At 30.8% G+C, this 57,671-nt stretch carries 55 protein-coding genes and 1 other annotated feature (2 of these 56 running past the window's edge); of the genes, 42 read left to right on the forward strand and 13 right to left on the reverse strand.

What is annotated here, in order from left to right; all coding sequences use genetic code 11:
- A protein-coding gene (gene pdhA / locus RBU61_RS00545; RefSeq protein ID WP_308877449.1) for a pyruvate dehydrogenase (acetyl-transferring) E1 component subunit alpha crosses the window boundary here: on the reverse strand, positions 1 to 451 show its beginning. It extends 632 nt beyond the left edge of the window; only the first 451 of its 1,083 coding nucleotides appear in the window; it begins with the start codon at positions 449 to 451; the stop codon falls past the left edge of the window.
- 224 nt (positions 452 to 675) lie between these two features.
- Between pdhA and RBU61_RS00550 the strand changes: the two genes are divergently transcribed.
- The 3 genes from RBU61_RS00550 to RBU61_RS00560 all read left to right on the forward strand — a co-directional run bounded on the left by RBU61_RS00550 (position 676) and on the right by RBU61_RS00560 (position 2,006).
- Positions 676 to 1,014 (forward strand): zinc ribbon domain-containing protein YjdM, encoded by a 339-nt coding sequence (locus RBU61_RS00550; RefSeq protein WP_308877450.1) that lies wholly within the window; start codon positions 676 to 678, stop codon positions 1,012 to 1,014.
- Between the two features lie 204 nt (positions 1,015 to 1,218).
- Positions 1,219 to 1,557: a YtrH family sporulation protein gene (locus tag RBU61_RS00555; protein ID WP_374212470.1), complete on the forward strand. Its 339-nt coding sequence runs from the start codon at positions 1,219 to 1,221 to the stop codon at positions 1,555 to 1,557.
- A complete protein-coding gene (locus RBU61_RS00560) occupies positions 1,545 to 2,006 on the forward strand; it encodes a hypothetical protein (RefSeq protein ID WP_308877452.1) in 462 nt (153 codons plus the stop codon). The genes RBU61_RS00555 and RBU61_RS00560 overlap by 13 nt, the downstream gene beginning before the upstream one ends.
- A 31-nt stretch (positions 2,007 to 2,037) precedes the next feature.
- On the opposite strand, the gene RBU61_RS00565 is transcribed toward RBU61_RS00560, so the two are convergent.
- Complete coding sequence (locus RBU61_RS00565; protein WP_308877453.1) at positions 2,038 to 2,376, reverse strand: hypothetical protein; 339 nt, start codon at positions 2,374 to 2,376, stop codon at positions 2,038 to 2,040.
- Positions 2,377 to 2,588: 212 nt separating this feature from the next.
- On the opposite strand from RBU61_RS00565, the gene RBU61_RS00570 reads away from it, so the two are divergent.
- The gene (locus RBU61_RS00570; protein WP_308877454.1) at positions 2,589 to 3,773 is read left to right on the forward strand and encodes a cation:proton antiporter; all 1,185 of its coding nucleotides are present in this window, start codon (positions 2,589 to 2,591) and stop codon (positions 3,771 to 3,773) included.
- Positions 3,774 to 3,861: 88 nt separating this feature from the next.
- On the opposite strand, the gene RBU61_RS00575 is transcribed toward RBU61_RS00570, so the two are convergent.
- Positions 3,862 to 4,029 (reverse strand): small, acid-soluble spore protein, alpha/beta type, encoded by a 168-nt coding sequence (locus tag RBU61_RS00575; RefSeq protein ID WP_308877455.1) that lies wholly within the window; start codon positions 4,027 to 4,029, stop codon positions 3,862 to 3,864.
- Between the two features lie 203 nt (positions 4,030 to 4,232).
- Between RBU61_RS00575 and RBU61_RS00580 the strand changes: the two genes are divergently transcribed.
- From RBU61_RS00580 to RBU61_RS00595, 4 genes are all read left to right on the forward strand, one after another.
- The gene (locus tag RBU61_RS00580) at positions 4,233 to 5,420 is read left to right on the forward strand and encodes an MBL fold metallo-hydrolase (protein WP_308877456.1); all 1,188 of its coding nucleotides are present in this window, start codon (positions 4,233 to 4,235) and stop codon (positions 5,418 to 5,420) included.
- A gap of 10 nt (positions 5,421 to 5,430) precedes the next feature.
- Positions 5,431 to 5,634, forward strand: a complete 204-nt coding sequence (locus RBU61_RS00585) for a DUF3006 domain-containing protein (protein ID WP_308877457.1) — start codon at positions 5,431 to 5,433, stop codon at positions 5,632 to 5,634.
- Positions 5,635 to 5,775: 141 nt separating this feature from the next.
- Positions 5,776 to 6,990, forward strand: a complete 1,215-nt coding sequence (locus RBU61_RS00590) for a Tm-1-like ATP-binding domain-containing protein (protein ID WP_308877458.1) — start codon at positions 5,776 to 5,778, stop codon at positions 6,988 to 6,990.
- Positions 6,991 to 7,006: 16 nt separating this feature from the next.
- Entirely contained in the window at positions 7,007 to 7,828 is an 822-nt protein-coding gene (locus RBU61_RS00595; RefSeq protein ID WP_308877459.1) for a phosphoenolpyruvate hydrolase family protein, read from the forward strand.
- Positions 7,829 to 7,907: 79 nt separating this feature from the next.
- Here the strand turns inward: RBU61_RS00595 and RBU61_RS00600 are convergent, their stop codons facing one another.
- Complete coding sequence (locus RBU61_RS00600; protein ID WP_374212537.1) at positions 7,908 to 8,348, reverse strand: cupin domain-containing protein; 441 nt, start codon at positions 8,346 to 8,348, stop codon at positions 7,908 to 7,910.
- Between the two features lie 520 nt (positions 8,349 to 8,868).
- Here RBU61_RS00600 and RBU61_RS00605 point away from each other — a divergent pair.
- From RBU61_RS00605 to RBU61_RS00620, 4 genes are all read left to right on the forward strand, one after another.
- Positions 8,869 to 9,774 (forward strand): LysR family transcriptional regulator, encoded by a 906-nt coding sequence (locus RBU61_RS00605; protein WP_308877461.1) that lies wholly within the window; start codon positions 8,869 to 8,871, stop codon positions 9,772 to 9,774.
- A gap of 73 nt (positions 9,775 to 9,847) precedes the next feature.
- Positions 9,848 to 10,720: an NAD(P)H-dependent oxidoreductase gene (locus tag RBU61_RS00610; RefSeq protein WP_308877462.1), complete on the forward strand. Its 873-nt coding sequence runs from the start codon at positions 9,848 to 9,850 to the stop codon at positions 10,718 to 10,720.
- Positions 10,721 to 10,971: 251 nt separating this feature from the next.
- Positions 10,972 to 12,540 carry an alkaline phosphatase gene (locus tag RBU61_RS00615; protein ID WP_308877463.1) on the forward strand — a complete coding sequence of 523 codons (1,569 nt, stop codon included), beginning with the start codon at positions 10,972 to 10,974 and terminating at the stop codon, positions 12,538 to 12,540.
- 60 nt (positions 12,541 to 12,600) lie between these two features.
- The gene (locus RBU61_RS00620) at positions 12,601 to 13,761 is read left to right on the forward strand and encodes a YibE/F family protein (protein ID WP_308877464.1); all 1,161 of its coding nucleotides are present in this window, start codon (positions 12,601 to 12,603) and stop codon (positions 13,759 to 13,761) included.
- Positions 13,762 to 13,844: 83 nt separating this feature from the next.
- Here RBU61_RS00620 and RBU61_RS00625 read toward each other — a convergent pair whose 3' ends face one another.
- Both RBU61_RS00625 and RBU61_RS00630 read right to left on the reverse strand, forming a co-directional pair.
- Positions 13,845 to 14,609, reverse strand: a complete 765-nt coding sequence (locus RBU61_RS00625; protein ID WP_308877465.1) for a glucose 1-dehydrogenase — start codon at positions 14,607 to 14,609, stop codon at positions 13,845 to 13,847.
- Positions 14,610 to 14,739: 130 nt separating this feature from the next.
- Entirely contained in the window at positions 14,740 to 16,146 is a 1,407-nt protein-coding gene (locus RBU61_RS00630) for an AraC family transcriptional regulator (protein WP_308877466.1), read from the reverse strand.
- A 225-nt stretch (positions 16,147 to 16,371) separates the two neighbouring features.
- Positions 16,372 to 16,614 (forward strand) — a binding site (T-box leader).
- Between the two features lie 47 nt (positions 16,615 to 16,661).
- On the opposite strand from RBU61_RS00630, the gene trpB reads away from it, so the two are divergent.
- The 8 genes from trpB (at position 16,662) to RBU61_RS00670 (ending at position 25,199) form a co-directional block, all read left to right on the forward strand.
- Complete coding sequence (gene trpB / locus RBU61_RS00635; protein ID WP_308877467.1) at positions 16,662 to 17,819, forward strand: tryptophan synthase subunit beta; 1,158 nt, start codon at positions 16,662 to 16,664, stop codon at positions 17,817 to 17,819.
- Between the two features lie 91 nt (positions 17,820 to 17,910).
- A complete protein-coding gene (locus tag RBU61_RS00640) occupies positions 17,911 to 19,473 on the forward strand; it encodes a sigma 54-interacting transcriptional regulator (protein WP_308877468.1) in 1,563 nt (520 codons plus the stop codon).
- A 174-nt stretch (positions 19,474 to 19,647) separates the two neighbouring features.
- A complete protein-coding gene (locus RBU61_RS00645) occupies positions 19,648 to 21,024 on the forward strand; it encodes a tyrosine phenol-lyase (RefSeq protein WP_308877469.1) in 1,377 nt (458 codons plus the stop codon).
- A gap of 248 nt (positions 21,025 to 21,272) precedes the next feature.
- On the forward strand, positions 21,273 to 22,445 hold the full coding sequence (locus tag RBU61_RS00650) for a MalY/PatB family protein (protein WP_308877470.1): 1,173 nt from the start codon (positions 21,273 to 21,275) through the stop codon (positions 22,443 to 22,445).
- 37 nt (positions 22,446 to 22,482) lie between these two features.
- A complete protein-coding gene (locus RBU61_RS00655; RefSeq protein WP_308877472.1) occupies positions 22,483 to 23,292 on the forward strand; it encodes a transporter substrate-binding domain-containing protein in 810 nt (269 codons plus the stop codon).
- A gap of 9 nt (positions 23,293 to 23,301) precedes the next feature.
- Positions 23,302 to 23,982 (forward strand): amino acid ABC transporter permease, encoded by a 681-nt coding sequence (locus RBU61_RS00660; RefSeq protein WP_308877473.1) that lies wholly within the window; start codon positions 23,302 to 23,304, stop codon positions 23,980 to 23,982.
- On the forward strand, positions 23,979 to 24,719 hold the full coding sequence (locus RBU61_RS00665) for an amino acid ABC transporter ATP-binding protein (protein ID WP_308877474.1): 741 nt from the start codon (positions 23,979 to 23,981) through the stop codon (positions 24,717 to 24,719). Before RBU61_RS00660 ends, RBU61_RS00665 begins: the two co-directional genes overlap by 4 nt.
- 99 nt (positions 24,720 to 24,818) lie before the next feature.
- Entirely contained in the window at positions 24,819 to 25,199 is a 381-nt protein-coding gene (locus RBU61_RS00670) for a hypothetical protein (protein WP_308877475.1), read from the forward strand.
- Between the two features lie 35 nt (positions 25,200 to 25,234).
- Here the strand turns inward: RBU61_RS00670 and RBU61_RS00675 are convergent, their stop codons facing one another.
- The 6 genes from RBU61_RS00675 to RBU61_RS00700 all read right to left on the reverse strand — a co-directional run bounded on the left by RBU61_RS00675 (position 25,235) and on the right by RBU61_RS00700 (position 32,538).
- Positions 25,235 to 26,269 (reverse strand): TIGR00300 family protein, encoded by a 1,035-nt coding sequence (locus RBU61_RS00675; protein WP_308877476.1) that lies wholly within the window; start codon positions 26,267 to 26,269, stop codon positions 25,235 to 25,237.
- A 452-nt stretch (positions 26,270 to 26,721) separates the two neighbouring features.
- Positions 26,722 to 28,659 (reverse strand): FAD-dependent oxidoreductase, encoded by a 1,938-nt coding sequence (locus RBU61_RS00680; RefSeq protein ID WP_308877477.1) that lies wholly within the window; start codon positions 28,657 to 28,659, stop codon positions 26,722 to 26,724.
- A 105-nt stretch (positions 28,660 to 28,764) separates the two neighbouring features.
- Positions 28,765 to 29,352 (reverse strand): TetR/AcrR family transcriptional regulator, encoded by a 588-nt coding sequence (locus RBU61_RS00685; protein ID WP_308877478.1) that lies wholly within the window; start codon positions 29,350 to 29,352, stop codon positions 28,765 to 28,767.
- A 144-nt stretch (positions 29,353 to 29,496) separates the two neighbouring features.
- Entirely contained in the window at positions 29,497 to 30,684 is a 1,188-nt protein-coding gene (locus RBU61_RS00690; RefSeq protein ID WP_308877479.1) for a betaine/proline/choline family ABC transporter ATP-binding protein, read from the reverse strand.
- Positions 30,662 to 31,531 carry an ABC transporter permease subunit gene (locus RBU61_RS00695; protein ID WP_308877480.1) on the reverse strand — a complete coding sequence of 290 codons (870 nt, stop codon included), beginning with the start codon at positions 31,529 to 31,531 and terminating at the stop codon, positions 30,662 to 30,664. The genes RBU61_RS00690 and RBU61_RS00695 overlap by 23 nt, the downstream gene beginning before the upstream one ends.
- An 11-nt stretch (positions 31,532 to 31,542) precedes the next feature.
- Positions 31,543 to 32,538, reverse strand: coding sequence for an ABC transporter substrate-binding protein (locus tag RBU61_RS00700; RefSeq protein ID WP_308877482.1), 996 nt, complete (start codon positions 32,536 to 32,538; stop codon positions 31,543 to 31,545).
- A gap of 317 nt (positions 32,539 to 32,855) precedes the next feature.
- Between RBU61_RS00700 and RBU61_RS00705 the strand changes: the two genes are divergently transcribed.
- The 19 genes from RBU61_RS00705 to RBU61_RS00790 all read left to right on the forward strand — a co-directional run bounded on the left by RBU61_RS00705 (position 32,856) and on the right by RBU61_RS00790 (position 53,696).
- Positions 32,856 to 33,083: a hypothetical protein gene (locus tag RBU61_RS00705; RefSeq protein ID WP_308877484.1), complete on the forward strand. Its 228-nt coding sequence runs from the start codon at positions 32,856 to 32,858 to the stop codon at positions 33,081 to 33,083.
- A 112-nt stretch (positions 33,084 to 33,195) separates the two neighbouring features.
- Entirely contained in the window at positions 33,196 to 33,558 is a 363-nt protein-coding gene (locus RBU61_RS00710; protein WP_308877485.1) for a DUF4234 domain-containing protein, read from the forward strand.
- The gene (locus RBU61_RS00715; protein ID WP_308877486.1) at positions 33,548 to 33,928 is read left to right on the forward strand and encodes a DUF2752 domain-containing protein; all 381 of its coding nucleotides are present in this window, start codon (positions 33,548 to 33,550) and stop codon (positions 33,926 to 33,928) included. Before RBU61_RS00710 ends, RBU61_RS00715 begins: the two co-directional genes overlap by 11 nt.
- 85 nt (positions 33,929 to 34,013) lie before the next feature.
- Positions 34,014 to 36,491, forward strand: coding sequence for an ABC transporter substrate-binding protein (locus RBU61_RS00720; RefSeq protein WP_308877488.1), 2,478 nt, complete (start codon positions 34,014 to 34,016; stop codon positions 36,489 to 36,491).
- A 77-nt stretch (positions 36,492 to 36,568) separates the two neighbouring features.
- Positions 36,569 to 38,896: an ATP-dependent DNA helicase gene (locus tag RBU61_RS00725; protein ID WP_308877490.1), complete on the forward strand. Its 2,328-nt coding sequence runs from the start codon at positions 36,569 to 36,571 to the stop codon at positions 38,894 to 38,896.
- Between the two features lie 102 nt (positions 38,897 to 38,998).
- A complete protein-coding gene (yaaA, locus tag RBU61_RS00730) occupies positions 38,999 to 39,754 on the forward strand; it encodes a peroxide stress protein YaaA (RefSeq protein WP_308877492.1) in 756 nt (251 codons plus the stop codon).
- Positions 39,755 to 39,907: 153 nt separating this feature from the next.
- On the forward strand, positions 39,908 to 41,677 hold the full coding sequence (locus RBU61_RS00735) for a WG repeat-containing protein (protein WP_308877493.1): 1,770 nt from the start codon (positions 39,908 to 39,910) through the stop codon (positions 41,675 to 41,677).
- 43 nt (positions 41,678 to 41,720) lie between these two features.
- On the forward strand, positions 41,721 to 43,091 hold the full coding sequence (gene rlmD / locus RBU61_RS00740) for a 23S rRNA (uracil(1939)-C(5))-methyltransferase RlmD (protein ID WP_308877494.1): 1,371 nt from the start codon (positions 41,721 to 41,723) through the stop codon (positions 43,089 to 43,091).
- A gap of 597 nt (positions 43,092 to 43,688) precedes the next feature.
- The gene (gene cysS, locus RBU61_RS00745; RefSeq protein WP_308877495.1) at positions 43,689 to 45,101 is read left to right on the forward strand and encodes a cysteine--tRNA ligase; all 1,413 of its coding nucleotides are present in this window, start codon (positions 43,689 to 43,691) and stop codon (positions 45,099 to 45,101) included.
- A gap of 918 nt (positions 45,102 to 46,019) precedes the next feature.
- The gene (locus RBU61_RS00750) at positions 46,020 to 46,238 is read left to right on the forward strand and encodes a hypothetical protein (RefSeq protein WP_308877496.1); all 219 of its coding nucleotides are present in this window, start codon (positions 46,020 to 46,022) and stop codon (positions 46,236 to 46,238) included.
- Between the two features lie 286 nt (positions 46,239 to 46,524).
- Entirely contained in the window at positions 46,525 to 46,716 is a 192-nt protein-coding gene (locus RBU61_RS19450; protein ID WP_374212471.1) for a pyridoxamine 5'-phosphate oxidase family protein, read from the forward strand.
- A 134-nt stretch (positions 46,717 to 46,850) separates the two neighbouring features.
- The gene (locus tag RBU61_RS00755; protein WP_256311354.1) at positions 46,851 to 47,672 is read left to right on the forward strand and encodes a pyridoxamine kinase; all 822 of its coding nucleotides are present in this window, start codon (positions 46,851 to 46,853) and stop codon (positions 47,670 to 47,672) included.
- Between the two features lie 47 nt (positions 47,673 to 47,719).
- On the forward strand, positions 47,720 to 48,280 hold the full coding sequence (locus RBU61_RS00760) for a pyridoxamine 5'-phosphate oxidase family protein (protein WP_308877497.1): 561 nt from the start codon (positions 47,720 to 47,722) through the stop codon (positions 48,278 to 48,280).
- A gap of 690 nt (positions 48,281 to 48,970) precedes the next feature.
- The gene (locus tag RBU61_RS00765) at positions 48,971 to 49,150 is read left to right on the forward strand and encodes a hypothetical protein (protein ID WP_308877498.1); all 180 of its coding nucleotides are present in this window, start codon (positions 48,971 to 48,973) and stop codon (positions 49,148 to 49,150) included.
- 290 nt (positions 49,151 to 49,440) lie between these two features.
- Entirely contained in the window at positions 49,441 to 49,941 is a 501-nt protein-coding gene (locus RBU61_RS00770) for a GNAT family N-acetyltransferase (protein WP_308877499.1), read from the forward strand.
- A 176-nt stretch (positions 49,942 to 50,117) separates the two neighbouring features.
- Positions 50,118 to 50,252 (forward strand): transposase, encoded by a 135-nt coding sequence (locus tag RBU61_RS00775; RefSeq protein ID WP_374212502.1) that lies wholly within the window; start codon positions 50,118 to 50,120, stop codon positions 50,250 to 50,252.
- Between the two features lie 335 nt (positions 50,253 to 50,587).
- Positions 50,588 to 50,782: a hypothetical protein gene (locus tag RBU61_RS00780; RefSeq protein WP_308877500.1), complete on the forward strand. Its 195-nt coding sequence runs from the start codon at positions 50,588 to 50,590 to the stop codon at positions 50,780 to 50,782.
- A 385-nt stretch (positions 50,783 to 51,167) separates the two neighbouring features.
- On the forward strand, positions 51,168 to 52,376 hold the full coding sequence (locus RBU61_RS00785; RefSeq protein WP_308877501.1) for a radical SAM protein: 1,209 nt from the start codon (positions 51,168 to 51,170) through the stop codon (positions 52,374 to 52,376).
- A 216-nt stretch (positions 52,377 to 52,592) separates the two neighbouring features.
- Positions 52,593 to 53,696 carry a radical SAM/SPASM domain-containing protein gene (locus RBU61_RS00790; protein WP_308877502.1) on the forward strand — a complete coding sequence of 368 codons (1,104 nt, stop codon included), beginning with the start codon at positions 52,593 to 52,595 and terminating at the stop codon, positions 53,694 to 53,696.
- Between the two features lie 62 nt (positions 53,697 to 53,758).
- Here RBU61_RS00790 and RBU61_RS19455 read toward each other — a convergent pair whose 3' ends face one another.
- Positions 53,759 to 53,908: a hypothetical protein gene (locus tag RBU61_RS19455; protein ID WP_374212503.1), complete on the reverse strand. Its 150-nt coding sequence runs from the start codon at positions 53,906 to 53,908 to the stop codon at positions 53,759 to 53,761.
- A gap of 337 nt (positions 53,909 to 54,245) precedes the next feature.
- Between RBU61_RS19455 and RBU61_RS00795 the strand changes: the two genes are divergently transcribed.
- The 3 genes from RBU61_RS00795 to RBU61_RS00805 all read left to right on the forward strand — a co-directional run.
- Positions 54,246 to 55,454 carry a radical SAM protein gene (locus RBU61_RS00795; protein ID WP_308877503.1) on the forward strand — a complete coding sequence of 403 codons (1,209 nt, stop codon included), beginning with the start codon at positions 54,246 to 54,248 and terminating at the stop codon, positions 55,452 to 55,454.
- 707 nt (positions 55,455 to 56,161) lie between these two features.
- Positions 56,162 to 56,368: a GNAT family N-acetyltransferase gene (locus RBU61_RS00800; protein WP_308877504.1), complete on the forward strand. Its 207-nt coding sequence runs from the start codon at positions 56,162 to 56,164 to the stop codon at positions 56,366 to 56,368.
- Between the two features lie 724 nt (positions 56,369 to 57,092).
- Positions 57,093 to 57,671, forward strand: partial view of a siderophore ABC transporter substrate-binding protein gene (locus RBU61_RS00805; RefSeq protein WP_308877505.1) — the 5' portion only. The gene runs 444 nt beyond the window's last position; the window shows 579 of its 1,023 coding nt (coding positions 1-579); the start codon lies at positions 57,093 to 57,095; the stop codon falls past the right edge of the window.

A 57,671-nucleotide genomic window follows, 5' to 3' on the forward strand; every position in this document is an offset into this window, starting at 1 on the left:
TATTATTTGCCATACCAATACCTGCTGCATGTTGATATTGAGAACCTATAGGAACAGATACAGGAAGTACTTTTACACCTTCTGGCATATAACTTCCCCATTCATTTCCATACCAATATAAATAAATGTTTTTAAGAGGAACACCTCTAACTAACCAAGCCCCTAATTCTCTAAAAGCAGGAACTAACCAGTCTTCCTTATCCATGGCATAGGCACTGCCTATTTGGGCAGCTTCTTGACCAGTGTTAGGAGCATAGGTAAGCATCCTTCCCTGTCTTTGATATGATAAAGCTTTTTCATCTATTGTACGAGTGTATAACATAGTCCTATAAAGATATAATAATTCCTCATCGGACAGTGCTGGAATATCTGTTTCGTTTATAATTTCGCCATCGGCATTTAAAATACTATAATATTTTTCATCTAGAGGGTTATAATCTTCAAATCTCATTTTACTACCTCCTTATATATAAATAACTAATTGATAACCATTATCATTTGTATTTATTTTATTCCCTAAATATAATAAACTAAACATGAGGACATGCTTTAATTTTCATATACTTTGAGATTATTTGTAAATAAAAGTGAACTATGGTACTATATATGCCTATGAGGAAAGCTAAAATAAATTATAAATTTATATAAAAATTAATGATGAAAGGAGAGATAAATATGTCAAGCTTACCAAATTGTCCAAAGTGTAGTTCAGAATATACTTATGAAGATGGACACCTTCTTGTTTGTCCAGAGTGTGCTCACGAGTGGAACCCAGATATACAACAAGAATCTACCGATGAGAAGGTAGTAAAAGATGCCAATGGGAATGTACTTAGTGATGGTGATGATATAATAGTGATTAAGGATCTTAAGGTAAAGGGAAGTTCATCATCTGTAAAGATAGGTACAAAGGTGAAAAATATAAAATTAGTTGATGGGGACCACGATATTGATTGTAAAATTGATGGATTTGGAGCCATGAAACTAAAATCTGAATTTGTAAAAAAAGCATAACTATGTACTTAACAGATAAAGACCTATGGATTATACATAATCCATAGGTCTTTATTTATTAAAAAATCTTATTTCTATAAAATAGGTTAATATCCTCAAGAGTTAGTAATTGAAACAAATAGAAGACTTAAAATATGATTACTAACATAAACAGAAAAAGTAAACATATCTTATAAAATAGAATTGCTTCGGGAGATGAGTATATTGTCTGATTTTTATATAAGTATAGTACAAAACTTTTGTATTGCTTTTGGCGTAGTAGTTGGAGGAAGTGTATTCGCAGGAATAGGAGCAATTATAACTAATAATCCACCTCTTAGGACTATGCTAAATGTGGCAAGCTCTATTAAAATATGGGCCGTTGCCATTGCCTTAGGCGGAACATTTTCTTCTTTTATAATAATTGATAAAGGTTTGTTAGAAGGAGAGCTAAAGTCCATTATAAAACAGATGATATATATATTAATAGCACTTTTAGGAGCAAATTTAGGATTTTCTTTTATTAAGTTAATTCAAAGGAGTAGTGAAATATGGCTAAAGTAAGAAGAACAAGGTATATAGTATGTCTTTTCACAGGCTTTATCTCAGGTGTTTTAATGGGGATAGCTGTTTTTACTACTTTAGTTAGCTACAGAATAGATGAATATCATAAAACAATAATATATTTAGAGAATACAATTGAAGATAGAGATGCTAAGTTGGAGAAACTAGAACAAACTATTAGTGATACCAATATGATACTTAAAGATATAGAGATAAAACTAATCTTTGATGGAGATGAAATAGATAGAATAGATATAGAAAAGTCTATAAAAGAAAAATATAATACTTTAATTGGAAAAGAAGTTAAAAGCATAGATACAGATATACTTTCAGAAGTAGTAGATAAGAGAATTTTTAAAATAGAAAAAAAGGAATACAAGCTAAAGGTAGAAAAATTAATATTGACAGAAATACTAAAGATATATGTTAGTGTGGAGTTAAAGGAGTAGTAATGACTGTAATAAATTACAGTCATATATTTTATGCATGTCCTCCTCGAAATCGCAATACAGGTAAGACAAATAGAAATCCTATGCCCTTTTTATTATCTATATCTAAAATATTGCTAATACGATCAATTGCCTCATTTAATACATTTTCATTATTAATAACACTTATTATAGTTTTATTATAAGGTTTATTTTCATTTAAAATAGTTGAAAGACTAGAAAGAATGCCTTCATTAATATTATGTTCCAATAATGTTTTACCCATTCCTATACTATCAATTGTTGTTGCTCCTACCTCTAGATTGTACAGTGTTTCTAGAATAGTATCTAATTTTTCTGTTTGATTTAATATTAAAAACAAAGCATACATGTAAACTCTCCTTATTTAATAAATTTAATCATACTTATAACACTTTATTATATCAGATTGAAGAATCATGTTAAATACTTTTTCAAATTTTCTCGTGGGTTGCAAAATTATAAAAATAGGAATATAATTTACTATTGTAAAAGTATTAAAGAATATATAAATAAAATACTTTTATATTAATAAATTAAATAACAATAGAGGTGAATGTTTTTATGCATGAATTGTATTATATAGCAATTATTATTTTATCTGGCATCATAATGGCAAGAGTAGTATCTATACTAAAACTTCCCCATGTTACTGGATACTTATTAGCTGGGGTATTGATTGGACCTTCAATTTTCAATTTGGTACCCAAAGAAGTTAGTAGTAGTTTGGAAATCATATCAGAAGCTGCCCTAGGATTTATTGCTTATAGTATAGGGAGTGAAATAAATTTTCAACAATTAAAAAAAGTAGGAAAATCATTAATAACCATAACATTTTTTGAGGCTTTATGTCCAGTAATTTTAGTTACACTAACCATGGTATTTATATTTAAACAGTCTCTTGCATTTTCAATGGTAATTGGAGCGATTGCTTCAGCCACTGCCCCAGCTGCAACAATTATGATTATTAGGCAGTATAGGGCTAAGGGACCAGTGGTAGATACTCTCCTTCCAGTTGTTGCCATGGATGATGGGGTAGCCATAGTAGCATTTGGTATTGCGATTACAATAGCTAAATCTTTAATGAATGTTGGGGGAGAATTTTCAATTATAAGTGCTATATTTATGCCAATATGGGAAATTATACTTGCATTGGGAATTGGATTTATTATAGGTATTATATTATGTTATGTAATTCCTAAGATTAAAGGTGAAGATGAACTATTATGTATGGTTATAGCAAGTGTCTTTGCTGCCATAGGACTTGCCACATTACTAAATGTTTCTACACTTTTAGTTTGTATGATGATAGGTGTTACTGTTTCTAACTTAGCTCGTAACAGTACTAAGGCCTTGCATATTGTCAATAGAATAACACCACCTATATTTATATCATTCTTTACACTAGCAGGAATAGATCTAGATTTAGGGGTACTTAGATACGCAGGACTTATGGGGATTGCATATGTATTAGTAAGAGTTATAGGAAAAATAGTAGGAGCATCAATTGGTGCTAGATTAACTAATTCAGATAAGATGGTACAAAAATACTTAGGTTTTGCTTTAGTACCACAGGCTGGAGTTGCTATTGGATTATCTATGATAGCGCAGACAGTAATGCCTGAATTTGGATCAACCATAAGAACAGTAATATTAGCCTCAACAGTAATATATGAATTAGTTGGACCTGTTATAGCTAAAACTGCTTTAGTAAAAGCGGGGGAAATAAATTTAAGTGAAGCTTACTAAAATTTTAATTAAATTATTATAAAAATGCTCTTTTCTACAAATTTAGAAAAGAGCATTTATTTTTAATTAAGCAGATACTAAATTATAACTATTCTTCCTTATTATTAAGTTTTCTTTCAGCTCTTTCAACTAGATTTACAGTCATAGTACCATCTACAGTTTCTTTATTAGTTAAATCAGCATCTAATTCATTAGCAATTTCTGCTTTCATTTGGTCTAAAGCTATACTAGCATTTCTATCTATTGGTTTTACCATTAAAATCACCTCTTTTTATTTACTTTTATTTTGTACGAAAAATAAGTTCTAATACAAGGTAATTTATAGATATGAATTAGGAATTTTAATTTTTGTAAATGAAAAATACTATTATAATCATATGATGTGATATAATTAATAAGATTAACAGAAATTAGTTAAAGATTACTATTTAGTAAAAAACAAAGAAGTGAGGTATTAATATGAAAAATTTCAAAAAAATAATTACATTTATATTTGCAATAATTGTAATTATTTCATTAACAGCCTGTGAAGATATTATGGATACTAATTCAGAGGTCAGTATGGGTGAAGTTTTAGAGGTACATTTTATTGATGTAGGTCAGGCAGACTCTATTTTTATTAAAAAAGGAGAGGAAGCCATGTTAATTGATGCTGGTGACAATAAAGATGGAAAAACAGTTGTAGATTATATTAAAAAGCAAAATGTAAGTAAACTAAATTATGTAATAGGCACCCATCCCCATGCAGACCATATAGGTGGATTAGATGATGTGATTGATAACTTCCCTATTGATAAAATAATTATGCCAAATGCCATCGCTAATACAAAAACCTTTGAAGATGTATTAGATAGTATAGATAAAAAGGGATTAAAGATTACAAAGCCAAAAGTTGGAGATAGATATGATTTAGATGGTGCAGAATTTATTGTCCTTGCACCTAATGGAGAGGATTATGCAAGTTTAAATGATTATTCAGTTGTAGTAAAGTTAATAAATGGAGAGACTTCTTTTCTATTTACAGGAGATGCAGAAGCATTATCAGAAAATGAAATATTAAAAAACAATAGAAATCTATTAAAATCAGATGTACTTAAAGTTGGACATCATGGTAGTGTAACATCAACATCACAAGATTTTTTAGAAGCAGTTAATCCTTATGTTGCAGTAATATCTTCAGAAACTGGAAATAGTTATGGACATCCTCATAAGGAAATAATAGAAAGACTAACAGAAAAGAATATAGATATATGTAGAACAGATTTACAAGGGACAATAATAATTAAAAGTAATGGAAAGGGTTTAGAGTTCAATGATAAGGAAATAGTTCTTAATAACAGTTCTCCTGTTAATAAGCCAGATGTAATAATAAGTCATGTTGATAAAATAGAAGAAATAGTAACTATAAAGAATAATTCAAAGGATGAGATTAATCTAGAAGGATGGAAGCTTCTTTCTGTAACAGGTAATCAAGAATATATATTTCCTAAGTATGTCCTAAAGGGGGCAGAAGTAGTTACAGTAACCAGTGGAGATAAGGAAGGAGATTTAAATTGGGGAAGTAATAATATATGGAACAATACAAAGAGTGATCCTGCTGTACTTTATGATGAGTCTGGTAAAGAAATATTTAGATTTAATGACTAGGGGTGATTAAATGAAATTTACTATTGATAGGTTTGAAGAAGATTTTGCAATAGTTGAACTGGAAAATAAAGATACAATAGAAATCCCAAGAATTATAATTCCAGAAGAAGCTAGGGAAGGAGATATTATAAGTATTACCATAGAAAAAGCTGAAACTGATGAGAGAAAAGAGAGAATACGAGGAAAGTTTGATAGGCTATTTTGCGGAGAGTAAACTAAGATAAAGAAGGCACTTACAATTGCATTTAAATAAAAGCTTCTGGAAATTTTTGGAGTATATCTATTATTTTATAATCTAATGTATATTTAGGGTATAATCTATAATAATAAACTTAAAATGGAAAGGAGTTTTTTAATGAAAACTATTGCAATTGCAGGAACTTTTGACTCTAAAGGTAAAGAGTTTTCTTATGTAAAGAATGTTTTAGAAGGATTAGGCTTAAAAACCCTTACAATACATTGTGGCGTATTTGAGCCTATGTTTGAAACAGATATATCTAATGAAGAAGTTGCAAAAGAAGTAGGAGCAGATATTAAAGAGATTGCAGCTAAAAAAGATAGGGCATTAGGAACTGAAATTCTATCAAAGGGAATGGAGAAATTAATTCCTAGACTATATGCAGAGGGAAAATTTCATGGAATAATTTCTCTTGGAGGAACTGGAGGGACATCTTTAGTAACTCCCGGTATGAGAGCGTTGCCAATAGGAGTACCTAAAGTCATGGTGTCTACAGTTGCATCAGGTAATACTCAGCAATATGTTGGAACTAGCGATATTATGATGTATCCTTCAATTGTTGATGTATCGGGATTAAACTCAATTTCCACTAAGATATTTACAAATGCTGCTTTTGCAATAGCAGGGATGGTAAATTTTGAACATAGGCAAAAGATTGATAAAAAGCCTTTAATTGCAGCTACTATGTTTGGAGTAACTACTCCTTGTGTAGATATGGCTAGAGAATATTTAGAAAAAGAGGGATATGAAGTACTAGTATTCCATGCAACAGGCACAGGTGGAAGGACTATGGAAAGACTTATAGAGGATGGATTCTTTGATGGAGTACTTGATTTAACTACAACGGAGTGGTGTGATGAATTAGTGGGAGGAGTTTTAGCTGCCGGACCTCATAGATTGGAAGCGGCAGGAAGGAATAAAATCCCACAGGTGGTCTCTCTTGGGGCATTGGACATGGTAAACTTTGGACCTATGGATACTGTTCCTAAAGAATTCGATGGAAGAAACTTTTATAAACATAATCCTACTGTAACCTTGATGCGTACTACTATAGATGAAAATAAGAGATTAGGAGAAATAATCTCTGAAAAGCTAAATGATACAAATGGCTTCACAACCTTAATGATTCCTCTTAAAGGAGTATCTATGATTGATGCAGAAGGGCAGCCTTTCTATGGACCAAAAGAAGATAAGATGTTATTTGATACCATAAGAAGCAATATTGATAAAGATAAAATAGAATTAATTGAATTAGATTTTAATATTAATGATAGAGAATTTGCAGAAGCAGCAGCTAAGAAGCTAATAGAACTAATGAAGAATAACAAATAATATTGGAGGAATATGTATGTCTAGAATTGAGATACTGAAGAAATTAAAAGATGAGGTAACAAAGGGAAATATTATTTTGGGGGCAGGAGCAGGTACAGGTATATCTGCAAAAAGTGGAGAAGCTGGCGGAGTAGATTTAATTATTATATATAATTCAGGCAGATATAGAATGGCGGGGCGTGGCTCGCTGGCAGGGCTTCTTTCCTATGGAGATGCAAATCAAATTGTAGTGGATATGGGAAATGAAGTTTTACCTGTAGTTAAAGAGACTCCTGTCCTTGCTGGAGTTTGTGGTACTGACCCTTTCCGTATTATGGATGTATTTTTAAAACAATTAAAGGAACAGGGATTTGCAGGAGTTCAAAACTTTCCAACTGTAGGACTAATAGATGGAGTATTTAGACAAAACTTAGAAGAAACAGGTATGGGATATGACCTTGAAGTAGATATGATAAGAAAGGCTCATGAATTAGATTTATTAACTACACCATATGTATTTGATACTAAACAAGCTAAGAAAATGGCAGAGGCAGGAGCAGATATTTTAGTGGCTCATATGGGTCTTACAACAAAGGGAACAATTGGAGCAAAAACAGCTCTAAACTTAGATGATGCAGTAAAGAAAGTGCAGGAGATTTGCGATGCAGGTAAATCTGTAAATCCTGATGTTATGATACTTTGCCATGGAGGACCTATTGCTGAACCAGAGGATGCAGCCTATGTTCTTCAAAGGACTAAAGGTGTAGATGGTTTCTTTGGTGCATCTAGTATTGAACGTTTTGCTACTGAAGTAGGTATTAAAAAACAAGCAGAAATGTTTAAGGAAATTAAGAAATAAATATAGTTATAAATTTTAAAAAGAGGCGTTCATAACTGATTTATCAGTTATGAAATGCCCCTTTTTTAATTTGTATCAACTAGTATATATTAGATTCCATGGCATCTTCTTTAGTCTTCTGAATAGTACCATGAGGATGTTGAGGAGGTGCATAAATAGAATATAGTTTAAGAGGAACGCAACCTATATTAATTAAATTATGCCATTTACCAGCAGGCACAAATATTACATAACCATCATAGACTTTTTCTTGAAAATACAAATTATCTCTACTATCTCCCATTAAAACAAGACCTTGGCCTTCCTCAATTCTTATAAATTGATCATGGCCAATATGGAGTTCTAGACCTATATCATCCCTAGGATTAATACTCATTACAGTAAGTTGTAAATAATTTCCTGTCCATAAAGCAGCTCGATAATTATAGTTTTGTTCTGTAGCTTCTTCAATATTAACTACATAGGGGTTTGGACCGTGGTCACTTAAATCAATACATTTCTCCCAACAGTTGGGAGGCATTACTGGTGGTCTATTACAGCAAGGAGATGAATATCCTAGGTAATTATTATACATTGAATTATTGTTATTTTGTTGATCATATGGATCATAGTTATTATTCATTATATCCTTCCTTTCATTAGGTTTTTAATAGTATATGTAATATAGACTGAGTAGGTGATAACTTTGATAGTTAGTAGATAAAATATATCTGTGAAAAATAGAGTATCGCATTAATAGAACGAATAAAATAGCCTTAGATAATGATATAATAAAAATTACAAATACATTAGAGAACTATCAGATTGGAACATATTTGATGTCCAGGCAAATATATGGGAAATAAAAGAGGATATGATAATAGATGTGCTGAAGTAGAAGAAAAGTGATTTTGAAATAGATTATTGCCAATGATTATATAAATATAGAGTCATTGGCAATAAAAAATACATATAGCTGAATTGTTGAAACTTTAACAGGCTTATAGTATATTATGTATAGTCTAAAATATGTCAATGTTTATAAATAGATAGGAGAAAATATGGATTTTAATCAATTAAGATATATAGTAGAGATTGTTGAAACAGGGAGCATATCAAAGGCAGCCAGTAATCTGTTTATATCTCAGCCTAATTTAAGTAATCAAATTACAAGTTTAGAAAACGAAATAGGTAAAAACATTTTCTATAGAAATAATAGGGGAGTAACTTTAACTTCCTATGGCGTTGAAGTATATCATCATGCCAAATCACTAGTAAAACAGTTTGAAATTATTGAAGGCAAACTTTTAACAAAATCCAATGGAAATAAGATAAAGATTGCTTCCTTTGGTTCTGAGGTAATCAATTTTCAATTTTATGAAGTTTGTAGAAGATATAATAATGAAAACTATGAATTTGAGCTTTATGAATCGGGTGTAGAAGAATCTATAGAAAAGGTAATAACGAGAGATTGTGATATAGGGATTATAATTTACAGTGAATTTCAAAGAAAAAAGCTATTACAATATTTAGTAGCAGAGGGATTAGAGTTACAGGATTTATTTGTGGGACAAATGAAGATTCATATGAGCAAGAAATATGAAAAGAGTAAAATGGAAAGTTTAAGTAGAGATGATTTGCAGGGGCTTTTCCATGTGAAAAAAACTTATTTATTTGAAGGAATGTTTAGCTTGAATTATGAGTTGGAGTATTTAGGTATTCCTGAAACTAATAAAACAATTTTAGCCAACGGAAACAAGACGTATAATGATGCTTTGCATAATCTACCATCCTTTGCAATGGAAATAGACTGGAAATGTAAGAAAAAGATTCACAGCGATTTGGCGAGGATTTCTTATGAAAAGAAACATCTAGATATAACTTGTGCAATGGTTAAGAGAAAAAATGAAATATTAAAAGAAGAACTACTTTTTTTCGTTGATAAACTAATAGAGTCATATAATTAGTTCTGATACTTAGATATTAATAGCTATATTAAGGCTATTTAATATAATAAAATATTTTACATAGGAGGAAGCCATGAAGAAAAGAATTTTAGCAATAACTATGATTTTATCTTTAGTTATGACTATGGCAGGATGCGCAAAAAATGAAAATAATGTGGTAAATGAAAATGATGTACAAGATGTGTCAACAGAGGAAAGTATTGATGTAGGAACATCTGCAACTGTTGATGGAGCAACATCAGCAACAATAGTACCAGATGAATTAATTCAAGAGTATAAGCCAAAAGGCTTCACAGATGAAGCTGGAAAGAAGGCTCTATTTGTAGTAGGGGATCCAAGAAAATATAGTTTGAACTATGATTTGATTAATACAGCTATGAAGCATTTTGAAGAAAAAGGTGTAGAGGTTGAATTAAGGGATTTATATGATATGGGCTTTAATCCTGTACTTACAGCAGAGAACTTCTATTATGCTAAGGATGGATTTGGAGAGCCAACTCCAGAAATAAAAAAAGAGCAAGAATTTGTAGCAAAGGCTGATTATATTATATTCTGCTATCCGAACTGGCATGATACTCCAACGGCAATAGTTAAAGGATATATGGAAACTGTATTTGCTAAACAGTTTGCATATCAAGATACAGACAAAGGACTAGAGGGAATGCTAAAAGATAAAAGTATATATACCATAATGAACGCAGGATTCTTAGGTGGCGGTAGAGGTTATATAGGTGATGGAGTAGGTATTGATGATGAAGCTTGGGATGAATATATGGAAGCTTTTAGAGTATTAGATGAGGATACAGCTGGTTTCTGGGGAGTTGAAAATAAAGGTAGATTTGTAAACGATAGATCACCAAAAAACAGTTCTGAAACTTATGAAGAGGAATTAACAAAATTAAGAGAAGAATTGATTGAAAAACTAAATAAAGATTTTTTTAATTAGAATTAATGGCTCCTAGAAATAGGAGCTTTTTTATATGACCAATAGGAAAAAATCACAGAAAAGAACTTGAATTGACATACGAATAAACTAGGAATTATAAAGCAAAATATAAGTAGTTAGTTTTGGTCTTGCTTGTATTTTAATTTATATAAGATTAATCAAAACATTACTACAACTTTATTTAGATTTAACAGACATGAGTTATAGTGTATTTGTAAGTAAAAAAACAAATACAAATGTGGAGGGATTTTATGTCTAAAAGGTTTTTTTCGTCTTTATTACTATTAATATTGATGGTTTCGTTTGTGACTGGATGCTCTTTAGTTTCTAAAGCTAGTCTGACACCTCAATTAGCTAAAGCAAACGAGGCAAAAATGGCAGCAGCAAAAGAAACAGCAAAATCTCCAAAATACATATTCATGTTTATTGGAGATGGGATGTCAGCAGTTCAAGTAAATTCAGCTCAGATCTATGGTGGAAAAAACCAACATAACAACTTAAAATTGAATGTACTTAATTTTCAGAATTTCGAAGCGATAGGATATCAAACTACACATGATGCTACTTCATTTGCACCAGATTCAGCTTCTACAGCTACATCATTATCATCAGGATTTAAAACATGGAGTGGTACTATAGGATTGAGACCAATAGGTAATATTTCAGGTAATAAGGCTGAAAACGTAGATTCTAATAATGTGCCTAAAACTATTGCAGAAAGGCTGAAAAAAGAAAAAGGGATGAAGATAGGCATAGTTTCAACAGTTACTCTAAACCATGCAACACCAGCAGCCTATTATGCACATGTAGCATCAAGAAATGACTATTATGATATAGCGATGCAAATGTCAGAATCAGGATTTGATTATTTTGGTGGTGGAACATTAAGTAAAGCAAAAGGTAATAACGATAATCAAAAAGATGCATATGAAGTTATGAAGGAAAAAGGATATAAAATAGTAAATACAAAAGAAGAGATTTTATCTCTAAACAATCAATCGGGTAAAGTATATGCAATTACCCCTAAAGTTCAAGATGGTGGTGCTATGGCATATGCAATAGATAGTAAAGATGGAGATATTACTCTTGCTGATTTCGTTAAAAAAGGCATAGATGTTCTTGATAATGAGAAAGGATTCTTTATAATGGCTGAATCAGGGAAGATTGACTGGGCAGGCCATGCTAATGATGCAAAATCAAATATTGGTGATGTTTTAGCTTTTGAAGATTCTATTCAAGTAGCTATTGATTTTGCTAAGAAACATCCAGAAGAAACACTAATTATCGTAACAGGTGACCACGAAACAGGTGGAATGACTATAGGTCAAGCTACAACAGGATATGATGTAGCACTAGAAATTTTAAAAAATCAAAAGATGTCATATGTAGCATTTGATGCATTACTTGATAAAATGATAGAAGAAAATCCTAAGCTAACTTTTAAAGATATAATGCCGGTTATTAGTGAAAACTTTGGTCTTAAAAATGAGTATAAAGACGGCGAAGGTGATGATCCATATATGGCTCTAGAACTTTCAAACAGCGAAGTAGAAAGACTAGAGAAATCATTTAATGAGACTATGGCAGAAGAACCATCAAAGGATGAGGAATCATATAGATTATATGGTGGCTACAATCCCTTATCAGTTACATTGACTCATATCCTAAACAATAAAGCTGGTATAGGTTGGACTTCCTATTCTCATACAGGAGTACCAGTTCCAGTATATGCTACAGGTGCACAAGCTGAATTATTTAACGGTGCATACGATAATACTGAAGTTTATCATAAGTTAGTTACTGCAACAGGATTAAAATAAACTAAGAACAAATAGGGCTGGAATATTTCCAGCCTTGTTTAAATGAAAGGGGGATAATTTTTGAAAGACATTTTAAGTAACGTTAATAGAAAGGAAGTAGGATTTATTTTTTCCCTTCTAATTCTATTAATAATACTTGTATTATTACCAACAGGATTTGACAAACAATTATATACACACACAGAGGGAGCAAGGGCAAAAGTATTATCTGTTGATAACTCAAATGTACTTAATACAGGATTATTTAAGCAAGGTGATCAACGTACTATAATCAAAATAGAGACAGGCTCATATAAGGGACAGATAGTAGATGCAAATAATATGTTGACAGGTAGTCTTGCAGAAGACAAGCTCTTTGTAGAAGGTGATAAGGCATGGGTACTTATTGGTTTTGATGAGAATGGAAATATCAACTTCGCTAATATGGTGGATCATTATAGATTAAACAAGGAAGCAGTGCTTATATGGTGCTTCGCTCTAGTTATTGTAATTTTTTTAGGATTTACAGGCGTTAGAACATTATTATCCTTTGCTTTTGCATTACTTAGTATATGGAAAATATTGATTCCAGCGATGTTAAAGGGATTCAATCCTATTTTAATAGCTTTAATAGTTGGAAATACCTTAACAATCATAACTAGCTTATTAGTTGCTGGTTTTACAAAAAAATCATATGCAGCTATTATAAGTACAATTTCTTGTTCCTTTGCGACTTGTATTTTAGCAATCATATTCGGCAACTATTTCAATATTCATGGTGCAGTTATGACTTGGTCAGAATCACTACTTTATGCAGGTTTTTTGAAGCTTGATTTAACAGCTATTTTCCAAGCAGGAATATATCTTGCAAGTTCTGGAGCAATATTAGATCTAGCTGTAGATATTTCATCGGCACTAGAAGAAATTGTAAATAACAATCCCAGTGTGACTAAAAAAGATCTAATATTATCTGGATTCAATATTGGAAAATCTGTAGTTGGAACCCAGACGACCACCCTTTTATTTGCATATATGGGAAGTTATTTATCAGTCATGATGGTTTATATGGCTCAAGAAACACCAATGCTAAACATACTTAATTCAAAGACAATAGCTGCAGAGATACTTCATACCTTTGTGGGATGTATAGGGCTTGTACTGGTTTCTCCTTTGACATCAGTAATTTGTGGATTTTTATTTGAAAAAGGAAAAGGTAATGGAAAGTTAGATGAGAGTTTTTGAAATTGAGGATTGGAATGGAGAGATTTAGATTATATCATATCATAAATAAATTATAGGGAACACCTTGGCGTTCCCTAATTTTATTAATATGCAGTCCATCCTCCATCAACTGCTATACATTGTCCGTTTACATAGCTTGCGTCGTCACTCGCTAAGAATACTGCAACCGTTGCGATTTCACTGCCTTTTCCAGTTCTTGGATTGCCAGCTGCACCTGATGTCGCCATATTCATTCCTTCCATATTTATGTTTTTCATAAATTCTCCTGCGCCTATTTCCGTTTCAATTCCACCAGGACATATAGCGTTACATCTAATATTTTTCTTAGAATACATAAAAGCAGTATTTTTTGTTAGACCTATTAAAGCATGTTTTGATGCAGTATATGCTGCTCCAGCTCTAGAACCAAATAAACCACCTATGGAAGCAACATTTATAATATTTCCACCTCCATTAGCTAAGAAAATTTCTACAGCTTTTCTCATGGAGTAGAAAGGTGAATATACATTTAAGTTGAAAACTTTTTCAATCATTTCATCTTTTACTTCGCCAACAGGACTGAAATCGTCCATTATTCCTGCATTATTTACTAAAATATCTAGTCTTCCAGATTCTTTATAAGCTTTTTCAACCATGTTTTCTGTGGCTTCTTTACACATTAAATCGGCTGCAATAGGTATTATTTTGCCTTCTAAATCCTTGGAGCTATTTGCTAATTCTTCAAGTCTTTCTACTCTTCTAGCTACAGCATATACAATAGCACCTTCTTTAGCAAAATAATAAGCTATATCCTTACCCATTCCCGCACTAGCACCCGTTACAATAGCTACTTTATCTTTTAATTTCATAAAATACCTCCTATTTATGATAGATTTTAAATAAATAACTAGTTCATATGTTAATAATATAACAAATAGGAGTTTTCTTCAATTGACAAACATGTGATATTGACTAAAATCTAATTAACATTTTTGTCATCTAAAACTCAAAAGAATAACTAACTTTAGCATTTTTAATCTTTTTATCAAGCATTTTCTTTATATCATGGGCTTCTTTATATAAGGACATATCCCTGAAATTGATAAAAAAGTACCACTTATTAACGGTTTTTATGCTATAGCGGAAAATACAATTATCTATAAACTTATTAACTACATTATATAGCAATGTTTCTTTTATACTATCACAGTTTAATCTAAAATAAAGAGAAACACCAAAGTCTAATGATAAGTTTACTAAGAGGTCAATACTATTCCAATTGAATATAAAATTAGTTTCTTCTAAGTGAAAGTTACAATAATCAAAAAGATTGATTAGGATATGATTAGAAGAACTAGGGGCAAGATTTTTATCTTTTGTACATAGATATTTAATCTTCATATAATTTTCAACAAAAAATGAAATATCTGAGTTCAAATTATGGTCATATAGGGCTATAAAGTAATTATTTATATAATCCTTGAGAATTTTTCCTAAATTATTAAATTCTAAGTTTTCATAGTGGAAGCCCCTTTGCATGTATGAAAAGGATTTATTTCTATATTCTATAGGCATACACCCAAACCATTTTTTAAAATGCCTGTAATAATATTTTACATCTGAAAATCCACATTGTTCTGATATACTAGTGATATTTATATTGTTAAGTAGTAGATATTCTGATTTTAATACTCTTTGACAACTAATACATTCTTGAAAACTATAAGAACTGAGATTTTTCCAAAAATGTGAGAAGTAGTTTTTTGTAATGAACTCCTTAGCTACTATATCATCTAAAGTAATTTTTTCTCCATAATGTTCATCAATAAACTTGATGATTCTGTGATATCTATCTAACTGTATCTGACTAATAAATTTATTAGATTTCCTTTGGAATTGGAGCCAATTAAATTCATATACCATTGAATATATCAATTGATGCTCATATTTTTCTGTTAGTTTTTTTGATAACATATTTTCATCTATAGCATCAGATAATATACTAATTAGCAGGTTTCTAAATCTTTTTTTGTACTCTATTCTTATATCACAATCTAAATTATAGCCGCTTTTTTCTCTTTGATTTTCAGAATATACATTGCTCCTAAAAGTCATATATTTTATATACTCAAATTGGTTTTCAAAATAATCTAAATTAATATGGAAAATAGCAATTATTGCATTATTGGAGCTACTAATAGAATGAATATATTTATTATTTATAAACCAAAAATCACCTTCTTGAATAATATTATGTTCAAAGCTGGAGGTAATCTCAACAGAACCTCTAATAGGAAGGATTATTTCTATAACATTTTCATGCCAGTGAATAGAATATCTACTAATTGATTGGACTTTAAGGCTAAAAGGAATATCTTTTTTGAACTCGATTTTTTCGTTGTACATGGAATCACCTTCCTATAGATATTAATTAAATTATATCAGAAGCTTTATGGTTAACAATATCTTTGGATAGAGGAATCTATGAAAGATTGATCTCTCTAGATTCAAATACTAGAAAATAGATTGCTTATATATTGAAAACATCAGTTATTTAACAATTTATATAAATATAAAATTTTCCTGTTGCAAATTTATTTTGCATCTGATATACTTTTTTGAAATACAAGAATAAATTCGAAGACAAAGAAGAGTAGTTAACTCTTATCTTTCACAGAGAGCTAAAGATTGGTGGGACTTTGGCAAAGAGGGATTTAATGAATGGACTTTGTAGAAGCTGGTGGAAATCTATGGAGAGTACCCCGTGCCGGAAGCCTACCGTTAACTAAGGACAGGATATGTTAGTATCCCATTAAGAGAGATGCATTTTTGCATAATTTAGGTGGCACCGCGAATTCAACCTTCGTCCTATTGAGGATGGAGGTTTTTTTGTATTTAAATTTAATCTAGGAGGAAGAAGGATGAAAAGAGAAAATGGATTATTTGGAGAATTTGGCGGAGCTTATGTACCGGAAGAATTGAAAGTAGTATTAGAGGAATTGGAAAAGGAATTCTATAATGCTATGGAAGATGAAGAGTTTTTGAAGGAACTAGACTATTATTTAAAGGAATATGTAGGCAGAGAAAATCCACTATATTTTGCAGAAAGACTAACAAAAGAAGTGGAAGGAGCTAAGATTTATCTAAAAAGGGAAGATCTAAATCACACAGGAGCTCACAAGATTAACAATGCCATAGGACAAGGGCTACTTGCCAAAAGAATGGGCAAAAAGAGAGTAATAGCAGAAACAGGAGCAGGACAGCATGGAGTTGCTACAGCTACAGTATGTGCTTTGCTAGGACTAGATTGTACAATTTATATGGGGGCTGAAGATACTAAAAGGCAAGAGTTAAATGTTTTCAGAATGGAAATGTTAGGGGCAAAGGTAGTGGCAGTAGAGGAAGGAAATAGGACATTAAAAGAAGCAGTAGACAAGGCATTAGAGGACTATGTAGAAAATAAGGATAATACTTTCTATCTTCTTGGTTCAGCAGTAGGGCCTCATCCATTCCCAATGATAGTAAGGACATTTCAATCAGTAATAGGAAGAGAAGCAAGAAAACAAATATTAGAAAAGGAAGGAAGATTGCCTGACTATGTAGTGGCTTGTGTTGGGGGAGGTAGTAATGCCATAGGTCTATTTTCACCTTTCTATGATGATAAAGAAGTGAAGATGATAGGAGTAGAACCAGCTGGAAAAGGGATAGATACTAAAGAGCATGCGGCTAGTATATGTAGAGGTAATACGGGGCTAATACATGGTTTCAAATGTTATTTGCTAGATCATAGTACACATTCCATCGCTGCAGGGCTAGATTATCCTGGGGTAGGACCGGAACATAGTTATTATAATGATACTAAAAGAGCAGAATATAAATCGGTAACCGATAAAGAAGCCTTAGATGCTTTCTTTAAGCTATCAAAAACAGAGGGAATAATCCCAGCTTTAGAATCTTCTCATGCCATAGCCTATGGAATGAAGTTAGCTAAGACTTTAGACAAGGATAATATTATAATAGTAAACCTTTCTGGTAGAGGGGATAAGGATGTAGCACAAGTAAGAGATATGATAAGGTGAGAACTATATTGAAGAAATACGTATAAATATAGTAGAATAGAATTAGTGGTTTAACTTAGATATAATCAATTGCTTATGAGGGGTGAGTTTATTGAATAGTAAAAAGATAAGATTTTTAGTTAAAGAAAATAAAGTAGGTATGGCTCAAAAAATATTAGCCGCCTTGGCTTCAAAAGAAATGAATATTATTACTATGGAGATAAACCCGCCTTATATCTCTGTTAAAGTTGAATGGGAAGGTATAGAATGGGATGAGTTTAAGAAATGGATAAAAAATGAGGTTAAGGAAATTTTAGATATAACAGAACTGGATATGATGGACTCAGAAAAAGTAGCAAAGGAACTTCAGATAGTAATAAATAGTATGACAGATGGCATTATTGCAGTAAATAAACAAGGAAATATTGAATATTATAATTCCAAGGCCAGTAAATTATTTAATATTGAACCCAAGGATAAGGATACTAATATAAATCTCATAATACCAAAGGAAATATATAATCCAAATGTAGATATAGATGATAAAGCCAATATTGAAGTAAGTACGATGATTAGAAATAAAAAGGTAAATCTTATACTAAATATTAAACTTATAAAAAATAATCTAGGTATTAAGATGGGAGCTCTTTTGATTTTTAAAGAAATGGATGATGTTAGAAGGCTGATTCAAACTATTTCAAGACCTTCTATGATAAGTTTCGAGGATATAATTGGAGAATCAGATAGTATAAAGAACACCATTTCATTAGCTAAGTCAGTTTCTACAGCAGAGGCAAATATAATGATCTTAGGAGAGTCAGGGACGGGGAAGGAGTTATTTGCTAGAGCAATTCATTTAAATAGCAGAAGAGGGAATGGTCCATTTGTGGCAGTTAATTGCTCTGCTGTACCAGATGCTCTTTTGGAATCGGAATTTTTTGGTTATGAAAAAGGTGCTTTTACAGGTGCAAATACAGGGAAGCAAGGACTCTTCGAATTGGCCACTGGAGGAAGTATATTTCTAGATGAAATAGGGGAATTACCTATCCATTTACAGGCAAAGATACTAAGAGCCATACAAGAAAGACAAATACGAAGAATAGGCGGAACGAAGGAAATACCCATTGATGTGAGAATAATTTCTGCAACTCACAGAAATTTATCTGCTATGGTAAGTGAAAAGACTTTTAGGGAAGACTTATATTATAGACTAAATGTTATACCTGTTAATATACCACCATTAAGGGAAAGAAAAGATGATATATCAATACTTGCAAGATATTTTACAAAGCTTTTAGGAGAAAGTGCAGATAAACCAAGATTAAGAATAACTAAAGATGCATTGGAAAGATTGCAGGAATATTCGTGGCCGGGAAATATAAGGGAACTACAAAATGTTATGGAAAGAGCTGTGATATTTGCAGAGGATTTAATAGATGTTAAACATTTATTGATTGCTAATAAATTTGATTCTGATGAAACAGAAAAGATAATTTATAATGAAGAAAATATTGAATTTCCTGTAAATCTACCAGAAATAATTAAGGCTGTTGAATATGAACATATTATAAAAGCAAGAAAACAGTTTAATTCATCAAGGGAGATTGCAAAGGCTTTAAATATATCCCATACAACTGTTATTAAACGTATTAAAGAATACGAAGATTGTAAATAATGTTTACAATATTGTAAAATATAATTCCACCTGTAATTATTAATTACAGGTGGAATTATATTTAGTTTGTTAAACTGACAGTATTATAACTATTCCCCATATTTTAAATTTGGCATAAAATTTGCAAATAGCTATATCTATAGAATGTATTAAAAAAATAAGGGGGAATAGTATATGGATATGAAATACATGCCGGAACCATATAAGGTGAAAATGGTAGAACCATTAAGAATTTTACCAAAGGAGGAAAGAATTGAGGCTATTGAAAGAGCAGGTTACAATACTTTCTTACTTAATTCAAGGGATGTATATATTGACCTATTAACAGACAGCGGAACAAATGCCATGAGTGATAGACAATGGGCGGGGCTTATGATGGGTGATGAGGCCTATGCAGGTAGTGAAAATTTCTATCATTTACAAAAAACTGTGCAGGATATAATGGGATTTAAGCATGTTGTACCAACGCATCAAGGTAGAGGTGCAGAAAATCTATTATCACAAATATTAGTTAGGCCAAATACTTATATTCCAGGTAATATGTACTTTACAACTACTAGAGCTCATCAAGAAATGAACGGCGGTACTTTTGTAGATGTTATAATTGACGAAGCTCATATCTCAGATAAAGAAGATGTACATTTTAAAGGAAATATAGATATTAAGAAATATGAAGATTTAATTAACAAAGTTGGAGCTGAAAATATTCCTTATATTTGTGTTGGTATAACAGTTAATTTAGCTGGTGGGCAGCCAGTTAGTATGCAAAATTTAAGGGAAGTTCATGCATTATCTAAGAAACATGGAATCAGAGTAATGTTTGACTGTACTAGATATGTGGAAAATGCATATTTCATTAAAGTAAGAGAAGAAGGCTATGCAGATAAATCTATTGCAGAAATTGTTAAGGAAATGTTCTCCTATGCTGATGGAGCTACTATGTCAGGTAAAAAAGATGGTATTGTAAATATAGGTGGATTCTTAGCTATGAATGAAGATGATCTATATTTCAAAGCTTCAGCGTTAGTAGTAGTTTATGAAGGAATGCCAAGCTATGGTGGTATGACTGGTAGAGATATGGAGGCTTTTGCAATTGGACTTAAAGAAGCTTTAGATTTCAATTATATTAAACATAGAGTTGAGCAAGTTGAATATCTAGGAAATAAATTAATTGAAGCTGGCGTACCAATAGTTAGACCAATAGGAGGTCACGCAGTATTCTTAGATGCTAGAGCATTCTTACCACATATTCCACAATCTGAATATCCAGCTCAAGTTTTAGCAGCTGAAATCTTCATCGAGTCAGGTGTTAGAACAATGGAGAGAGGAAATATTTCTGCTGGTAGAGATAAGGAAGGAAATGAATACTTCCCTAAATTAGAGCTAGTAAGATTAACAATACCAAGAAGAGTTTACAGCTATGCACATTTAGACTATGTTGCAGAAGCAATAATTTCAACATATAAGAGAAGAGATGAAATAAGAGGCTTAAGATTTACTTATGAACCACCAGTATTAAGGTTCTTCACAGGTAGATTCGAGCATATCTAATATTAGATAGAAGATTAGAACTAGAGAGTTTGTTATGGACTCTCTAGTTTTTTTGTATGTCTAGGGAGCTTTTTAAAATGAGAATTTTGTAAAGGCTTACTTAATGGTAATAATTTATTAAAAATATTAAGTTTCTCTATAACGTTGTTTTAATTATAAGAAAAAACTATTTGTGTTAGGGAATAATGTTCTATATTATATATTTTGTAGTTGGGCAGTTAATATATTAGAAATAAGGAAGTGTAGATATGTATGATTTTGATAAGATTATAAACAGATATGGAACTAATTCCATGAAATGGGATGGATTAAAGGAAACATTTGAACAAGATAATCTACTTCCCTTATGGGTGGCAGACATGGATTTTGAAGTTTCCCCTGCTATTTCAAAGGAGCTAGAGAAAAGAGTTAAACATCCTATATACGGATATATGCATTGGTCTGATGAGTATTATAGCTCTGTAATAGGATGGATGAAAAGAAGACATGGATGGGAAATTAATAAGGATTGGATTGTATTTACGCCTGGGGTCGTTCCCGCTGTTAGTTATGCCATTAAAGCACTAACTGATATTGGAGATAGTGTTATAATTCAAAGTCCTGTATATCATCCTTTTAAAACAACCATAGAAAGTAATGGTAGAAATGTAGTTACTAATCCTCTAATATATAAAGACGGTACATATTATATGGATTTGGAAGACTTAGAAAGAAAGATAGATTCAAAGACTAAGGTTTTAATACTATGTAGCCCTCATAATCCTGTGGGAAGAGTATGGACTAAAAAAGAATTAAATGAATTGGGAGAAATATGTTTAAAGAACAATATTATAATAGTTTCTGACGAGATTCATTTCGACTTAATATATAAGGGAAATACTCATACTGTAATGGCAGATACTTCTCCAGAAATTAGAGATAATTGTATAGTTTGTACATCACCTAGTAAGACTTTTAATATAGCTGGATTACAGGTTTCCAACATAATAATACCAAATCAAGAACTAAGAGAAAAATATAGTATGGAACTAGAAAAGGATCATATAGTAAGAGCAAATGTATTTGGACAGGAAGCTTTAATTGCTGCCTATAATGAATCAGAAGACTGGCTAGACTCTTTAATGGAATACCTAGAGGAAAATAAAAACTTCTTCATAGATTTTATAAAGACAAGAATTCCTCAACTTAAAACAATAAGACCAGAAGGTACTTATTTACTTTGGGTTGATTGTTCTGGACTTAATATGAAGTCCGATGAATTAAATGAATTCTTCGTAAATAAATGTAAATTAGCTTTAAATAGTGGAGAGATGTTTGGAGAGGAAGGAGAATTATTCCAAAGAATTAATATAGCCTGTCCTAGAGCGGTTTTAGAAGAGGCATTGATGAGAATTGAGAAAGCTGTAAAAGAGATTATATAGACAATGGTTGGATTGGATTAAAAAAGGAGGAGACGGAATGAAATTTAAAAAGATTTTAATATCCCTATTGATATTTATATTAGCAATTGGAGCTGTAGCTTGTGGAAATAAGCAAGAGCCAGCAGATACATCAGGACAAGCAGAAGAAAAAGTAAAATTAGTAGTAGGAACATCAGCATCTTATAGACCTTGGGCTTTTCAAGAGAATGACGAAGTTAAAGGCTTTGAAATGGATGTATGGAAAGAGATTGCAAAAAGAAATGACTATGAATTAGAATTTAAACTTGGACAATTCAGTGGATTAGTAGGAATGCTTGATGCAGGAGAAATAGATACTGTTGCACATCAAATGTCAATTACAAAGGAAAGAGAAGAAAAATATAATTTCTCTGAACCTTATGCTTATAGTTATTATGATTTATTTGTAGCAGAAGATAGTGATTATAAAACTAAAGAAGATTTAAGAGGTAAAAAAGTTGGCTGTTGGTTAGGTGGAAATGGAGAAGCTACTTTAAGACAAATAAATGAAGAATATGATCTAGGATTTGATATTGTAACTTTTGATGGGACATCCATAGAAGGAGAACTAGCCATAGGAAGATTGGCAGCTTTATGGCAAGGAGAAATCAAAACAAAAACAACTATTGAAGAAAATAACTTAGATATTAGACAATTAAATGAAAAATTAGTTTATGAAATAAATGCATATCCATTTAGAAAAGATGAAGCGGGTAAAAAATTCTCTAAAGAAGTTACAGAAGCATTAAAGGCTATGAGAGAAGATGGAACTTTAGAAGAATTATCTATAAAATGGTTTAATATTGATACTACGAAATCAGGAGAATAGGTGATTTAGGTGAACTTTGATTTTGAATTTATGATTAGAATAGTACCTATTATGCTTAGATATAGCATTGTAACTTTGAAATTATCTTTTTTAGCTATATTATTAGGACTTACTATTTCTTTGTTTATTGCAATAGTTATAACTGCTAAAGTACCGATATTGAGTGGAATTTTTAAAGTGTATATTTCTTTCTTTAGAGGAACGCCTTTAATGGCACAATTATTTTGTTTTTACTTCGGCATATTACCATTATTATCTAGATTAGTTTTGAAGGTTTCATCTTTTCAAGCAGCATTGGTAATTTTAAGTTTGGCGAGTTCTGCATATATGGCTGAATCTTTGCGAGCAGCTATTTCATCCATACATAGAGGTCAAATGGAAGCTGCTCAGTCCATAGGAATGACATATATGCAAGCTATGGTGCGAATTATATTGCCACAGGCTATTAAAGTAGCAATCCCAACACTTTTTAGCAGCTTCATAAATATAGTGAAGGATACTTCTCTTGTTTTCGCAATAGGAGTTAAAGAGATGATGGCTACAGCTCAATTAGAAGGGGCTTCAGGATACCGTTATTTAGAAGCATATGTATGTGTACTATTTGTTTATTGGGGAATAACCTCAATAATGGGACTTGCACAAAAACGGATAGAAATAAGACTTGGAAAGTCAGTAGGTGAGACATTGTGATAAGGCTAAAAAACATTCAGAAAAGATTTGGAGACTTAGATGTAATAAAAGGTATAGACTTAGATATTAATAATGGTGAAGTTATATCTATTATAGGCCCTTCAGGAACTGGAAAATCAACATTATTACGTTGTATAAATTGTTTGGAAATAGCCGATCAAGGTGAAATACAAATAGAAGATTATTCAGTTAATATAAGTAAAATAACAAACAAAGATAAGCAATGGATAAGGCGTAATACAGCAATGGTATTTCAAGGATTTAATTTATTCAATAACAAAACTGTACTTCAGAATATTACTGAGGGCTTAATAGTAGTAAAAAAAATGAAAAAGTCTGAAGCGGAAGATAAGGCTTTAAAAATACTGAAAGATGTAGACATATTAGAAAAGAAAGATAATTATCCATCTAGTTTATCTGGAGGACAGCAGCAACGTGTTGCTATTGGCAGAGCATTAGCTCTTGAACCTAAGATTCTTCTATTTGATGAACCTACATCTGCCTTAGATCCAGAATTGGTAAGTGAAGTCTTAGTATTAATGAAGGAATTGGCAAAGGAAAAAAGGACTATGCTGATTGTTACCCATGAGATTAACTTTGCTAGAAATGTATCTGATAGGGTGTGCTTTATGGATCAGGGGATAATATTAGAAGAAGGTCCTGCAAAGGAAATAATTGACAATCCTAAAAATGAGAGGACAAAACAATTCCTAAATGCAATTAGATATAGGGAATAGTTACTGTACATTATAAAAATACATATTTTTTATAAGTAAAGGAACACTATTATATAATACTCATATATTTTAAACATTAGATGAGGTGGTGATTTTTATATGGAGATTAAAGAAGGTGTAATGGTTCCTTTGGGATATGGAAAATTTGCTCGTTCTGATAAAATTATTAGTCTTGAGCCTATTGAGGATGATCGTGGACCAGGGAGGAGAACGGTTGTATATATTGAGGAGGTTAAGTCTCCAATAATAGCATCTAAAACCGAAAACTCTATATTAGCAAGAATGGTGGAAATACCAAGAAATGAGCTAGAGGCTTCTGCTGCTTTAGAGCTCTTATATGACATAGGAGACGATATTGGGCAAATCGGACCTATGCTTAGAAAGAGTATAAAAAAAGAAGCAAATTTTGATCTTGATAGGATTGAAAAACGTATAAATGAAATTATTCAACATGAAATTGAATTTGATGAAATACATTAATATATATTTAATTTCAGAACCTAATAATATAGGTACTAGGTTGCTAATCTAGTGCCTATATTATTTTTCAAACTCTCAATTTCATAGACCAATAGATTTAGGAACAATCCTACATCGGTAACAATACCAATAGTTTGACTACTGCCTCTATCACATAGTTTTGTAACCACGGCAGAATTAATATCTACGCATATCATTTTAATATTTGCAGGAAGCATATTTCCACTGGCAATTCCATGTAGCATAGAGCCAAGGACTAGCACTATATCTGAAGATTGCAAATATTCACTATACTCTTCTTGAGCTTCAATCATATCAGTTATTGTATCTGGCAATGGACCGTCATCTCTTAGACTCCCCGCAAGGACAAAAGGAATATGATTTTTTACAGATTCATACATTATACCTGAGCGAAGTACCTTTGCTTCAACGGTCTTGCTTATGGATCCATATCTCATAACTTGATTTATAGCTCTCATATGATTTCTATATCCATTATGGGTTACATTACCTGATTTTGCACATACCCCTAAGGAAGTGCCAAAGAGATTTTTTTCTATATCATGAACTGCGAGGGCATTCCCAGCTAATAAGCTGGAAACATAATTTTCTTTAATAAGTTCTGAAAGATAATAATCTCCACCTGTATGGACCACAACAGGCCCTGCAACTACAGTTAATTTCTTTTTATTATAAAACAAATCATAAGCTAAATCTTTTATAAGAATATTATTTCTTCTTTCGGATGATACAGAACTATTCATGAAGTTGAAAGAATCTTCTACTTTTGTATTCTTATCTTTTATTATTTTAACACCAGAATCACCACATACTATCATATCGCCATGTTTAATATCTCTTAATTTTTTACATGAGGCACCTTGTTCATCTACGACTATAAGTGCATCCATTCTTTGCTTTTTTACTTCGAGCCATTTATCATTATGAAAAACTAAAGTTTTATAATTTGTAGTTGAATAAAAATCATCAGGAACATGCTTATCCTGCTCCACTTTTTTTAACACTATATTTTCAGTTGTATTCTCATTTTTAAATTTGTTTATTTCCATTTTAAATTCTCCTTTCACTAATTGACAATTTAAACAACTTCCCGCAGTCTCACTGCACAAATTCATTTGATCATTATCATTCACATGAATTTGGCGTTCGTTGCGTTTGACCTACCATCGATTTGTAAAAAATACAAATCGGGTTAGGTCATAAAAAAAACCTTCATCCCAAAACTGGGACGAAGGTAAGTCGCGGTGCCACCCAAATTGATTAAGTAATAAATAAAACTTAATCCTCTTGAAGCCTATAACGTTGGCGAAACGGACAAATTTTTTCATTTGCAGCTTAGAGGGTGGGTTCAAAAGAAGTAATCTTAGAAGATCTTTCAGTCGGTGGATCTTCCTTCCTTTTAGAATCTTTCTATTTACTAGTCCTCTTCATAGCCAAATATTTATTTAAAGAATATTATATGGATTATAATTATATTTGTCAAGTGTTTTTTTGAAAAATATTATATAACTCTTGCTACTTCAGCTGCTTCGCCTACTGCATTAAGTGCTCTACGTGCTCTTACAGCATCACCGATTATATGATGAGGAATATTATTTTTTTCACAGTATTCCACAATATCATTGGAAGCACGAGATCTTGCTCCTATGGCAATTACAACTGAATTACATGGAATTTCCTGTAGTTCTCCGGACTTTTCTATTACTACAGCATCCTCTTTGATTTCAACACACTTTGCATCCGTTAAAGTCTTTATATCATGAGCATATATACTTTCCATTACGCATATTTTTCGTAATTGTCCAAGGTCTTTTGCCACTTGGTCTAACATTTCTACCACAGTAATGCTACCTGCTGATTCTGCAAGATACTCTGCTACTTCTAATCCTACAAGACCACCACCAATAACTACAACCTTTCCTTTAGCAGTTGAATTTCCGCTAAGTATATCATGGGAGTTTGTTACATGACTTAAGTTACTGCCAGGAATATTTGGTTTAATTGGCTCTGAGCCTATGGCTATTATAACCTCATTAGGTGCTATTTCATCAATAACTTCTGGAGTAACAGGAGTAGATATTCTTATTTCTACACCCTCTCTTTTTGCCATTTCGCCCATAGCAATAGCCGCATCCTTCAGTTCCTCTTTTCTTGGAGCTTCACCTGCCAGTGCAAATTGCCCCCCAAGGGACTGACTAGCTTCACATACTATAGGATTATGACCTCTTCGTTTTAGAGTGATTGCAGCTTCAAGTCCTGCAACACCGCCACCTACTATTAGTACTTTTTTAGGATTAGGGGTTTTTATAAGCTTATATTCTTTTTCCCTGCCTAAAGCTGGGTTTCTTAGACAAGTAATAAATGGTGCTTCTGGATTTATGAAGCTATCATAGCAACCTTGGTTACATCCTACACATTTTACTATATTATCTACATCACCATCTTTGGCTTTGTTACAGAATTCTGGGTCAGCTAATTGTCCACGTCCTATAACTACCATATCTGCCTTGCCACTTTCTATTATTTCATTTGCTTGCTCAGGGTCATTTATACGTCCTACTGCTATTGTAATCATTCCTGTTTCTTTTTTGATTATCTCAGCATTAGATACATTGAATCCTCTTGGTAAATCCACAGGAGGTACTTCATATTTTATAGCTGCAGATGAGAAATTTCCTCTAGATACATTAAGTACATCTACACCTGCTTTTTTAGCTAAATTACAGAATTCAATGGTCTCTTCAATGGTTATACCATCTTCTAAATTATCATCATGAGCTACAATACGAATAAACAAAGGCATATCTTCAGGTATATTGCTACGAATTGCTTCTATACATTCAATTAAAAATCTTACTCTATTTTCAAAGGAGCCACCATATTGGTCAGTTCTTTTGTTAAAAGCTGGGCTTAAAAATGCGTGTGGTGAGTAATTGTGTCCAGCATGAAATTCTACACAGTCAAATCCAGCATCTGCTGCACGTCTAGCAGCGTCTCCAAAGGACTTTACTATTTCTTTAATAGTTTCTATACTTGCAGCAGGAATCATTTGGTCTGATCCATACATAGGAGTATCACTAGGTACTACTATGTCATGGTTCTGGTAACTTGCTGTAGCCATTCCACCCTGCCAAAGCTGTACCCCAGATTTTCCACCTGCATCATGTATTGCATCACTAAGTTCCTTTAATTTAGGAATATATTTATCATCTCCAATTGATAGAAAATGAGCTGGAGTTGATTTGTCATGTACACCACAAACTTCAGTAAAGTTTAATCCATTTCCACCTAGGACTCTTTCCACATGGTAATCTATGATTTGCTGAGTAACATACTTATCTGCTGTAGGCATTTTGGTTCCCATGGCTGGGAAAACTACTCTATTTTTAAGTTCCATACCTCTAATTCTTATAGGACTAAAAAGACTATTAAATTCCATAAAAAATCCTCCTTTTTTATCTAAAGATTAAGATTTTATTTTAACAACCTAATTAGATTATAAGTTATTTAACAAACTAAATCAATATGTTTCAAACAAAATGTTTTAATTGTCTTTATTTAACATATCTACTATATAAGTAATATACTTTAATCTTTCATCCTTGCTATGTATAATCCCTTCATCAAAGTTTTGTATGTCAAAGTGAAGCGTTGGATAGAGTAGGGAGGATAGAAAAATCATTTTCTTATATTGAAAATCAATTTGATTTTCAGTGAAAAAACTTGATAATATCTTATCCAATTTTGCATTCATAGTATCGGTTACTTCAATTATTTTAGCATCTATATCACTAGAATCTTTTTTATCTTTAGCTTCTTTTAAAATCACAAGAACTCCTGGATATTGCAATGTGTATTCCATTATTTCATTTGCACAAAGAATAATCTTCTCCTTATCATCATATTGATTATTATCCAATATGGAATAGGCAGAGATTGTATTATCTATATAAAAATCTTTTACTAGGCGTAGCATTTCATCTTTAGTACGAAAATAATAGTTTATGGCACTTACGTTTACATCTGCTTCCTTGGCTATGGTTCTTATGGGAACATTGAAGGTACCAGTTTTTCCAATAAGGTACAGGGTTTTATCTAAAATTTTTTCTTCAGTACTTGTTAAATCTCTCATTTTGTCCTCCTATTATATAAGTCCTAATTTTTATTTTAACATAAGGGTTATTGCTATTATATCAAAAAACAAAAATAGTAAATATATAGGATCTAATAATCCACCTAAGAATTCTTAGGTGGATTATTGGATGTAGTTATAAAATTATATCATAGAAGATAAAACATGAACCTTTGATACGATTCCTTTAAGACTGCCATCATTGACAACTGCTATGGGAAATCTAGTTTCTACTGCCATTTCCATTATATCGGTTAATAATACATCTGGAGATGTAGTTTGTATATCCTTTATTAATACATTGGATATACTTAAATTTTCTCTATTGGCTCTAATGGCATCATCAATAGTAATTATACCTTCTAACTTCATTTTCTCTGCCACTACATAGGCACTAGATACTCCATTTTTCCTCATAGTATTTATGGCATAATTAGGAGTATCCTTTAGCCTAACTATACTATTTGGTGTAATCATTACATTTTTAACACTTATAACTTGAGTCTTATCTGCACTATCAATAAATTGCCTTACATAATCATCTTTAGGATTTTCACTCATATTCTCTGGAGTGTCAACCTGAACCACTTCTCCATCTCGCATTATGGCTACTTTATCTCCTAATTTAAAAGCTTCATCTATATCATGGGTAATAAATACTACAGTTTTTTCCAGCTTTCTCTGAATAGTTAATAATTCAAATTGCATATCTTTTCTAACTAAAGGGTCCAGAGCTGAAAATGGTTCATCCATCAAAAGAATTTCAGGATCGTTGGCAAGAGCCCTGGCTATTCCAACCCTTTGTTTCATTCCACCTGAAAGGCTAGATATAGGTTCGTTTTCTAATCCTTCAAGCCCTACCATATTTATCATTTCCCTAGCTTTTTTCTGTCGGGCTTCTTTAGTGATACCCTTTACTTCAAGGCCGTATTCCACATTACCTATTATATCTCTATGAGACATTAGCCCAAAGTTCTGAAAAACCATAGAAATTTTATTTCTTCTATAGTCAGCCAATGACTTTTTATCTAATTTATTTATATCCTTACCTTCATATAGAATAGTACCAGATGTTGGCTTATTTAATCTATTGAAACATCTAACTAAAGTAGATTTACCAGAACCAGATAATCCTATGATTACAAATATTTCTCCCCTTTTTATATCCATTGATACGTTCCAAAGGGCTGTAGTCACTTTAGTTTTTTCATATACAGTATCTTTATCTAATCCAGATTTTTTTAGTTTGATTGCAGTGTTCCTATCTGAACCATATAATTTAGAAACATTTCTTACACTTAAAATATTATTAATGAGAATCCACCTCCCCATTTTTGACTAATCCTTGAGTTATTCTATCTAAAAGTACAGCTATGATTACAACTGCCGTTCCAGATATTAACCCCCTACCGATTTCTACACGGTTAACACTTATGAGGACTTCCATACCGAGCCCGGTGGCACCAATCATAGATGTAGTAACTACCATTGCCATGGCCATCATTAAAGTCTGATTTACGCCAGTCATTATAGTAGGCATGGCTTGAGGTATTTGTACTTTGATTAAAGATTGTAATCTAGTTGAGCCAAAGGAAATAGATGCTTCAACTATTTCTTGATCAATTTGTCTTATACCATGGTTAGTAAGACGAATAACTGGAACAATGGCATAAATAGTAGTAGCTATTACAGCTGGTGGTTTACCTAATCCAAAGAATAATAAGGCTGGAATAAGATAAACGAACACAGGCATAGTTTGCATAGTATCTAAAATGGGTCTAATTATTTTGTCTGCTCTATCACTGGTAGATATTAAAATTCCCAAAGGAAATCCCAATACTAATGACATGATAACTGAGGCAATGACTATTGCCAATGTTTCATTCATAAGATTCCATAATCCTAAGGAACCTACTAAAAATAATAGAGAACCATATAAAATTCCTTTACTTAATTTTTTACTTATTCTCCAGATAACGAAGAATACAAGTAAGATTGAAACAATCCATGGAATAGAATTTAATATAGATTGTATAAAATTTACGAAATAGATTAAAAAAGACCTAATACCTCCGAAAAAACTATCATATCTAACACTAAAGTCTCTTACATATTTATCAATAGTACTAGTATTAACTGGGATTTGGAAGGGGAAATTAAATAACCAATCAAAATTCATATAATCTCCTCCTAGTTTAAATAATTTCTCATAATCTGAGCATTTTCACTATCTAACCATTCATCTAACAAATAATCATTTTCCTTTAAGAACCATTCTGCTGTTTTTTCATAATCAGCATTTGTATCCTGCATATAAGCCAAGGCTTCAGAAGTCAATTTAGAAGATGTTTTGTAATTACTTAAAAAGTCAGCAATCTCTTTATTAGATTCATGGAATTTATTACTCATTCCTATGGTCACTGTTACTGATGGTAATTCAGTTTTGCCTTCTTTATAAGTTGATTCATCATAGGGTTTATCTTCCAATAAAACAAAATCATATTTTCCCATTAACCAAGTTGGTTCCCAATAATATGCAACTATAGGTTCTCCTTTGTCATATGCAGAAGTAAGGGCAGCTGCTAAGGCAGCATCTGAGCCTGGTCTAAAGTATATAAAGTTTTCATCTAAACCATAATTAAGATACTTATTATGGACTATTTCATCTACTTCCCATCCAGGGATAGCACCATAAATTCTTCCCATTTCCTTATTTTCATCATCAGAAAATATATTAGAATAATCTTTTAGTTCCCATACATATTTTAAATCAGGGGCTAAGGCTTCTATTCCTCTATCACTATCTCCTTCGATTACATATTTTGGAACATATAATCCCTGATAATTATCATCAAAGTTTACACCTAATTCTTTTATTCTGCCTTCTTCTAAGTCCTGATCATAAGTTGCCAAGTTATCTGTCCAAATTTCCATATGCACATCAATTTCTCCTTTTAGAAGACCTTCATGTAATACTGTTGTAGAACCAGGTACCTCCCTCCAGGTATAACCATAAACTTTCTCCGCAATTAATCCAGCAACTGCATTATGAAACTTATTACTATCCCATCCTGCATCTGCAAATGCGATTTCCTTATCTGTACTCATAGCTGTGTCAGGACCACAACCAGTAGTAACGCTGATTATTAACACAATGAGTATTAATAATCTCATAAACCTTTTCATTTTTACACACTCCTTTTTTAATTCGTGTTTATTTTATGGTAACATCATTCCTATAAACCTGTCAAATTACACATTCCTAAAAAGGGGGTCAGGAAATTGGTCTAAGGTATAGTATATCAATGTCTAGAAAGATTCTAAAAAAAAATTATTTTTGTTGTATATTTTGTGCAAATCTGATATAATGTTTAGCCATTATAATAAAATGAAATAAGAAGTCTTTAAGTTTAATTAGATTAAATATAACTTGTAAATCATTTTTATATATAGTACAATTGTGAACATAGGTTCTTAGATTAAATTATATAGTTGGTGATAAAATGAGTGAACAAAAAGATATGTTTAGTATTATAAATATAAATAATAAAAATCCAGATATAGATATTCCAAAGGGAGTAAAATTAAAACCTAAGGAATTATGGTGTCCGTATTGCTCTAAGCCAGTAATATTCATAAGAGATAAGGAAATGGGTGTAAGAAAGTGTCCTTATTGTAAGGTGAGTGATAGAGACTACAGTGTAAAAAAGATAAATAAGAAATGGCTATAAAACCCTTCATCTAGTAGAGATGAGGGGTTTTTTTGAGAAAATTGTTGTTTTAAGAAGGAGTTTTGATAAATATGTAGAATATACTATATATATGACAATATATAATGAAGGGGTGAGGATTATTCAAAAAAGAAACATTGGATTAGCAATTATATTTACAATTCTTACTTGTGGGTTGTATGGAATTTATTGGTTTATAAGTATTACAGATGAAGCTAGCAATTTAAGCGGAGATAACTCCATGTCTGGCGGTATGGCTTTTTTACTTACAGTAGTCACTTGTGGAATTTATTTCTTTTTTTGGAGTTATAAAATAGGAAAGATCATGTGTCAAGCCCAAGACCGTGCAGGTATGATGCCTAATGATAACTCGATTTTATATTTAATATTGGCTTTTTTACAATTAAGTATAGTTTCGTGTTGCATAATTCAGTCAGATATTAATAACATAATCGACAGAAATTATGGTTTCTAAAAAAGAATTAAAGATAATTTCTTTGGCAGGTCTAATACTGGCGATATATGTTTATTTTTCTGATTATACAAATGGACCGATATTACCTTGTATTTTTAATAAAATTACAAAGCTATATTGTCCTGGTTGTGGAATGACAAGAGCAATTAATTCTATTTTAAGATTAAGATTTTATCAAGCATTGAGATTTAACAGCCTAATATTTATAATTCCACCGTTGATGGTATTGTATTTTTTAACTTATAAAAAATATAAAAATTTTGGAAAAATACTGATTGTATTGATGATAATAATATCTTTAGGATATGGTATATTGAGAAATATACCTAGTTTTGGTTTTTTAGCTCCAACTATAGTATGGAAGCTCTAGAACCGCTCAGAAACTAATTGGGACAAGTAGAATAATTTGGTATATAATGGTTATTAACTTAAGTTTTTCCACAGGAGGTATAAAGATGTTAAAGTTTATTAAGAGAAATAACAAGCAAGAGAAGCTTCAACCTGTCGAAAAAGAAAATCAGGGGAATATAGTGGAGTTTTCTAAAGATACAATGATCTTAAAAAAAAATCAGCAGAATATAGTTGAAAGATTGGCAATGAAAATAGATGAGACAGCTTTTGCTACAGACAACTTAATTAAGATTACATATGATTTAGCAGATCATGTTGAAGTTCAGATGGATTCTATAAGCAATGTTGTGAATGAAATGGGAACTTATTCTGCATTGGCAGAGGAAGTCTTTGCTAATACAGAAAACTCAAGGCAAATTGCTGCAACTACACTAGAGATTGCCCATTCTGGAAATGCAGCAGTGACTAATTCCATCAATGCGATGAATGAAATTCAGCAATCGGTCATCTATGCTAAAGAAGTAGTGAATAGTTTAAATAGGAAGTCAGAGCATATAGATGAAATGTTAAAGGTAATAAACAATATCTCATATAATACTAATCTATTGGCACTTAATGCAAGTATAGAAGCTGCTCGAGCAGGAGATGCTGGGCGTGGCTTCGCTGTTGTAGCAAACGAAGTAAAAAAGCTTGCAGATAACAGTGCTGATTCTGCTAGTCAGATAGCCAAAACAATACAAGAAATAAATGAAGAAATTAAAAATACCATAAAGGCAATGGACGATAGTATGTTGAAGATACAAGAAGGGACAGAAATTGCCAACAATACAATGGTGGTTTTCAATGAGATAATAGATAGTGTAAATGTTACATCAAAGGTAACAGAAGAAATTAACGAGGCAATAGCTAAACAAACTGCCAGTTTAGAAAGTGTGATAAATTCTACTGTGGATATGACTGATACTTCAAACAAGGTTACATCTTTAGTAGATATTGCATCTTTAAATACTCAATATACTAAAACTTCTTTAAATATATTGGGAGAAGTATCTAAGGATTTATGCAGTATATCTAATAAATTACTAGAAGAGATAGAGACAGTTGATTTCACTGAAAATGCTTTAAATATTAGTATCAATTCTAAGCCCATAGAATTCGATCCTCAGTTAGCACACGATCAGGAGAGTGCTCAAGTTTTAGTCAATATCTATGGTTCACTTCTATATATAGGATCAACAGGGGAAATTTCTCCTGGAGTGGCTAAGGGTTGGTATGTTGAAGACGATGGCGTTACATGGGTATTTAGCCTGAGAAAAGGAGCAAAGTTTCATAATGGAAGGGAAATCGTAGCGGATGATGTGAAATATTCTTATGAAAGGATGTTAAGTCCAAAACTTAAATCTCCTAATACTTGGTTCCTAGAACATATAGAAGGAGCAAGTGAATATATAAATGGTAGAGCAAGTGAAGTAACTGGTATTAAAGTAATAGATAGATACAGATTATCAATTAAGCTAATCAATCCATATAGTGGCTTTTTATTAAACTTAGGTCAATTTAGTACTTGTATATTGGCCAAAGAAGATGTGGAAAAAGGTAAATTAACAGGTTGTGGACCATATACTTTTAGAGAAATAACAGATGAATATTGTACTCTTGTTGCCTTTGAAGATTACTACGGAGGAATACCTTATCAGGAAAAAATAATAGTAAATTATAGAAACGATAATATTGTTGAAGAATTCATAGAAGGAAAATATGATTTGATTGCAGCCAATAGTAAGGAAGAATTCAATAAGGTAAAAAACACGGACAATATAAATATCTACTTATCAGATGTTTTAGGAACCTATTATTTAGGATTTAATATGGAAAGCAACTCAATATTTGCAAAGAGTAAAGAGGCTAGGCAAGCATTGGGCATGGGCATAAATAAAAAGCAAATAATAGATGATATACTGGGAGAATTGGGAGAAGAAGCAAAGAGTGTAATTCCAGCAAGAATAGTTGATAATAGTTATCTACCGAAGGTATCTTACAATCCTTCTAAGGCAAGGGATATATTGAAAAAAGAAGGGGAATATGGTTCTGGAAAAACTATAAAAATAATAATAAGAGATGAGCCAGAAGATACTGTATTTTATAGAATGAGTCAATATATTTTAAAAGATTTAGATGAATTGGGAATTAAATACGAGGTAAAAAAGGCAGAGGTGAAAGATTACTATACATCATCAATCCTTTCAAACTGTGATATATTAGTTGGTAGATGGATTGCAGATACAGGAGATCCAGATAATTACTTACAGCCTTCTTTTAATTATAATAATCCAACCAACTTTACAAGATATAATAATCTTCAAGTTATGGAATTAATGGATAAGGCAAAGCAAATAATAAATCCTAATAAGAAAATAGAGGTATATAAAGAGATACAAAATATTATTATGGAAGATTCACCATGGATACCTATTTTTCATCCAAAGATAGCATTAGTTTCAAGAAAAAATATAGCTGGAGCTAGGATGAGTCCCCTAGGTATAACAAACTATGAAGATATTTTAATGGAATCAAATAATTAAGATAAAGGCACCCTATTAAGGGTGTCTTTTGGTATAATAAATATTATATGATTTTAAAAAGATAAGAGGAAAATAATATGAGTAATTTAATTAAGGTATCTGTTAGAAATTTAGTAGAATTTGTTCTTAGAACAGGAGATATAGACAATAGTTTTATGTCTATGTCTAGAGCAGTAGAAGGAACTAAAGCTCATCAAAAGGTACAGAACTCCTATGGTAGTGAATATAAAAAGGAAGTCACATTAAAACATAGTGTGTATTATGATGATTTTACTATTCAACTAGAAGGTAGAGCTGATGGTATTTTAACTTTAGAAGATGAAATAATAATAGATGAGATAAAGAGTACAACTAAGGATTTAGAAGATATTAAAGAAGATTATAATGAACTTCACTGGGCTCAGGCAAAGTGTTATGGTTATATATATTGTTTACAAAATGAATTAGATATTATCCATATTCAACTTACATATTTTCATATAGAATCAGAAGAAAAGAAAATATTTAAAAGAAAATTTACTAAAGAAGATCTAGAAAGTTTTTTTCTATACCTAACAGACAAATATATAGAATGGGCTAGCATTACATTTTATTGGGGAGGGATTAGAGATAATTCCATAAAGAAGTTATCATTTCCCTTCGAAAGCTATAGAAAAGGTCAAAGAGAATTAGCAGTGGCCACATACAAAACCATAGAAGAAGGAAGAAAGTTATTTGCCCAAGCACCTACAGGCATAGGAAAAACCATGTCAACATTATTTCCCTCTATTAAAGCCATTGGAGAAGGAATTGGGACTAAGATTTTTTATCTTACGGCCAAGACCATAACTCGAGAAGTACCAATTGCTTCTACAGAAATCATTATAAAAAAAGGTCTTAGGGCTAAGGTAATTGTAATAACAGCTAAGGAAAAAATTTGTACAAATAAAGAGGTAAAATGTAATCCTAGGGATTGTAGCTTTGCAAAGGGTCACTATGATAGGGTAAATGAGGCTATAATGGATATATTTGAAAATGAGGATTTAATTACTAGGGATACTATAGTGTCTTATGGACTAAAGCATAAAGTCTGTCCCTTTGAATTTTCCTTAGATATTAGTCTTTGGGCAGATATAATTATATGTGATTATAATTATGTTTTTGATCCTCAGGTATATCTAAAAAGATTCTTTGAAAATCCCAATGAGGATTATATATTTCTAATAGATGAGGCTCATAACCTAGTGGATAGGTCAAGGGAAATGTTTTCTACTGAAATAAATAAATCTAGTATCCTTGAGATAAGAGATATTTTTAAGGAAGATTATCCGCCTATATATAAGGCTTTAGGTAAAATAAATAGTATATTGAATAAAGTAAAAAAAGATTTAGATATAGGATTTGAATACTATCAGAGGGAAGAAATCTCTGATCTATACTATCCTATAAAAAGGGTAATAACAGTTCTTGAACCTTGGCTTATGGAAGAGAAAAAACATACCGAATATGAAAAGGTACTAGAACTTTATTTTAACTTAACTACTTTTATAAAGATTAGTGAATTATATGATGATCATTATGTAACATATATAAAAGAAGATACTAGAGATATGATATTTAAATTATATTGTGTTGATTCTTCCTATTTACTGAGTGAAGCCTTAGAGAGGGGAAGAAGCAGTATATTTTTTTCAGCTACTTTAACTCCCCTAGACTATCATATGGATTTATTAGGAGGAAAAAAGGATGATTATCATATAAAGCTTAGTTCACCATTTCCAAGGGAAAATCTATGTCTAACCATTGGAAATAATATATCTACGAAATATAAGGATAGGGAGAGAACCTATATAGATATAGTAAGATATATAGAAACCTTTATATCTTGTAAGACGGGGAATTATTTTGTGTTTTTTCCATCTTATATATATATGAATAATGTTTATGAAATTTTAATGGAAAGAAATGAAGATATAAATATAATTATTCAGAATAATAATATGGCTGAAATAGAAAAAGAAGAATTTCTCTTGAAATTTGAGGAAGAAAATAATCTTGTGGCCTTTGCAGTAATGGGTGGAATATTTTCTGAAGGAATTGATCTAACAGGAGAGAAACTAATAGGAGCCGTAGTAGTAGGAGTTGGTTTGCCTCAAATCTCCTTTGAAAACAATATTATAAAAGATTATTTTGATAGTAATTTAGGTGAAGGATTTGAATATGCCTATGTATATCCTGGTATGAATAAAGTGCTGCAATCGGCAGGAAGGGTAATCAGATCTCCAGAGGACAGAGGAGCTATTTTACTCATAGATGATAGATATAGAACAAGTAGATATAAATCCCTATTTCCCAACGAATGGATGGGATTTAAAAATATAAGAAATGATAGGGAGATGAAAAAGATTCTAGAGGAATTTTGGTGATTATTGAATTCCCAAAACATAGGATTAATCGTTTAAATTAAAACATTTTAATTGTTGGCCAATCCAATGGAAAAGTAAAAATAACATGGAGAAGAGGAAACTATGAGAATTATTATTTCACCTGCAAAAAAGATGAGAATAGATTCCGATGACTTAGGGCATCGTCATATTCCAGAATTTATAAAGGATGCAGAAATCCTGCTTACCTATTTACGAGGACTAAACTATGAAGAAGTGAAATCCATATGGAAATGTAGTGACAAGATTGCAGAGCTTAATTATAAGCGCATTAGAAACATGGATTTATACAAAAATCTCACACCTGCAATTCTATCATATGAAGGAATTCAATACCAGTATATGGCTCCTGGAGTATTTGAAGAAGAGGAACTAGAATATATTGATGAGCATTTACGAATTCTATCAGGGTTTTATGGGATATTGCGTCCATTTGATGGTGTTGTTCCATACAGACTGGAAATGCAAGCTAAGCCTATAGACTGGCACTTTAATTCACTATATCAATTTTGGAATTATAAGCTTGCTAAAAAACTTTTTTCAGAAAGTCAGTATATTGTAAATCTGGCATCAAAGGAGTACAGCAAATGTGTCTCCAATTACTTAGATGAAAATATAAAGTTTATTACCTGCGTATTTGGAGAATTAATTAATGGAAAGATAGTTGAAAAGGGAACCTTTGTAAAAATGGCAAGGGGAGAAATGGTACGGTTCGTGGCAGAAAAACGAATTAAGGATATAGAGGAGATAAAAGGATTTGATAGACTAGGCTATATTTTTAACCATGAGCTATCTAATGAGAATACATATGTTTTTATTAAAAATAACAACGAAAGATAAACCATAATAGATAGAATAAATGCACATTGAATTACAATTTGAATAGGGAGTTTTGACTTCACTAGATTTAGAAGCAGCAACATCAATTCATGGCTCTTGTAAATATTTCATGATTTCTGTATAATTGTTTTATTAACATAGGAGAGGTGTGTCATGAAAAGAGTAGGAATAATAGCTTTAAGTTTATTGATTTTATTTAATTTAGTTGGCTGTGTAAAAAAGGTAGATAATAAGGAAATAGTAAAGCTCTATCCTGCATTTAAAACAGAGAAAGATACTAAGGTTTGGGGATATATAAATAAATCCGGTAAATTTATTATAGAACCTAAATACCAGCGAGCACTAGATTTTTCTGAAAATGGAGTTGCAGAAGTTTATAGAAATGGCGGCGTAGGACTTATTAATTCCAAAGGTAAAGAAATAATATCACCTCAATATCAACAAATAATAGATTTAGATGAAGGCTATTTTCTAGGGTATGATGGAAAATTAGTTCATATTTTTGATTCCAAGGGTAAGGAATACTTTTCAGGAGAATATATTTATGTAGGTCGTTATAGTAATGAGTTATTTGGAGTAGGTAAAATCACAGATAGTGGCGAAGTATCGATGGGATATGTAAATAAATCTGGAATGGAAGTAATAGAGCCTAGTTATAGTAGAGTTTATGATTTCTATAATGGAAAAGCTTTAGTATTAGAAGGAAAAGATAAATATAAGATTATAGATAAAAAGGGAGATATAATCAAAGAATTAGAATATCCCTTAGTAGCTCCATCTATAGATGACAATATTTATCTTGTAAGAGACGAAAATGATTTATTTGGTTATATAGATGATGAAGGTAATATTTTAATAGAACCAAAGTTTAATAAAGGAAATATATTTGAAAATGGAAATGCAGTAGTAGGAGTAGGAGAAGAGGATAATTACTTATATGGATTAATAGATAGAGAAGGTAAATACTTACTAGAGTCTAAATATAAAAATATAATTAATCTTGGAAACGGATATTATGGCATTGAAAAGGAAATGGATAATGGAGAGTTTAAATATGCTATTGCAAACAATAAAGGTGAAATCCTTACAGGCTTCATATACTCTAATTTGAACAATAGTAATATAAGGAATAATTTTATCTCAGTATCTGATGGAAAAGAAACTTATATATTAAATCTAAATGGCGATAAAATGGAGTTACCTACACTAAAGGGAAAAGGAGAGCTAAGTTTTGATGGTAATGTTCTTAGAAAAGTATCTCTTAATAAATTAAGCTACTATAATTCAAAGGGAGAAATTATTTGGGAAGAAAATAGTGATTATTCCCTTAGTGAAAATGTAAATCTAAAAGAAAAGATATATGTAGAAGAAGGAATAAATATACGCTATCCATATATTGAAGGTATGAAAAATAAAGAAGTAGAAGAAAAAATAAACCAAGAACTATATAATAGGTTTATGGATAATGAAGGATATGAGTTTTATGAAACAACTTATGATGTAAAAAGAATAAATGATTTGTTGACTATCAGTAAGTATTATCAATTTTCTAATAATGGTGAAACTGAAGTTATAGGAAATGGAGAAGTATATAATATTAGTTTACAAAATGGAAAGTTCTTTAATCTAGGAGATTTATTTAAAGATGATTCAGATTATAAGAAGATTGTATCTGAAAATATAGCAGGTAAATTAGTAAATAGCATTATGGATGGAAGTACTATTTATGGTATTGAAAACTTTACTGGAGTAGATGAAGAACAAAGTTTTATCCCAACTATGGATCAATTGAATATTGTATTTAAATCTAATAACCCATTGGCTGATATTGAAACCATTAGTATACCTCAAAAAGATATAGAGGATATATTGGACATGGGTAAAGAGTTTTGGTGGGCTTTAATGGTAAGTAAAGGATTTTAGAAAACAGGGGATTTTCTCCTGTTTTATTTTTGGAGGTTGAAAAATGGTAAAGAAAAAAGATTTAATTGAATTTGAAATAAAAGAAGTAGGTTTTCCCAATAAGGGAAAGGGAGAATTTGAAGGTCATAATATTAAGTTTAAAGGTGGAATAGAAGGACAAAAAGTAGAGGCTAGGGTGAGTAGAAAGAGAAAAGGTTATATAGAGGCGAAAATAACTAATATAGTGGAAAAGTCCCCCATAGAAACAGAGGAAGGATGTCCTCACTTCGGGATTTGTGGCGGATGTACTTATCAGTCCTTATCATATGAGAATGAATTAAAATTAAAAGAAAAGCAGATAAAAGCATTATTTGAACAGGAAGAACTAGATATAAACTTTTTAGGCATAGAAAAAAGCCCAGTAGTTAATGGATATAGAAATAAAATGGAATATACCTTTGGAGACGAAGAAAAGGATGGACCGTTGGCATTAGGCCTTCATCGTAAAGGTAGATTTTATGAGGTAGTAAATGTTGAAAATTGCAATATAGTAGATAAAGATTTTACTAATATACTTACTACTGTTCTTAACTATTTTGGAGAATTAAATACAAGCTACTATAACAAAAGATCACATACAGGATTTTTGAGACATTTAGTAGTTAGAAAGGCTTTATCAACTGGTGAAATACTGATAAATTTAGTTACATCTAGCCAAGAAGAATTAGATAAGGAAGGATTTGTAGATAGATTAAAGAATCTTTCTACCATGGGGAAAATAACTGGAATAATTCATACTACAAATGATGGATTATCAGATGTAGTGAAGGCAGATAAAATGGAAATATTATATGGTAGAGATTATATTGTAGAAGAAATCTTGGGATTAAGATTCCAAATATCTCCATTCTCCTTCTTCCAGACCAATACATTTGGTGCTGAAAAATTATATTCCATGGCAAGGGAGTTTGCAGGAGATATAAATGACAAGGTAGTTTTTGATCTTTATTCAGGTACAGGGACTATTGCACAAATAATGGCACCTGTGGCTAAAAAGGTAATAGGTATTGAAATAGTAGAAGAAGCAGTGGAAAAAGCTCGTGAAAATGCTAAACTAAATAATTTAGATAATGTGGAGTTTATAGCTGGTGATGTACTTAAGGCCGTGGATGACTTAAATGAAAAGCCAGACTTAATAGTCATAGATCCACCAAGAGATGGAATCCATCCAAAAGCTATAAATAAAATAATAGACTTCAACCCAGATGTATTTGTATATGTAAGCTGTAATCCAGTTACTTTAGTAAGGGATTTAAAAGTATTTATTGAAAGAGGATATAAGATAGAGAAGGCAAAGTGTATGGACCAGTTTCCAAGGACTCCTCACGTTGAAGCAGTAATTCTGATGACGTATTGTGGCTTAGAGGACAAATAGAACCTATCAACCACAACATATAGTGGTTGAAGGACCAAAAAAGGGTGTTTGACAGATGACATTGGATAAATTGATGTTATCATAGATGCTAATAGGAAAAATAAAGTTTAAAATATGAGATTATTGGTTGATAGATTAGAATATGAATTATATGATATTATGTACATATGGATTGTACTGAGTAGCAAATCATAGGGGAGACAAGGTATAAATAAAGACTCTGTTTCACTCAATTTTTATGAAGAAATAGCTGAATATTATTTAAAACATATGTATATAAGGCTATTCAATTCCTACTATGAAAGACCTGCAACTGTATCATTGATACGAGAAGTTAGGGGGAAAAATTATTATATGCAGGTTGTGCGACGGGTGGTGTACTAAATTGCTATTAGAGAAGGATGCAAAGTTAATAGATGGAAGAATTCAAAATCGCACATCCTAATACATATGGTAGATTAACTAATAATTCTCAGTTTCTTATAAGAGTAAAGCAATATCGAATCAAGACATATTGATGCATAGTTTTATATTTTGTTTATCAATTATAAATAGTGTGATACAATTACTTCCAATACCTTATTAGGAGGAGAGGATATGAAGTTTTCGGTTTATAATACTTTAACAGGATTAAAGGAAGAAGTAATACCTGTAGAGGTAGGCAAGATAAGATTGTATACATGTGGACCAACAGTATACAATTATGCTCATATAGGCAATCTTAGAACCTATATCTTTGAAGATGTCCTTAAAAAATCAATGGAGTATTTGGGTTTAAAGGTCAAGCATGTTATGAACATAACAGACGTGGGACACTTAGAATCTGATTCAGATACAGGAGAAGATAAAATGGCTTTAGGAGCCATCAGAGAAAAGAAAACTGTATGGGAAATTGCAAAATTTTATGAAGATGCTTTTTTAAATGATTGTCAACTTCTTAATATAACAGTACCTACAATAATATGTAGAGCTACAGAGCATATTGAGGATATGATTAACTTTATTAAAGTACTGGAAGATAAAGGCTTTACTTATATAGCTAATGGTAATGTATATTTTTCAATAGAAAGATACCCGCACTATGCTAGGCTTGCTAATCTAAGTTTAGAGGAGCTTGAGGCAGGAAGTAGGGTTGATGTAGATCCATTCAAGAAAAATCCTCTAGATTTTGTATTATGGTTTACCAACTCAAAGTTCTCCAATCAAATAATGCAATGGAAATCACCTTGGGGAACAGGTTTTCCGGGCTGGCACATTGAATGTTCTGCCATGTCAATGAAATATTTAGGGGATAGAATAGATATACACTGTGGGGGAGTAGATCATATTCATGTGCATCATACGAATGAGATTGCTCAATCAGAAAGTGCTATAGGGCATAAATGGGTTAACTATTGGATGCATGGAGAGTTTCTAGTACTTGATAATGGAAAAATGTCCAAATCAAGTGGGGATTTTTTGACTCTTTCAAGGCTTATTGAAGAAGGATACAGTCCCTTAGATTATAGACACTTTTGTCTGCAGTCAAGGTATAGGAAACAACTTAAATTTAGCTTTGAAAGTTTGACAGAGTCCCAGAAAGCTTTTAAGAAGCTAAAAAGTAGAATTAAAAATATAGTTGAAGGTAAAACAAATAATGAAGTAGTGGATAAGAGTAAAATAAAAGAATATCAAGATAAATTTGCAACCCAAATAGGTAATGATTTGAACATAGCAAATGCTTTTACAGTGTTAACTGAAGTTATAAAGGATAACATATTAAATAACTCTGAGAAGATTTACTTGATAGAGGATTTCGATAAAGTATTTTCACTAAATCTCACTATAGATGAAGAGATAATTAATAGTGACAATGTTGATGAAGAATATATTCAGATGCTTATTTTGGAGAGAAATAAGGCAAGAAATGAAAAAAACTGGGTTAGGGCAGATGAAATAAGAAATATTCTTTTAGATAGTAGTATAGAATTAGTAGACTCAATGGATGGAACTATATGGAAAATTATATAAAACTGGTTTACCTTTAGTGAATATAGAGGAGATACGATTAAAGTCTTCTCTATTTTCTTATTATGAAAATTAAGGCTTAAATATCAAGATTAATAATTTTCATAGATGTTTGAAATACATCTTTAGTGCTAATTTTAGTGAAAACCGCTAGTTCGATGATAAGGTGTAACTGGTACCATAAGTAACAGCGGTTTTGATGTGAAACCATTTATTATTGATATAGAAATACAGTAGAAGCTACGTAGTATAATAAAGAGAGGAAGTAATTGAATTAGAATTATAGACATTATTATAATGATTCGAGATGGAAAATTTGAAGATTTGAAGCGTAAAGAGGCAAAAGAATTATGTAGATCAGCTATTTTATATTTTTAAAATACATATTAAAGTCTCTTTTCAGAAATATACCTTGCTGTGCCACCAAGGGGGTAATATCATGATGCGACATCATTAATATCCTCTCAAGGCACGTTGAAGTCGTAACACTGATTGTGAAGGAGTGAAACGACGGAAGAAGCAGATGTACGTCTCATGTCAGGAATGTCCAAGAAGACGAGCAGAGCGAAGTGTGATTGGGAACATTCTACGACGGAGAGTATAATTCTGATGACGTATTGTGGTTCTAGGGAGGAATAATAGACTTCTACCACAACATATAGTGGTTTTGGAACGAGAATTGGGTCAAAAATCGGCTTAAAAACACCGATTTTTGACCCTTTTAAATAGGGCATTTGACAGATGACATTGGATAATTGGAGATATTTTAAGAATAAATGGTTAAATTTGGTTGATATAATGGTAGGTGAATTATATACTATAAATGAACATAAGTAGAATTATGTGACACATGAATTGTTTATAGACAATCAGATAAGTCCGAATTTGATGACTAGTCAATAGAAAGGAGAGAAAGAAACCATGAAGATTAACAAAGGAGCAAAGGTTGGAATTATGATTGAGATTATCGTACTTGTCATAATGATTTTTCTTGCACTGTTTAATAAGACTATCCCATCTGTACTAAGTTGGATTTTCGTCGTGGGCTTAGTGATTGCATTGTCTGGAACATTAGTCACCTTATCAAAAAGGAATGATAAAGATGAAAGTGCTATATATTCCTATTTTAGAGGTGAGTAAATGAGCATAATTTAAATTTTAATTATGTCGTATAATTTATACTTGGTGTCACAGTGCTAGAATATAATCAGAGACATAAAAAATAAATAATCTGGATAGGTTACACTGCCACAATAAAAGACTGTATATCGCTAAGGTAAGTCTTTGCATTTACATCTTCTTTATGTTTATGAAGTAGAACTGTGTCCTAAAAAAAAGTTAATAACCGTCCCTTGATACAGGAACAATTTTAAAATATACTTATAAGTAAAAGAAAGTATATGGAGGGAATTTGATGTAATATAGAATGAAAACACACCAATTAACAGATGAAAAAATTAAGAACTTGTTACTTAGGGTACAAACAGGAAGTTTTTCCACTATTAATACAGACGGTACCCCTTATACTACCCCAGTTCATTTTGTCTATATGGATAACCAAATATACATTCAAGGGAAAAAGCATACAAATGAGCATGATATATATTTCAAGATGTAAATGTATTATTCAATATAAAGAAATCAGCAAGTTGGTAAGGATCTATGTCAAGGATAGCTTGATGCTGAGATAGCGGGGTTCTGAATTAGTATTTAATTAGCTAACTTTTATACCAGTATGAAAAGAGGGATAATTTGAGTGACAAGATATTATTGATAAATGATTTGCCAGGTTATGGGAAGGTGGCACTAGCTGCGATGATTCCCGTACTATCCCATATGGGTTTTGATCTATATAATCTACCCACAGCATTGATTTCAAACACATTTGATTATGGAAAATTTGAAGTATTGGAAACAACTGAATATATGAAAAACACAATATCTGTATGGAAAGAGCTAGGATTTAACTTTGATGGGATTTCAACAGGCTTTATTATGTCTGAGGAACAGGTAAGACTTGTAGCAGATTATTGTCAAGAACAATCCCAGAAGGGCACCATAGTATTTGTAGACCCTATTATGGGGGATGACGGGAAGTTATATAATGGAGTAACTAATCAAACTATAGAATACATGAGACAACTCTGTTCAGTTGCAGATTATATCGTTCCTAATTATACAGAAGCAGCATTTTTAGCAGGTGTAGATATTAAAAATGAAGGAATATCATTGGAAGAAGGATATGAATTAATAGATAGATTAAGAGAATTAGGTTCTAAATCTATTGTAATTACAAGTGTAAATCTTAAGGATAATACTGCTGTATTGGGCTACGATTCCAAAGAAGATACATATTTCAGCCTGTCATTTGAGTATGTGGCAGTCAGATTTCCAGGAACGGGAGATGTATTTTCATCAGTAATGATGGGAAAAGTGCTTTTGGGAGCACCTTTACAGGACTCTGCACAAAAAGCTATGGATTACGTAAAGGATATTATAATACTGAGTAAGGATAATGTAGATAAATTCAAAGGGATACCAATAGAAGCTTGGCTTGATAAAATGGATATATAAATAATCTGATTCTTTGAAGAATGAATAGTAAAAAGGAGTTCATAAACATGAGAAGAAAAGATAGAGAAATGGGTAGGGACTTTGGGTACTATGTAATAGATAAGGCTAGATACGGAATACTCTCAATGATAGATGGTGATGAACCATATGGGATACCTCTGTCCATAATAAGACATGAAGAAAATCTTTACTTCCATTCAGCTAAGGATGGAAGAAAGGTATGTACATTGACAAATAATCCGAGTGTCAGTGTAGCATTTGTAGGGGAGATAAGAATTCCAGATAACTTTACTGAAGAGGAATTAAAAGAAATAGCATCTGATGAATCTAAAGCTATATTATTGATTAGCAGTGTATTTACTACTGAATATGAATCAGCAGTAATAAAAGGCAAAGTCGAAATAGTTGAAGATGAGGAAGAAAGAATCAAAGCCATGAGGCTTATATGTGAAAAATATATCCCGACAAAGATGAAGTATTTTGATATGGCAATTAAGGCTGGATTAAAAAGAACGAATATATATAGAATCCGCATGGAAGAAATAAAATCTAAAAGAAAGAGATATGATAAACAAGGCAAAGAGATGAAATATGGGAGAATGAAATAAAATTTGGATTTCTATGATGAAGTGACTTTGGAAAAGTGCATAGATAATTAATATTAGAAAGAATAAAAACTTAGAAAAGAAGAGTGAGCTTAGGAATACTTATGCAGAGAGCTAAAGTTGGTGAGATTGAGCAAGGGATAGCAAGCCGAACATGGTCTTAAAGTTGGGAGATCGAATCTATCGTAGATATCCACGTAGATGCACGTTATAGTCATAAAATGTTTATGGATTATTTCCAGCATACTTGATGAGGTACATACCGTAAGGTCTATATAAAATTGGAGTGGTAACATGAAGCTTCCGTCCCTTTGCATTTTGCAAAGAGATAGGAGCTTTTTTAAATTTACAAAATAAAATATAAAGAATAAGAGTATGATAAAATGAACGAAAGGAAATTATGTTTTAAAAACATACACTTCCACCAAGGAATCACTGGGTCCTTACGACATCTTTATTGACCTCTCAAGGCACGTAGAGACAGTAGTGTTGATGGAGAAGGAATAGGATAAAATAGCAAAAGAACTAGAAGAATAGAGAGTCTCAAGCTGGAATGGAAAACCTAAATGGTATGAAAGTGGCATTAGAAAAATGTTATAGAATGAAAAATACAAAGGAGATATCCTTCTTTAAAAGACCTATACTGTTGATTTTCTGACTAAAGAGAGAGCGATAAATAACGGAGAAATTCCAATGTATTATGTAAAGAAAAGTCATCCAGTAATTATTGATAAAAAAATTATATATAATGAACATCATCATCTAGATATGCTAAACCAAACATTTAAAAAGCATGAAGATATTGAGGATTATACAAAAAAATATTTAGAAGAATTGAAAAAAATTAATGAACAACTATCAAAATTTATGTAATAACTTAAGGGCGTTAAAATTAAATCAAAGATGAGTAATGTCTAAAATTGTCTAAATTCAATGGGTGCAAAGATTATCAGGGTGGGATATAATAATTATGCTGATTTATTGAAAATAATAACACGTTATTTTTAACTTCATATGAATAATGTAAAGACAACGAGTTAATATAAGGAAAAGAAAGTATTCGTAATAGTTAAACTATGTGTATCAGAGAATATTTATTAGCAAACGGATAAATTAGAATTTGATTACATTGATTGTTAAAAACTTATTAATCGAGGTGGAATATGTTAGAAACAGAAAGATTAGTTTTAAGAGATATAAGTAATGAAGATGCAGAGGACATTGTTCGCATCTGGAGTGACCCAAGAGTCAATAAGTATCTACAAGATCCTCTATATAGTAATGTTGAAGTTATTAAGGGGATGATTCCTGTCATCAATAGCAGTTTAAATTATGCGTTTGTAATTATTCAGAAAGACACTGAAACCATTATCGGAACGTGTGGGATTGGACCACAAGTAAGCTTGGAGGATGAATGGGAATTTGGATATTGTCTAGGGCCTGAAGCTTGGGGAAATGGTTACGCTACCGAAATACTTTGTGCTTTAATCCGATTAGCTCAGAAGAACGGCATTAAAGCCGTTGTTGGAGAAGTGGCAATAGACAATCTACAATCAGTAAAGGTCATGGAGAAGAACGGTTTACAGTTCTATAAAGACAGTGTTTTTACCAAGGCAGATGGCAGTGCAACATTCAAATCCAAGATATACAGGAGGATACTATAGATTGGGAAAATGACATAACTATAAAATTATTCAGTAATACAGGGGAATTATTATGATGGTTTTTGCTTATTTAAGTATTTTAGGCTATATTAAACCGATATTAGAATTAATGTAGTATTAATAAAATCCAGGATAGGGTGAGCACTGTAATATTTGAAAAGTCAGCAATATGGATTATGGTGTATATTGAAGATGGTAACTGTGACATATCCAATAACCTTGCAGAAAATAGTATAAGACCATTTACTGTAGGAAGAAAAAGACTGGTTATTTGCATGAAGTCCAAAAGGTGCAACAGCAAAAGCAAATGAATTAAATTCATATAAATATTTACAAATTCTTTTAACAGCTTTGACTAAAGAGTTCTTTCAAAAAAATGATAAACTAATAGACAATTTACTTCTTTGGAGTTCAAATATTAAAGAAGCATGCAAAATCAAATAATCATGATAACTTAGGCAGCCAAAAATGGCTACCATTGTTGTATATACTAGTTAGTCTAAATCTAATTATCTAGAAGAGAGAATGTAAAGAGATGTAAAATATATTCTAAATGAATGTATTGGATTTGCAAGTAATCATAGTAGATACTACAAAATATCAGCTATTGATAAATATTCAAGAAAGAGATATTTAGAATTAGTTAATGAACTTAGGATTTAAAGTTGAATTAGTTCAAACAGACAATGAATTATTCTACAATATAAGACAATTTAGCAGTTATAAAAAAAAATTCTTTATAGGATATAGTGAAAGATATAAAAATATAGCAAGAGAAATTCTTAGTTTACAGAAACCAAATGCAATAGCTAAGGAATATTACTCTGAAAATGCTATTTAAGATGATATTACTAATAATTTTTTAAATCCACAGCATTATTTAGACAAAGTTTTTCAGGCTTCGTGTCACATATGTTTGAATTATCTAGAATTGTCGAAAAATTGTGAAAAAGACTTATTGATAACACTACACATAAATGATATAGTTATGATCAATAAGTTAGAGAATTCTAATTATTGATATTAGCCAAATATTAAATTAACTAGTTGTGATAGCTGAAATTTATAAATATAAAACTTTAGAATTTATGTTGAGCTATTACCTTAAAGGTAGACAGGCTTATATATTAATATAAGATAAGCATAAGATGAAATATAATAATAAATGCATACTATAAAGAATTGAACGCTATTAATTTAATAAAATATTTAAGAGGTGAAAACTAATGTCCAAGTTAAAAGAATCGGTTTATAATTACCATTTTAGAGTAAGTGATAGAAACTTTATATTTAATTGTAAAGAAAATGGTTTAATAGAAATAGATAATCCTAATTTAATAGATACACCTGAATACTTTGATGAGTTAATTAAGCAAGGATATTTAATAGATAATGAATCTGATGAATTTACAGAATTAATGAAAGAAGTTGACTACAAAGTGAAAAATGATTTTTTTACTTTGGATATAACATTGTCATTAACTGAAAAATGTAATTTTAATTGTATTTATTGCTATCAAACTCGTAATCCAAATGAAATGACCATTAATGATGCAAATAAATTACTAGATCAAGTTCAAATATTACTTACAACGAAAAAATACAAGGAATTAAAGATAACATATTTTGGTGGAGAACCGTTAATGAACTATGAGATTTTATTGTATTTAGATGATAAATTCAAAATGATGTGTGATAATCTTAATATATTATATCTACCTTATATAGTAACAAATGGATATATGTTAGATAATCCCAACATTATAGATATTAAGTTTGAAGCAATTCAAATTACAATTGAAGGTATGAAAGAGACTCATAATCATTTAAGAAAATCTAACTTTAATAGTTTTGATAAGATAATATTAAATTTAGATAATATAATAGATAAGATTGAATCTAGAATTATTTTTAGGATTAACTTATGTAAAGAAAATTCTTTAGAGGCTAAAGATTTAATCAAATATTTAGCTAAAAGGTATTTTAAATATTTGGATCGTATATCTTTTGCGTTTGCACAAATGGAAAAGCATTCTTCAGAAGCAGAATTTCAAATGCTTAGTTATAAAGAGTATTCTGAGGTTTATTTAGAATGCTATAGGACACTTAAACTCTTACATAAAGATATATCTGTTCCGAATAGATTGTCTAATCCATGTTCTTTTAGAACGGGAAATTCATATTACCTATCTCCTAAAAACAGGCTTTTATCATGTATTGAAGATGATAATGAAGTTGAATATGAGTTTACTGTAGATAATGTTCTTTATGAAAGAGAACAATTTCCATATATTGATGAATGCAGTACATGTAAGGTTTTTCCATTATGTATGGGAGGTTGTCAAGCTAAAAGACAAAAGGGGATATCTGGATGTATACCAGAGAAAATCATATTGGATGATTTATTAAAGCTTGTTATTGAAGAGCAATTTTAGCTAATTTAGCTTAAATAATATATTAAAAAGGAGGAGTTTAAATGAAAGTTTTAGTAGAAAGCAAGAAAAACCTAAAGAGTAATTTTAATACACAATCTTGTGGTTCTGGCATCGTAATATGCTAGCTAGTTACTTAATATATAAATCCTCTTAATTAAGAGGATTTATATATTAAGTCAAAAAAATATGAAGAGATTATTAATTGGAGGAAAAAATATGCATTTTAAATTTAGAGGACAAAGATCATATTTAGATTTAGAAAATAATATTGTGAGAATTCAAGATACAAATTATCCTATTAAATTAGAAGTTAAACCCATATTAAAAAAGTTGTATGTTAAATTTAATTCGAATTGTAATATTAATTGTATTTATTGCTATCAAAATAGCAATCTTAGACATCAACCAATAAATAACTTAAGTGAGTATTACAATTTTTTAAATAGAATAATAACCCATTTTGATGAAATATATCTTTTTGGAGGAGAACCATTAATAGAAGACAATATTAGTAATGTATTAAAATTTTTAGATTTAATATATCCAAAGTCAGTTAATATCTTCACTAACGGATATCATACAGATAGAATAAAAGACATTGTTTTAAATAATGCACAGTTAAAAAATATGACTATTACAATAGATGGAACTGAGGAGTTTCATACTAAAAGACGAGTTACTAATGAATATACATATAGTCATTTGCTTAATACAATTAAAATATATAAGTTAGCTAATAAAAATGTATCAATACAAATTAACATAGATAAAAATAATAATGGAGATTTAAAGAATACTTTAGAATATTTTGATACTGAGTTTTCAAATATAGGTAAGATTAATATTATATTAAATAGAGTTTTACATACAGAATATTCGTATTCTCAACTAGAATTTATGGAATATATCAAATGCTTAGGTAATTTGAATAAATATAAAAACTTACACATATCTATTAACTCTAATATGTTAAGAAAAATAATGGATATTCTAAGTGAGGAAGGAATATCTTATAATAGATGCGAGGTTGGAGATACATGGGTGTTGGATTTTAACACTAGTAGAATCTATACTTGTCCTGAAGATGAAAAATTGGTTATAGGAGAGTTTAATTATACAGATTCTTTTATGGATATAAAAAAAACAGAAGCTATAAAAGACTATAACAATAAAAATAATGAAAAATGCAATAATTGTCAATATAAATATATATGCTCTAGAGGATGCTTTATAGCAGATGATTTATACATACATGATTGCCAAGAAAACACTCTAAATGAATTGAAGGCTACCCTAGATATGTTAGATTATATTATTTGACGAATAAGATGTAAATATAAGAATGTTCAAAAAGTGGAATATAAGTATATACAAAAAGTGACCTAAGATACTTCGGAATCCTTCATAGAATTATTATCTAGGTACTGAATTTTGGATTGAATACTATAGGATGGATTTTTGATATATATAATATGGCTATGATAAAGAATGCTATCTAATATGACATTAGCACTTGTAAGGGAAGCAAATATATCTGGCCACTTTGAAAAAAATAGAGTTAGTAGTAATTATTGTACAATGCTTCTCATATCTTTTAGCTATTATTTTAGCTATTAATTGAAAGAAGAGATTAGATGCATCTATATCAACCATCTGATTATTGATATTAGCCAAATATTAAATTAACTAGTTGTGATAGCTGAAATTTATAAATATAAAATTTTAGAAGTTATGTTGGGCTATTACCTTAAAGGTAGACAGGCTTATATATTAATATAAGATAAGCATAAGATGAAATATAATAATAAATGCATACTATAAAGAATTGAACGCTATTAATTTAATAAAATATTTAAGAGGTGAAAACTAATGTCCAAGTTAAAAGAATCGGTTTATAATTACCATTTTAGAGTAAGTGATAGAAACTTTATATTTAATTGTAAAGAAAATGGTTTAATAGAAATAGATAATCCTAATTTAATAGATACACCTGAATACTTTGATGAGTTAATTAAGCAAGGATATTTAATAGATAATGAATCTGATGAATTTACAGAATTAATGAAAGAAGTTGACTACAAAGTGAAAAATGATTTTTTTACTTTGGATATAACATTGTCATTAACTGAAAAATGTAATTTTAATTGTATTTATTGCTATCAAACTCGTAATCCAAATGAAATGACCATTAATGATGCAAATAAATTACTAGATCAAGTTCAAATATTACTTACAACGAAAAAATACAAGGAATTAAAGATAACATATTTTGGTGGAGAACCGTTAATGAACTATGAGATTTTATTGTATTTAGATGATAAATTCAAAATGATGTGTGATAATCTTAATATATTATATCTACCTTATATAGTAACAAATGGATATATGTTAGATAATCCCAACATTATAGATATTAAGTTTGAAGCAATTCAAATTACAATTGAAGGTATGAAAGAGACTCATAATCATTTAAGAAAATCTAACTTTAATAGTTTTGATAAGATAATATTAAATTTAGATAATATAATAGATAAGATTGAATCTAGAATTATTTTTAGGATTAACTTATGTAAAGAAAATTCTTTAGAGGCTAAAGATTTAATCAAATATTTAGCTAAAAGGTATTTTAAATATTTGGATCGTATATCTTTTGCGTTTGCACAAATGGAAAAGCATTCTTCAGAAGCAGAATTTCAAATGCTTAGTTATAAAGAGTATTCTGAGGTTTATTTAGAATGCTATAGGACACTTAAACTCTTACATAAAGATATATCTGTTCCGAATAGATTGTCTAATCCATGTTCTTTTAGAACGGGAAATTCATATTACCTATCTCCTAAAAACAGGCTTTTATCATGTATTGAAGATGATAATGAAGTTGAATATGAGTTTACTGTAGATAATGTTCTTTATGAAAGAGAACAATTTCCATATATTGATGAATGCAGTACATGTAAGGTTTTTCCATTATGTATGGGAGGTTGTCAAGCTAAAAGACAAAAGGGGATATCTGGATGTATACCAGAGAAAATCATATTGGATGATTTATTAAAGCTTATTATTGAAGAGCAATTTTAGCTAATTTAGCTTAAATAATATATTAAAAAGGAGGAGTTTAAATGAAAATTTTGGTAGAAAGCAAGAAAAACCTAAAGAGTAATTTTAACACAGCGTCTTGTGGTATGGGCGTAATGCCAATATGCTAATTATTAAAAAACAAGTTGGTTTAATTGAATGACGAGCTGACCCTAAATTCCAAAAAGGATAGATTCATATGATTTTAAAAACACATATAAATTTATATTTTTAAATTTATTTAATATAATAGGATTAGCAATTTTGATGGCTTTATATGGTAAATTTATGCTAGGTAAAATACTGGATTCCATATATTGATGAATGCAGTACATGTAAGGTTTTTCCATTATGTATGGGAGGTTGCCAAGCTAAAAGACAAAAGGGGATATCTGGATGTATACCAAAGAAAATCATATTGGATGATTTATTAAAGCTTATTATTAAAGAGCAATTTTAGCTAATTTAGCTTAAATAATATATTAAAAAAGGAGGAGTTTAAATGAAAGTTTTAGTAGAAAGCAAGAAAAACCTAAAGAGTAATTTTAACACAGATGCTTGTGGTATTGGCGTCATCATAATATGCTAGCTAGTAGGGCTGTTTCAAAATAAATAGCCCTATAAAAGAAAAACAGGTCGAAGGGTAGTAACTCTAAGACCTGTTTTTCTTTTATAGTTTAACTGCAATAAAAGATCATATATCTTCTGGATTGAGTCCAAAGGATGAAGTAGCATCAGAAATAGGATTGAATAATTCTATTTTTATTGTTACTTTAAGGGATTGCGATAAATTGGTTGGTATGGGAAGAATTATAGGAGATAAGGGATGCTTTTATCATATAGTGGATACTGCTGTTGCTCCTTCATATCAAGGAAAAGGACTAGGTAAACTAATTATGTCAGAAATAAATACCTAGAGAATCATGTACCAAAAAGTTCTTATGTAAGTTTAATTGCTGATGCTCCAGCAGATAGACTATATAAAAAAGTTTGGGTTTGAGTATTCAGAGTCAAAGTCTGTAGGTATGGCGAAAAGATATTAAAGTACATTTAGACAGAGACTTTGTCTATTCGATAAATGATATGCTTGTGTTTGAAAAATGTTATTTCGATGGATCTTGGTATTCAGTATCTATTGATGGCGGTGTGCAGGATATTGCAATACCTATAAAAGCGGATGCTCAAATAGAGCATCCGCTTTATTACATATTAAGTAGTTTTCTTAGATTTTATCATTTCATTATGCTTAATTGTTACAACTCATGGTTGTATTTTTGATTAGGCATTAAATTTTCCTAAAATATATACTGACTCCAAGGGGGTAATAGCCTCGACGGACATCTTTATTGTCACCTCTTTATAAATGGGGAGGGGACATAGGCTATATTCCTAAGTTCAAAAAAACAAAGCTATCAAAAATGGTTGACAATATTTTTTGCTTTGGTATAATTAATTAAGATATTGAAATTGATAATCACTATCATTACTATCATATTTGTATTGTCACTGTGCACTATAGTGAAATAGAGATAATTGTTACTTAAATCACGAATAAAAATATAACATAGATATTGATTTCATCAATTCAATAATCTGCTTGCTTATCATGCTTATATAAAACTTATATAAAAGGAGAAATGTATGAGAAAATCTAAACTTTTTAAATTAACTATTATTATGGGAATTTTTGCTTTGATGTTGACGGCTTGCACAAATCCAAGTAATGAGGCTATTGCCCCTGAAACTAATGAGCAAGTAAATGAGTCTACTGAAGTTTCAACGGTTGAAATTACTGATGTTCATGGAACTGTTACTGTTCCTGTAAATCCAAAGAATGTAGTTGCTTTGGATAATAGAACTTTTGAAACTTTATCTGATTGGGGAATTGAATTAGCAGCTGTTCCAAAGGGTGTAATGCCTGCGGATTCACCATATGTAGCTGATGAGTCAGTTCAAGATATTGGCAATCATCGTGAACCAAATCTTGAAATTATAGCAGCTGTAAACCCTGAACTTGTAATTGTCGGTCAAAGATTTGCTAGCTATTATGAAGATATAAAAGCATTAGTACCAAATGCAGTTGTTATTAATCTTAACTTTGATGTTTCTGAGGCATCTGATTCACCTGGAGAAAATTTAGTAAATGGACTTAAAAATTCTACAATTGCTTTGGGGAAAATTTTTGATAAAAATAAAGAGGCTGAACAATTAGTAGCTGAT

The sequence above is a fragment of the Tissierella sp. MB52-C2 genome (assembly GCF_030931715.1).
Taxonomy (GTDB): Bacteria; Bacillota; Clostridia; order Tissierellales; family Tissierellaceae; genus Tissierella.

Bases quoted from the DNA above. Each gene is read 5' to 3' on its own strand.
- RBU61_RS00550 (WP_308877450.1), top strand. From the start codon at position 676: ATGTCAAGCTTACCAAATTGTCCAAAGTGTAGTTCAGAATATACTTAT.
- RBU61_RS00560 (WP_308877452.1), top strand. From the start codon at position 1,545: ATGGCTAAAGTAAGAAGAACAAGGTATATAGTATGTCTTTTCACAGGC.
- RBU61_RS00565 (WP_308877453.1), bottom strand. From the start codon at position 2,376: ATGTATGCTTTGTTTTTAATATTAAATCAAACAGAAAAATTAGATACT.
- RBU61_RS00570 (WP_308877454.1), top strand. From the start codon at position 2,589: ATGCATGAATTGTATTATATAGCAATTATTATTTTATCTGGCATCATA.
- RBU61_RS00575 (WP_308877455.1), bottom strand. From the start codon at position 4,029: ATGGTAAAACCAATAGATAGAAATGCTAGTATAGCTTTAGACCAAATG.
- RBU61_RS00580 (WP_308877456.1), top strand. From the start codon at position 4,233: ATGAAAAATTTCAAAAAAATAATTACATTTATATTTGCAATAATTGTA.
- RBU61_RS00585 (WP_308877457.1), top strand. From the start codon at position 5,431: ATGAAATTTACTATTGATAGGTTTGAAGAAGATTTTGCAATAGTTGAA.
- RBU61_RS00590 (WP_308877458.1), top strand. From the start codon at position 5,776: ATGAAAACTATTGCAATTGCAGGAACTTTTGACTCTAAAGGTAAAGAG.
- RBU61_RS00595 (WP_308877459.1), top strand. From the start codon at position 7,007: ATGTCTAGAATTGAGATACTGAAGAAATTAAAAGATGAGGTAACAAAG.
- RBU61_RS00600 (WP_374212537.1), bottom strand. From the start codon at position 8,348: ATGCCTCCCAACTGTTGGGAGAAATGTATTGATTTAAGTGACCACGGT.
- RBU61_RS00605 (WP_308877461.1), top strand. From the start codon at position 8,869: ATGGATTTTAATCAATTAAGATATATAGTAGAGATTGTTGAAACAGGG.
- RBU61_RS00610 (WP_308877462.1), top strand. From the start codon at position 9,848: ATGAAGAAAAGAATTTTAGCAATAACTATGATTTTATCTTTAGTTATG.
- RBU61_RS00615 (WP_308877463.1), top strand. From the start codon at position 10,972: ATGTCTAAAAGGTTTTTTTCGTCTTTATTACTATTAATATTGATGGTT.
- RBU61_RS00625 (WP_308877465.1), bottom strand. From the start codon at position 14,609: ATGAAATTAAAAGATAAAGTAGCTATTGTAACGGGTGCTAGTGCGGGA.
- RBU61_RS00630 (WP_308877466.1), bottom strand. From the start codon at position 16,146: ATGTACAACGAAAAAATCGAGTTCAAAAAAGATATTCCTTTTAGCCTT.
- trpB (WP_308877467.1), top strand. From the start codon at position 16,662: ATGAAAAGAGAAAATGGATTATTTGGAGAATTTGGCGGAGCTTATGTA.
- RBU61_RS00645 (WP_308877469.1), top strand. From the start codon at position 19,648: ATGGATATGAAATACATGCCGGAACCATATAAGGTGAAAATGGTAGAA.
- RBU61_RS00650 (WP_308877470.1), top strand. From the start codon at position 21,273: ATGTATGATTTTGATAAGATTATAAACAGATATGGAACTAATTCCATG.
- RBU61_RS00655 (WP_308877472.1), top strand. From the start codon at position 22,483: ATGAAATTTAAAAAGATTTTAATATCCCTATTGATATTTATATTAGCA.
- RBU61_RS00670 (WP_308877475.1), top strand. From the start codon at position 24,819: ATGGAGATTAAAGAAGGTGTAATGGTTCCTTTGGGATATGGAAAATTT.
- RBU61_RS00675 (WP_308877476.1), bottom strand. From the start codon at position 26,269: ATGGAAATAAACAAATTTAAAAATGAGAATACAACTGAAAATATAGTG.
- RBU61_RS00680 (WP_308877477.1), bottom strand. From the start codon at position 28,659: ATGGAATTTAATAGTCTTTTTAGTCCTATAAGAATTAGAGGTATGGAA.
- RBU61_RS00685 (WP_308877478.1), bottom strand. From the start codon at position 29,352: ATGAGAGATTTAACAAGTACTGAAGAAAAAATTTTAGATAAAACCCTG.
- RBU61_RS00690 (WP_308877479.1), bottom strand. From the start codon at position 30,684: ATGGGGAGGTGGATTCTCATTAATAATATTTTAAGTGTAAGAAATGTT.
- RBU61_RS00695 (WP_308877480.1), bottom strand. From the start codon at position 31,531: ATGAATTTTGATTGGTTATTTAATTTCCCCTTCCAAATCCCAGTTAAT.
- RBU61_RS00700 (WP_308877482.1), bottom strand. From the start codon at position 32,538: ATGAAAAGGTTTATGAGATTATTAATACTCATTGTGTTAATAATCAGC.
- RBU61_RS00705 (WP_308877484.1), top strand. From the start codon at position 32,856: ATGAGTGAACAAAAAGATATGTTTAGTATTATAAATATAAATAATAAA.
- RBU61_RS00715 (WP_308877486.1), top strand. From the start codon at position 33,548: ATGGTTTCTAAAAAAGAATTAAAGATAATTTCTTTGGCAGGTCTAATA.
- RBU61_RS00720 (WP_308877488.1), top strand. From the start codon at position 34,014: ATGTTAAAGTTTATTAAGAGAAATAACAAGCAAGAGAAGCTTCAACCT.
- RBU61_RS00725 (WP_308877490.1), top strand. From the start codon at position 36,569: ATGAGTAATTTAATTAAGGTATCTGTTAGAAATTTAGTAGAATTTGTT.
- yaaA (WP_308877492.1), top strand. From the start codon at position 38,999: ATGAGAATTATTATTTCACCTGCAAAAAAGATGAGAATAGATTCCGAT.
- RBU61_RS00735 (WP_308877493.1), top strand. From the start codon at position 39,908: ATGAAAAGAGTAGGAATAATAGCTTTAAGTTTATTGATTTTATTTAAT.
- rlmD (WP_308877494.1), top strand. From the start codon at position 41,721: ATGGTAAAGAAAAAAGATTTAATTGAATTTGAAATAAAAGAAGTAGGT.
- cysS (WP_308877495.1), top strand. From the start codon at position 43,689: ATGAAGTTTTCGGTTTATAATACTTTAACAGGATTAAAGGAAGAAGTA.
- RBU61_RS00750 (WP_308877496.1), top strand. From the start codon at position 46,020: ATGAAGATTAACAAAGGAGCAAAGGTTGGAATTATGATTGAGATTATC.
- RBU61_RS19450 (WP_374212471.1), top strand. From the start codon at position 46,525: ATGAAAACACACCAATTAACAGATGAAAAAATTAAGAACTTGTTACTT.
- RBU61_RS00760 (WP_308877497.1), top strand. From the start codon at position 47,720: ATGAGAAGAAAAGATAGAGAAATGGGTAGGGACTTTGGGTACTATGTA.
- RBU61_RS00765 (WP_308877498.1), top strand. From the start codon at position 48,971: ATGTATTATGTAAAGAAAAGTCATCCAGTAATTATTGATAAAAAAATT.
- RBU61_RS00770 (WP_308877499.1), top strand. From the start codon at position 49,441: ATGTTAGAAACAGAAAGATTAGTTTTAAGAGATATAAGTAATGAAGAT.
- RBU61_RS00775 (WP_374212502.1), top strand. From the start codon at position 50,118: ATGGTGTATATTGAAGATGGTAACTGTGACATATCCAATAACCTTGCA.
- RBU61_RS00780 (WP_308877500.1), top strand. From the start codon at position 50,588: ATGAACTTAGGATTTAAAGTTGAATTAGTTCAAACAGACAATGAATTA.
- RBU61_RS00785 (WP_308877501.1), top strand. From the start codon at position 51,168: ATGTCCAAGTTAAAAGAATCGGTTTATAATTACCATTTTAGAGTAAGT.
- RBU61_RS00790 (WP_308877502.1), top strand. From the start codon at position 52,593: ATGCATTTTAAATTTAGAGGACAAAGATCATATTTAGATTTAGAAAAT.
- RBU61_RS00795 (WP_308877503.1), top strand. From the start codon at position 54,246: ATGTCCAAGTTAAAAGAATCGGTTTATAATTACCATTTTAGAGTAAGT.